54 protein-coding genes (2 of these 54 cut by a window edge) are annotated in these 56,239 nt (G+C 71.4%); 28 read left to right on the top strand and 26 right to left on the bottom strand.

Annotated elements, in window-relative coordinates; translation table 11 throughout:
- On the bottom strand, positions 1-958 hold the 5' portion of the coding sequence (locus ACTIFV_RS15625; RefSeq protein WP_439593721.1) for an ROK family transcriptional regulator. 197 nt of this gene lie to the left of the window's left edge; the window shows 958 of its 1,155 coding nt (coding positions 1-958); its start codon is at positions 956-958; its stop codon lies off the left edge, out of view.
- Positions 959-1,059: 101 nt separating this feature from the next.
- Between ACTIFV_RS15625 and xylA the strand changes: the two genes are divergently transcribed.
- The 9 genes from xylA to ACTIFV_RS15580 all read left to right on the top strand — a co-directional run bounded on the left by xylA (position 1,060) and on the right by ACTIFV_RS15580 (position 9,473).
- Positions 1,060-2,247 carry a xylose isomerase gene (gene xylA / locus ACTIFV_RS15620; protein WP_439593720.1) on the top strand — a complete coding sequence of 396 codons (1,188 nt, stop codon included), beginning with the start codon at positions 1,060-1,062 and terminating at the stop codon, positions 2,245-2,247.
- Between the two features lie 98 nt (positions 2,248-2,345).
- Complete coding sequence (gene xylB, locus ACTIFV_RS15615; RefSeq protein ID WP_439593719.1) at positions 2,346-3,650, top strand: xylulokinase; 1,305 nt, start codon at positions 2,346-2,348, stop codon at positions 3,648-3,650.
- Between the two features lie 166 nt (positions 3,651-3,816).
- Positions 3,817-4,662 carry a transposase gene (locus ACTIFV_RS15610; protein WP_439593718.1) on the top strand — a complete coding sequence of 282 codons (846 nt, stop codon included), beginning with the start codon at positions 3,817-3,819 and terminating at the stop codon, positions 4,660-4,662.
- A gap of 76 nt (positions 4,663-4,738) precedes the next feature.
- Positions 4,739-5,953: an alpha/beta fold hydrolase gene (locus ACTIFV_RS15605; protein WP_439593717.1), complete on the top strand. Its 1,215-nt coding sequence runs from the start codon at positions 4,739-4,741 to the stop codon at positions 5,951-5,953.
- A gap of 24 nt (positions 5,954-5,977) precedes the next feature.
- Positions 5,978-7,186, top strand: a complete 1,209-nt coding sequence (locus tag ACTIFV_RS15600; RefSeq protein ID WP_439593716.1) for a cation:proton antiporter — start codon at positions 5,978-5,980, stop codon at positions 7,184-7,186.
- The gene (locus ACTIFV_RS15595) at positions 7,183-7,668 is read left to right on the top strand and encodes a glutaminase (RefSeq protein ID WP_439593715.1); all 486 of its coding nucleotides are present in this window, start codon (positions 7,183-7,185) and stop codon (positions 7,666-7,668) included. The genes ACTIFV_RS15600 and ACTIFV_RS15595 overlap by 4 nt, the downstream gene beginning before the upstream one ends.
- Before the next feature lie 51 nt (positions 7,669-7,719).
- On the top strand, positions 7,720-8,526 hold the full coding sequence (locus tag ACTIFV_RS15590) for a tryptophan-rich sensory protein (RefSeq protein WP_439593714.1): 807 nt from the start codon (positions 7,720-7,722) through the stop codon (positions 8,524-8,526).
- A gap of 33 nt (positions 8,527-8,559) precedes the next feature.
- Positions 8,560-9,048, top strand: coding sequence for a MogA/MoaB family molybdenum cofactor biosynthesis protein (locus tag ACTIFV_RS15585; RefSeq protein WP_439593713.1), 489 nt, complete (start codon positions 8,560-8,562; stop codon positions 9,046-9,048).
- Positions 9,045-9,473, top strand: a complete 429-nt coding sequence (locus tag ACTIFV_RS15580; RefSeq protein ID WP_439593712.1) for a molybdenum cofactor biosynthesis protein MoaE — start codon at positions 9,045-9,047, stop codon at positions 9,471-9,473. Before ACTIFV_RS15585 ends, ACTIFV_RS15580 begins: the two co-directional genes overlap by 4 nt.
- Before the next feature lie 11 nt (positions 9,474-9,484).
- On the opposite strand, the gene ACTIFV_RS15575 is transcribed toward ACTIFV_RS15580, so the two are convergent.
- Genes ACTIFV_RS15575 through ACTIFV_RS15550 form a run of 6 tightly spaced genes read right to left on the bottom strand, consistent with a single transcriptional unit; the run spans position 9,485 to position 13,441 of the window.
- On the bottom strand, positions 9,485-9,718 hold the full coding sequence (locus tag ACTIFV_RS15575) for a MoaD/ThiS family protein (protein WP_439593711.1): 234 nt from the start codon (positions 9,716-9,718) through the stop codon (positions 9,485-9,487).
- Positions 9,718-9,981: a DUF6457 domain-containing protein gene (locus tag ACTIFV_RS15570; RefSeq protein WP_439593710.1), complete on the bottom strand. Its 264-nt coding sequence runs from the start codon at positions 9,979-9,981 to the stop codon at positions 9,718-9,720. Before ACTIFV_RS15570 ends, ACTIFV_RS15575 begins: the two co-directional genes overlap by 1 nt.
- Positions 9,978-10,586, bottom strand: coding sequence for a molybdenum cofactor guanylyltransferase (gene mobA, locus ACTIFV_RS15565; RefSeq protein WP_439593709.1), 609 nt, complete (start codon positions 10,584-10,586; stop codon positions 9,978-9,980). The genes ACTIFV_RS15570 and mobA overlap by 4 nt, the downstream gene beginning before the upstream one ends.
- 2 nt (positions 10,587-10,588) lie before the next feature.
- Positions 10,589-11,077, bottom strand: coding sequence for a cyclic pyranopterin monophosphate synthase MoaC (moaC, locus tag ACTIFV_RS15560; protein ID WP_439593708.1), 489 nt, complete (start codon positions 11,075-11,077; stop codon positions 10,589-10,591).
- Between the two features lie 4 nt (positions 11,078-11,081).
- Entirely contained in the window at positions 11,082-12,329 is a 1,248-nt protein-coding gene (locus ACTIFV_RS15555) for a molybdopterin molybdotransferase MoeA (RefSeq protein ID WP_439593707.1), read from the bottom strand.
- Positions 12,326-13,441: a ThiF family adenylyltransferase gene (locus ACTIFV_RS15550; RefSeq protein ID WP_439593706.1), complete on the bottom strand. Its 1,116-nt coding sequence runs from the start codon at positions 13,439-13,441 to the stop codon at positions 12,326-12,328. Before ACTIFV_RS15550 ends, ACTIFV_RS15555 begins: the two co-directional genes overlap by 4 nt.
- Before the next feature lie 111 nt (positions 13,442-13,552).
- Here ACTIFV_RS15550 and ACTIFV_RS15545 point away from each other — a divergent pair, with 111 nt between their 5' ends.
- From ACTIFV_RS15545 to ACTIFV_RS15530, 4 genes are read left to right on the top strand one after another with little or no spacing between them, the layout of a single operon-like run.
- Positions 13,553-13,939, top strand: a complete 387-nt coding sequence (locus ACTIFV_RS15545) for a TOBE domain-containing protein (protein ID WP_439593705.1) — start codon at positions 13,553-13,555, stop codon at positions 13,937-13,939.
- Between the two features lie 3 nt (positions 13,940-13,942).
- The gene (gene modA, locus ACTIFV_RS15540; RefSeq protein ID WP_439593704.1) at positions 13,943-14,740 is read left to right on the top strand and encodes a molybdate ABC transporter substrate-binding protein; all 798 of its coding nucleotides are present in this window, start codon (positions 13,943-13,945) and stop codon (positions 14,738-14,740) included.
- Between the two features lie 34 nt (positions 14,741-14,774).
- The gene (locus ACTIFV_RS15535) at positions 14,775-15,581 is read left to right on the top strand and encodes an ABC transporter permease (protein WP_439593703.1); all 807 of its coding nucleotides are present in this window, start codon (positions 14,775-14,777) and stop codon (positions 15,579-15,581) included.
- Positions 15,578-16,678 carry an ABC transporter ATP-binding protein gene (locus tag ACTIFV_RS15530; RefSeq protein WP_439593702.1) on the top strand — a complete coding sequence of 367 codons (1,101 nt, stop codon included), beginning with the start codon at positions 15,578-15,580 and terminating at the stop codon, positions 16,676-16,678. The genes ACTIFV_RS15535 and ACTIFV_RS15530 overlap by 4 nt, the downstream gene beginning before the upstream one ends.
- A gap of 27 nt (positions 16,679-16,705) precedes the next feature.
- On the opposite strand, the gene ACTIFV_RS15525 is transcribed toward ACTIFV_RS15530, so the two are convergent.
- The gene (locus ACTIFV_RS15525) at positions 16,706-17,452 is read right to left on the bottom strand and encodes a glutamine amidotransferase-related protein (RefSeq protein ID WP_439593701.1); all 747 of its coding nucleotides are present in this window, start codon (positions 17,450-17,452) and stop codon (positions 16,706-16,708) included.
- Between the two features lie 121 nt (positions 17,453-17,573).
- Between ACTIFV_RS15525 and ACTIFV_RS15520 the strand changes: the two genes are divergently transcribed.
- From ACTIFV_RS15520 to ACTIFV_RS15505, 4 genes are read left to right on the top strand one after another with little or no spacing between them, the layout of a single operon-like run.
- Positions 17,574-18,191 (top strand): RNA polymerase sigma factor, encoded by a 618-nt coding sequence (locus ACTIFV_RS15520; RefSeq protein ID WP_439593700.1) that lies wholly within the window; start codon positions 17,574-17,576, stop codon positions 18,189-18,191.
- Positions 18,181-18,648, top strand: coding sequence for a hypothetical protein (locus tag ACTIFV_RS15515; RefSeq protein WP_439593699.1), 468 nt, complete (start codon positions 18,181-18,183; stop codon positions 18,646-18,648). The genes ACTIFV_RS15520 and ACTIFV_RS15515 overlap by 11 nt, the downstream gene beginning before the upstream one ends.
- Positions 18,649-18,687: 39 nt before the next feature.
- Positions 18,688-20,181 (top strand): S8 family peptidase, encoded by a 1,494-nt coding sequence (locus tag ACTIFV_RS15510; protein WP_439593698.1) that lies wholly within the window; start codon positions 18,688-18,690, stop codon positions 20,179-20,181.
- Positions 20,182-20,202: 21 nt separating this feature from the next.
- Positions 20,203-22,665: a CHAT domain-containing protein gene (locus ACTIFV_RS15505; protein WP_439593697.1), complete on the top strand. Its 2,463-nt coding sequence runs from the start codon at positions 20,203-20,205 to the stop codon at positions 22,663-22,665.
- 200 nt (positions 22,666-22,865) lie between these two features.
- Here the strand turns inward: ACTIFV_RS15505 and ACTIFV_RS15500 are convergent, their stop codons facing one another.
- On the bottom strand, positions 22,866-23,573 hold the full coding sequence (locus tag ACTIFV_RS15500; RefSeq protein WP_439593696.1) for a LysR substrate-binding domain-containing protein: 708 nt from the start codon (positions 23,571-23,573) through the stop codon (positions 22,866-22,868).
- 37 nt (positions 23,574-23,610) lie between these two features.
- Between ACTIFV_RS15500 and ACTIFV_RS15495 the strand changes: the two genes are divergently transcribed.
- The 5 genes from ACTIFV_RS15495 to ACTIFV_RS15475 all read left to right on the top strand — a co-directional run bounded on the left by ACTIFV_RS15495 (position 23,611) and on the right by ACTIFV_RS15475 (position 28,497).
- Positions 23,611-24,006 carry a DUF1304 domain-containing protein gene (locus tag ACTIFV_RS15495; protein WP_439593824.1) on the top strand — a complete coding sequence of 132 codons (396 nt, stop codon included), beginning with the start codon at positions 23,611-23,613 and terminating at the stop codon, positions 24,004-24,006.
- 90 nt (positions 24,007-24,096) lie between these two features.
- Positions 24,097-24,573: a DUF2975 domain-containing protein gene (locus ACTIFV_RS15490; RefSeq protein WP_439593695.1), complete on the top strand. Its 477-nt coding sequence runs from the start codon at positions 24,097-24,099 to the stop codon at positions 24,571-24,573.
- Positions 24,573-24,830, top strand: coding sequence for a helix-turn-helix domain-containing protein (locus ACTIFV_RS15485; protein WP_439593694.1), 258 nt, complete (start codon positions 24,573-24,575; stop codon positions 24,828-24,830). Before ACTIFV_RS15490 ends, ACTIFV_RS15485 begins: the two co-directional genes overlap by 1 nt.
- The gene (locus ACTIFV_RS15480) at positions 24,827-27,916 is read left to right on the top strand and encodes a hypothetical protein (RefSeq protein ID WP_439593693.1); all 3,090 of its coding nucleotides are present in this window, start codon (positions 24,827-24,829) and stop codon (positions 27,914-27,916) included. The genes ACTIFV_RS15485 and ACTIFV_RS15480 overlap by 4 nt, the downstream gene beginning before the upstream one ends.
- Complete coding sequence (locus ACTIFV_RS15475; protein WP_439593823.1) at positions 27,874-28,497, top strand: SCO7613 C-terminal domain-containing membrane protein; 624 nt, start codon at positions 27,874-27,876, stop codon at positions 28,495-28,497. The genes ACTIFV_RS15480 and ACTIFV_RS15475 overlap by 43 nt, the downstream gene beginning before the upstream one ends.
- A 70-nt stretch (positions 28,498-28,567) precedes the next feature.
- Here the strand turns inward: ACTIFV_RS15475 and ACTIFV_RS15470 are convergent, their stop codons facing one another.
- Complete coding sequence (locus tag ACTIFV_RS15470) at positions 28,568-28,975, bottom strand: transferase (protein WP_439593692.1); 408 nt, start codon at positions 28,973-28,975, stop codon at positions 28,568-28,570.
- A gap of 261 nt (positions 28,976-29,236) precedes the next feature.
- Here ACTIFV_RS15470 and ACTIFV_RS15465 point away from each other — a divergent pair, with 261 nt between their 5' ends.
- The gene (locus ACTIFV_RS15465) at positions 29,237-30,856 is read left to right on the top strand and encodes a PucR family transcriptional regulator (protein ID WP_439593691.1); all 1,620 of its coding nucleotides are present in this window, start codon (positions 29,237-29,239) and stop codon (positions 30,854-30,856) included.
- A 6-nt stretch (positions 30,857-30,862) separates the two neighbouring features.
- On the opposite strand, the gene ACTIFV_RS15460 is transcribed toward ACTIFV_RS15465, so the two are convergent.
- From ACTIFV_RS15460 to ACTIFV_RS15415, 10 genes are all read right to left on the bottom strand, one after another.
- Positions 30,863-31,132, bottom strand: coding sequence for a helix-turn-helix domain-containing protein (locus ACTIFV_RS15460; RefSeq protein WP_439593690.1), 270 nt, complete (start codon positions 31,130-31,132; stop codon positions 30,863-30,865).
- An 80-nt stretch (positions 31,133-31,212) separates the two neighbouring features.
- Positions 31,213-31,563: a cupin domain-containing protein gene (locus ACTIFV_RS15455; protein ID WP_439593689.1), complete on the bottom strand. Its 351-nt coding sequence runs from the start codon at positions 31,561-31,563 to the stop codon at positions 31,213-31,215.
- Positions 31,560-32,996, bottom strand: a complete 1,437-nt coding sequence (locus ACTIFV_RS15450) for an NAD(P)/FAD-dependent oxidoreductase (RefSeq protein WP_439593688.1) — start codon at positions 32,994-32,996, stop codon at positions 31,560-31,562. The genes ACTIFV_RS15455 and ACTIFV_RS15450 overlap by 4 nt, the downstream gene beginning before the upstream one ends.
- 151 nt (positions 32,997-33,147) lie before the next feature.
- The gene (locus ACTIFV_RS15445) at positions 33,148-34,803 is read right to left on the bottom strand and encodes an amidohydrolase (RefSeq protein ID WP_439593687.1); all 1,656 of its coding nucleotides are present in this window, start codon (positions 34,801-34,803) and stop codon (positions 33,148-33,150) included.
- 91 nt (positions 34,804-34,894) lie between these two features.
- A complete protein-coding gene (locus tag ACTIFV_RS15440; RefSeq protein WP_439593686.1) occupies positions 34,895-35,761 on the bottom strand; it encodes an ABC transporter permease in 867 nt (288 codons plus the stop codon).
- Positions 35,758-36,687, bottom strand: coding sequence for an ABC transporter permease (locus ACTIFV_RS15435; protein WP_439593685.1), 930 nt, complete (start codon positions 36,685-36,687; stop codon positions 35,758-35,760). The genes ACTIFV_RS15440 and ACTIFV_RS15435 overlap by 4 nt, the downstream gene beginning before the upstream one ends.
- Positions 36,680-37,864 carry an ABC transporter substrate-binding protein gene (locus tag ACTIFV_RS15430; RefSeq protein ID WP_439593684.1) on the bottom strand — a complete coding sequence of 395 codons (1,185 nt, stop codon included), beginning with the start codon at positions 37,862-37,864 and terminating at the stop codon, positions 36,680-36,682. The genes ACTIFV_RS15435 and ACTIFV_RS15430 overlap by 8 nt, the downstream gene beginning before the upstream one ends.
- A 43-nt stretch (positions 37,865-37,907) precedes the next feature.
- Entirely contained in the window at positions 37,908-39,071 is a 1,164-nt protein-coding gene (locus ACTIFV_RS15425) for an ABC transporter ATP-binding protein (protein ID WP_439593683.1), read from the bottom strand.
- Between the two features lie 275 nt (positions 39,072-39,346).
- Entirely contained in the window at positions 39,347-40,120 is a 774-nt protein-coding gene (locus tag ACTIFV_RS15420) for a DNA-formamidopyrimidine glycosylase family protein (RefSeq protein WP_439593682.1), read from the bottom strand.
- Positions 40,121-40,233: 113 nt separating this feature from the next.
- Positions 40,234-44,925 (bottom strand): ATP-dependent helicase, encoded by a 4,692-nt coding sequence (locus ACTIFV_RS15415; RefSeq protein WP_439593681.1) that lies wholly within the window; start codon positions 44,923-44,925, stop codon positions 40,234-40,236.
- 204 nt (positions 44,926-45,129) lie between these two features.
- Here ACTIFV_RS15415 and ACTIFV_RS15410 point away from each other — a divergent pair, with 204 nt between their 5' ends.
- Positions 45,130-45,408 (top strand): hypothetical protein, encoded by a 279-nt coding sequence (locus tag ACTIFV_RS15410; RefSeq protein ID WP_439593680.1) that lies wholly within the window; start codon positions 45,130-45,132, stop codon positions 45,406-45,408.
- A gap of 36 nt (positions 45,409-45,444) precedes the next feature.
- Here ACTIFV_RS15410 and ACTIFV_RS15405 read toward each other — a convergent pair whose 3' ends face one another.
- From ACTIFV_RS15405 to ACTIFV_RS15395, 3 genes are all read right to left on the bottom strand, one after another.
- On the bottom strand, positions 45,445-45,627 hold the full coding sequence (locus ACTIFV_RS15405; RefSeq protein WP_439593679.1) for a PspC domain-containing protein: 183 nt from the start codon (positions 45,625-45,627) through the stop codon (positions 45,445-45,447).
- Between the two features lie 53 nt (positions 45,628-45,680).
- On the bottom strand, positions 45,681-47,291 hold the full coding sequence (locus ACTIFV_RS15400) for an ABC-F family ATP-binding cassette domain-containing protein (protein WP_439593678.1): 1,611 nt from the start codon (positions 47,289-47,291) through the stop codon (positions 45,681-45,683).
- A 257-nt stretch (positions 47,292-47,548) separates the two neighbouring features.
- Positions 47,549-48,202: an alpha/beta hydrolase gene (locus ACTIFV_RS15395; RefSeq protein ID WP_439593677.1), complete on the bottom strand. Its 654-nt coding sequence runs from the start codon at positions 48,200-48,202 to the stop codon at positions 47,549-47,551.
- A gap of 41 nt (positions 48,203-48,243) precedes the next feature.
- Here ACTIFV_RS15395 and ACTIFV_RS15390 point away from each other — a divergent pair, with 41 nt between their 5' ends.
- The 3 genes from ACTIFV_RS15390 (at position 48,244) to ACTIFV_RS15380 (ending at position 52,715) form a co-directional block, all read left to right on the top strand.
- Positions 48,244-48,831, top strand: coding sequence for an NUDIX hydrolase family protein (locus ACTIFV_RS15390; RefSeq protein ID WP_439593676.1), 588 nt, complete (start codon positions 48,244-48,246; stop codon positions 48,829-48,831).
- Between the two features lie 189 nt (positions 48,832-49,020).
- Positions 49,021-50,748, top strand: a complete 1,728-nt coding sequence (locus ACTIFV_RS15385; protein WP_439593675.1) for a hypothetical protein — start codon at positions 49,021-49,023, stop codon at positions 50,746-50,748.
- 56 nt (positions 50,749-50,804) lie between these two features.
- Positions 50,805-52,715: a M3 family metallopeptidase gene (locus tag ACTIFV_RS15380; protein ID WP_439593674.1), complete on the top strand. Its 1,911-nt coding sequence runs from the start codon at positions 50,805-50,807 to the stop codon at positions 52,713-52,715.
- A 7-nt stretch (positions 52,716-52,722) separates the two neighbouring features.
- Here ACTIFV_RS15380 and ACTIFV_RS15375 read toward each other — a convergent pair whose 3' ends face one another.
- The 3 genes from ACTIFV_RS15375 to ACTIFV_RS15365 form a co-directional block, all read right to left on the bottom strand.
- Positions 52,723-53,787 (bottom strand): threonine aldolase family protein, encoded by a 1,065-nt coding sequence (locus tag ACTIFV_RS15375; RefSeq protein ID WP_439593673.1) that lies wholly within the window; start codon positions 53,785-53,787, stop codon positions 52,723-52,725.
- 11 nt (positions 53,788-53,798) lie between these two features.
- On the bottom strand, positions 53,799-54,449 hold the full coding sequence (locus tag ACTIFV_RS15370; protein WP_439593672.1) for an SDR family NAD(P)-dependent oxidoreductase: 651 nt from the start codon (positions 54,447-54,449) through the stop codon (positions 53,799-53,801).
- An 87-nt stretch (positions 54,450-54,536) separates the two neighbouring features.
- Complete coding sequence (locus tag ACTIFV_RS15365; protein ID WP_439593671.1) at positions 54,537-55,958, bottom strand: DUF6421 family protein; 1,422 nt, start codon at positions 55,956-55,958, stop codon at positions 54,537-54,539.
- A 117-nt stretch (positions 55,959-56,075) separates the two neighbouring features.
- Between ACTIFV_RS15365 and ACTIFV_RS15360 the strand changes: the two genes are divergently transcribed.
- A protein-coding gene (locus ACTIFV_RS15360; RefSeq protein ID WP_439593670.1) for an Lrp/AsnC family transcriptional regulator crosses the window boundary here: on the top strand, positions 56,076-56,239 show its 5' portion. It continues 304 nt past the right edge of the window; the window shows 164 of its 468 coding nt (coding positions 1-164); its start codon is at positions 56,076-56,078; the stop codon falls past the right edge of the window.

Below are 56,239 nucleotides of genomic sequence, written 5' to 3'. Positions count from 1 at the left end.
CGACGGACGGATTCAGCACGTTCACGGCGTTGGCCAGAGCGGTGGAGAGGATCCGGCGCTGCCGTGCGACCTCGTCGGCCACCGCGGGATCGTGCGACGCGTCGAGCGCGGCCGCGAGCGTCGGCTCGTCGGCGTGCGTGAGGCCGACGGCATCCAGCAGCCGTGCGCGCGTCACTTCGTCCTCGAGGACCCCGGCGCCGGCGCGGCGGTCCTGGTCGGCGGCGATACCGGGGCGATTCTGTCCGAACTCTCCGGCATAGCCGCCCGCGCCGGCGACGGGGACGCCGCCGACGATGAGCCCGCCGCCGATGCCGCTCGCGCCGCCGTTGAGGTACACCACATCGTCGACGCCGCGCGCGGCCCCGAAGAGGTGTTCGGCCAGAGCGCCGAGGCTCGCGTCGTTGGCGACGGATGCCGGCAGCCCCGTCGCGCGCGCGATGAGGTCGCGCAGGGGCACGTCGGTCCAGCGGAGGTGCGGAGCGTTGCGCACGAGCCCGTCGGCGGCCCGCACGAGCCCGGGGACCGCGAGCCCGACGCCGACGATGCGCGCATCGGCGAGGTCGCCGTCGCGCCATCCCTGCACGCGCTCCGCGACGAGCGCCGCCGTCTCCTCCGGCGAGAGCAGATGATCGATCTCGATGCGCTCGCGCACGGGGACGAGGCGGTCGAGCCCGACGGCGGCGATCGTGAGGGCGTCCACTTCGGGGTTCACCGCGATCGCGACCACGCGGGGCGCGGCCGAGACGACCGGCGACGGGCGCCCCACGCGGCGGGACGGATCGGGGGCGCGCTCATCGACGAGCCGCTGATCGACGAGCTGACCGACCAGGTCGGCGATCGTCGAGCGGTTGAGCCCCGTCGTCTCGGTGAGGGCGGCGCGAGAGAGAGGGCCGTCGACGTGCACGAGTCGCAGGAGGCGCGCGAGATTCGCCTGTCTCACTCCGACCGCATCGCTCACCATCATCACTGTAGGGGTTGGCGAGGCATCCGTCATGCGATAGGTTGTCTCTCGCAACAATTAGTTCACCGTCGAACGACGACCCGGAAGCCAGGAGCACCATGCCCACCCCTACCCGTGACGACAAGTTCTCCTTCGGCCTCTGGACCGTCGGCTACAACGGCACCGACCCCTTCGGCGGCCCGACCCGCGCTCACCTGGACGTCGTGCACGCCGTCGAGAAGCTGGCCGAGCTCGGCGCGTACGGCCTCACGTTCCACGACGACGACCTCTTCGCCTTCGGGTCGACGGATGCCGAGCGCCAGACCCAGATCGACCGTCTCAAGGGCGCCCTCGCCGACACGGGGCTCATCGTGCCGATGGTCACGACCAACCTCTTCTCGGCCCCGGTGTTCAAAGACGGCGGCTTCACGGCCAATGACCGCGACGTGCGCCGCTTCGCCCTCCGCAAGGTCTTCCGTCAGCTCGACCTCGGCGCCGAGCTGGGCGCCAAGACCTTCGTCATGTGGGGCGGCCGCGAGGGCGCCGAGTACGACTCGGCCAAGGACATCCGACAGGCGCTCGAGCGCTACCGCGAGGCCGTCAACCTGCTCGGCGACTACGTGACCGACAAGGGCTACGACATCCGCTTCGCGATCGAGCCGAAGCCCAACGAGCCCCGCGGCGACATCCTGCTGCCGACGCTCGGTCACGCGATCGCGTTCATCGACTCCCTCGAGCGCCCCGAGCTCGTGGGCCTCAACCCCGAGGTCGGGCACGAGCAGATGGCGGGCCTGAACTTCGCCGCGGGCATCGCCCAGGCGCTCTACCACGGCAAGCTCTTCCACATCGACCTCAACGGCCAGCGCGGCATCAAGTACGACCAGGACCTCGTCTTCGGCCACGGCGATCTGCACAACGCCTTCGCGCTCGTGGATCTGCTCGAGAACGGCGGCCCCGGCGGCGTCCCGGCCTACGACGGACCCCGTCACTTCGACTACAAGCCCTCGCGCACCGAGGACGAGGTCGGGGTCTGGGACTCGGCTGCCGCGAACATGCGCACCTACCTTCTGCTCAAGGAGCGCGCGGCGGCCTTCCGCGCCGACCCCGAGGTGCGGGAGGCGCTCGCCGCGGCCAAGGTCGACGAGCTGGCCACCCCGACGCTCAACGAGGGCGAGTCGTACGACGACTTCCTCGCCGACCGCTCGGCGTACGAGGACTTCGATGCCGACGCGTACTTCAACGGCAAGGGCGGCGGTTTCGTGCGCCTGCAGCAGCTGGCGACCGAGCACCTGCTCGGCGCGCGCTGACCGCATCCCACCCCCGTTCGGTGTCCACGGACTGCGGTTTCGGCCGAGCCAAAGCCGCAGTCTGTGGACACTGAACCGGCTCGCAGAAGGAGAGAGCGATGACGCTCGTCATGGGAGTCGACTCGTCGACGCAGTCGTGCAAGGTCGTGATCTTCGACAGCGAGAGCGGCGAGGTCGTGCGCAAGGGCCGCGCATCCCACGCCGACGGCACGTCGGTGCACCCCGGCGTCTGGCTCGCGGCCCTGCGCACCGCGATCGCGTCGGCCGGGGGCATCGAGGACGTCTCCGCGTGGGCGATCGGCGGCCAGCAGCACGGCATGGTGGCGCTCGATGCGGACGGGCGGATCGTGCGCGACGCCCTGCTGTGGAACGACACCCGGTCGGCGGATGCCGCGCAGGACCTCATCGCCGAGTTCGGCGCGGAGGCGCTCGCACGGCGGACGGGTCTCGTGCCGGTCGCGTCGTTCACGATCACGAAGCTGCGATGGCTGCGCGACCACGAGCCCGAGAACGCGGCCCGCGTCGCGGCCGTTGCGCTGCCCCATGACTGGCTGACGTGGCGGATGCGCGGGTACGGCCCCGCGGACGAGTCGCCTCTCGGACCCGTGCTCGAGGAGCTCGTGACCGACAGATCGGATGCCTCGGGCACCGGGTACTGGGATCCCGAGACGGGGGCCTACGACCGCGAGCTGCTCGTCGCCGCGCTCGGCCACGACGCCGTTCTGCCGCGCGTGCTGGCGCCGGACGAGTTTGTCCTCGACGAGGCCGACCGCCGCGTCGGCGGGGGCGCGGGCGACAACGCCGGCGCCGCGCTCGGGCTCGGCGCCGGGCCGGGTGACGTCATCGTCTCGATCGGCACATCGGGCACGGTCTTCGCCGTCAGCGAGACGCGCACGATCGACCCGACGGGCACGGTCGCGGGCTTCGCCGACTGCACGGGGCGGTTCCTGCCGCTCGTCGCGACCATCAACGCAGCGCGCGTGCTGACGACCATCGCCGGCATCCTCGGCGTGGATCAGGACGAGCTGTCGCGTCTCGCACTGGCCGCTCCTCCGGGAGCGGGCGGGCTGACGCTCGTCCCGTACTTCCAGGGCGAGCGGACGCCGAATCTGCCCGACGCGACCGCGTCGCTCACCGGCATGACCCTCGCGTCGACCAAGCGGGAGAATCTCGCCCGCGCGGCCGTCGAGGGGATGCTGTCGGGCCTCGCTGCGGGGCTGGACGCCCTGCGCGAACTCGGTGTGCCTCTCGAGCGCGCCCTGCTGATCGGCGGCGGAGCGCAGTCGATCGCCGTGCGCGCGATCGCGCCGCTCGTGCTCGGCATCCCGGTCGTGGTGCCGGCGCCCGACGAGTACGTCGCACTGGGCGCGGCCCGTCAGGCCGCCGCCGTCGCTGCGGACTGACCTTCGGCGGCCGCGTCGCCGATCCGCTCCGCACGGCTGTGCGAGCAGAGCGTCGGGAAACCTGTACGACGCGCCGTCACTCAGGACGCCGCAGCGGCGTGTCGCCGGTGATCCCCGACCCCGTGCACGCGGTGCCGAGCGGGTCGCCACGAGTGCGCGCGGCCCGATGACGGACGACAATGGGGCGATGGATGCCGGTGACCTCGACGCCGTCGCCGGTGAGCTCTACGTGCTGCCACCGGCCGACTTCACGTCGGCACGCAATGCGAAGGCGACCGGACCGCACGCGGCCCAGATAAAGGCCTTCCGCAAGCCGGTCGTCGCCGCATGGGCGGTCAATCTGCTCGTCGCGGCGGGCGGGCTGTCCGAAGCGCTGGAGCTCGCCGCCGCCCTCCGAGAGGCGCAGGACGACCTCGACGCTCCGGAGCTCGCTCGGCTCGGTCGGCAGCGGCGCGCGCTCGTGAGCGCCCTCGCGACCCAGGCGGTCGCCGCCGCGCGGGGGCACGACGTCGCGGTGAGCGCGGCCGCGCGCGAGGACATCGAGAAGACCCTGAACGCCGCGATGATGGATGCCGCGGCCGCCGCCGCCGTCACGACGGGGCGACTCGTGCGCCCGCTCGTGGCGACCGGCCTCGACACGGTCGACCTCGCGGGCGCTGTCGCCGGGTCGACTCCCGACGGTCCCGTCGCGACGGCTCCGAGTCGCGACGATCTCGCCGAGCGGCGCGCACGCAAGGCCGCCGAGAAGGCGGCGCGCGAAGCGGATCGCGCCGCGAACGAAGCGGCACGCGAGCTCGCCCGCGTGGAGGCGAAGTGCGACAAGGCGCAGGAGCGGGTCGACCATCTGGCCGAGCGCGTCGACGACCTCGAGCGCGAGCTCGAGCGGATGCGTGCCGACGCGGCCACCGCGGCGAGCGATCTCGAGCGCTGGGAACACGAGCGGGAGGGCGCGGCATCCATCGTCCGTTCCGCCGAGAAGAAGGCGAAGGCCGCGCGCGACGCGATCGCGTGACGGCTCAGGCGGGGCGCACGGGACGGCGATCGAACCACCGGACGGCGCACGGGCTCCGACGCGATAGCCTCCGTCCATGGCGCGATCCTCTCGGCACTCCGTGCAACGCGACCACCACCGGGCCCACCGGCTCGTGGCGGGCTTCTTCGCCGCTGCGCTCGCCGTCATCGGCGGCATCGTAGCCGCCGAAGCCGTGCGCATCGGGGGTGACGCGCTCGAGCGTCCCGGGATCGATTCCTTCTACGAGTACGCCGCCGCCGATGTCGACGGCGACCCGGGCACGATCGTGAAGGCGGATCCGCTGCTGGGAGCGCCTTTCGCCGCGCGAGGGTGGCGCATCATGTACCGCTCGACCGATCTGAACGGCGATCCCGTCATCGCCACGGGGGTCGTCGTCGTGCCCGTCACGCCCGCGCCGCCGGGCGGTCGCACCATCCTCTCGTGGGCGCACCCGACCACGGGATCGGCGCGGGAGTGCGCGCCGTCGTACGGCTTCGACCCCTACACCGGCATCGAGGGGCTGAGGTCGCTGCTCGACCGCGGCTTCGCCGTCGTCGCGACCGACTACACGGGCATGGGCGCCGAGGGAGCCGACTCGTACCTCATCGGCACGACGGAGGGCAACAACGTGCTCGACGCCGCGCGCGCGGCGCAGCACGTCCTGGGAGACTCCGTGAGCGACCGGCTCGTGCTGTGGGGTCACTCGCAGGGCGGCCAGGCCGCGCTGTTCGCCGCCGAGCGCGCGCGGGACTACGCACCGGAGTTCGATCTCGAGGCCGTCGCGGTGGCTGCGCCGGCCGCCGACCTCACCGATCTCCTGGGCGCCCATCTCGACGACATCTCGGGCGTCACGATCGGCTCGTACGCGTTCTCGGCCTACTCCGAGATCTACGACGTGCCGATCTCCGACATCCTGACGCCCGCGGCGATCGCGATCCAGCCGCAGATGAACGAGCTGTGCCTGTTGTCTAACATCGCGGAGCTGCACCGCATCGGCGAGCCCGTCGTGGGGGACTTCACCACGAGCGACCCGACGACCACCGAGCCCTGGGCGACCTTCCTGAAGGACAACTCCGCGGGCTCCGTCGCCTTCGACGCGCCTCTGTTCATCGCGCAGGGGCTCGACGACGAACTCGTGATCCCCGAGGACACGAAGGACTTCGCCGAGCACGAGGCATCCCTCGGCATGCGCGTGACCTATCACGAGATCTCGTTCGCGACCCATGGAACGGTCGCCTACCTGGCCATTCCGGGCCTGCTGCACTGGCTCGACCGCGTCGGTGTGCGGTGATGCGGCGATCGCTACTCTGATCCCGTGGACGACCTCGAACCGACACTGCTGATCATCCCGATCCTCGCGGTGCTCGCACCGCTGCTCGCCCGCGCGATCGGACGCGTCGCGCGCGTGCCGATCGTCGTCTTCGAGCTGATCCTCGGCATCATCGTGGGCCCGAGTCTGCTCGGCTGGGCGCAGCCGTCCGATTTCGTCGACACCCTGTCCAACTTCGGACTGGCGATGCTCTTCTTCGTCGCCGGGTCCGAGATCGAGTTCATCGCCTTCCGCGGGCGCACGGGGCGCCGCGCGGCTCTCGGCTGGCTCCTCAGCATCGCGGGCGGCATCGCGCTCGGCTGGATCATCGCTCCCGGAGAGCCCGCCGTGATCATCGGCATCGCGCTCGCATCCACGGCGCTGGGCACCCTCCTGCCGATTCTGCGGGATGCCGGCGAGCTGCGCACACCGTTCGGCATGGCGATCGGCGCGATCGGCGCGGTCGGCGAGTTCGGCCCTCTCATCGCGATCTCGATCTTCCTCGGCGGGCGGGAGCCCGGCATCTCGACCATCGTCCTCGCGGCCTTCGGCGTCATCGCCGGGCTCGCCATCTGGTTCGCGTTCCGCGTGCCCCAGGGCGCGATGCACCGCTTCGTCAACGCGACGCTGCACACCTCCGGTCAGTTCGCGATCCGCCTCCTCTTCCTCATCCTCGGCGTCCTCGTCGCGATCAGCATCTTCTTCGACCTCGACATGCTCCTCGGTGCGTTCGCCGCCGGCGTCGTGTGGAAGCTCATGATGCGGGATGCCGCCCCCGCCGACCGCGCCGCCGTCGAGAGCAAGGTCGAGGCCGTCGCGTTCGGGTTCCTCGTGCCGGTCTTCTTCATCTACACGGGTGTCACGTTCGACCTCGCCTCGCTCCTCGCGCAGCCCGTGCTCTTCCTGCTCGTGCCGGTGGCTCTGCTCGCGCTCCTCATCGTGCGCGGCCTGCCCGCGATGCTGGCCGCGCCGCAGGGATCGTCCCGTCGAGATCGCATCGCGGTCGGCCTGATGGGGGCCACGGGACTCCCGATCATCGTGGCAGTGACCGCGATCGGGGTCGACGAAGACGTGCTCACGTCGGCATCCGCCTCCGTCCTCGTCGGCGCCGGAATGCTGTCGGTGCTGATACTGCCGCTCGTGGCGACCGCTCTCCGCGGCGAGCCGACCACTGTGCCGCCCGGCCGGCCTGCTCGCGAAGACGACCTCGCGTGAGTGCGCGAGAGCTGTTCGACGAGGCGCGGCGCATGCTCGCTGATGCGCCCCGCGAGGCGCTCGGCCGCGAGGTCGAACCGCGCCGCATCCTCGGGATCGGCCGTGGGTCGCGCATCACTCCGGTCGGCTCCGTGTGGCACCTGGGGGTTCTGCTGATCGGCGAGGACGACGTCTTCGCGACGGGCGACATCCTCCGCTCGCATCAGGAGGTGCGGCGCGGCTATCCGGCGGAGTCCCAGCGGCGCCGGGCGGAGCGCTCTGCCGCGGCCTTCCGGGGCGGATTCCCCGAGGGGGCGACGGTGCACGTCGGGTGGCGGATGCTGGACCTCGTCGCGCTCGAGAGGGGTGAGGCATCCCGTCCCCTCGCCATCGTCGACGGCGAACCGAGCGTGCACTGGAGCGCCTCGGGAGGGTACATGCCGCTGGGGCGATATCTCGACGAGCGTGTCGCGCTGCTGACGGATCCTCCGCACGGCGCGTGACCGGGTTGTCAAGGCCCTGACCTCGGGACCGGCGACACGTACCGTCGGAGGATGGACACCTCCCGCAACGACATCGCGCGGCAGATCGCCGTCATCTCGTCGACCGTCTTCATGATCATCGCCGCTGTGGTCGGCGCCGGGGTGCTCGGGGGCACGCCGGTGCAGGACCTCCAGGACGGCGCTCTCGCCGCCGACGCGACGCTCCTCGCGCCGGCGAGTCCGGCGTTCTCGATCTGGTCCGCGATCTACGCGCTCATGATCGCGTACACCGTGTGGCAGGCGCTCCCGTCCCAGCGGTCGCGCGAGCGTCAGCGTTCGCTGGGCTGGTGGATCGCGCTGACCGCCGTCCTCAACGGGATCTGGCTGCTCCTCGCGCAGTATGCGACGCTGCCCCTCACGGTCGTCGGAATCGTCGCTCTGCTCATCGCGCTGGGCATCACCTTCCAGCGGACGGTCGCCTTCGAATCCGAGGGGCTCCTCGACACGCTGTTCGCGGACGCGAGCGTCGGCCTCCACCTCGGATGGGTGTCGCTCGCCACCGTCGCGAACATCACCGCGTGGCTGACGGCGGACGGACCGCGCGAATGGGAGTCCGCCGGGACGACCCTGGGCGTCCTGGTGCTGATCGTCGTCGGGATCATCGGGCTCGCGATCGCCTGGTTCAGCCGCTGGCGGGTTGCGCCGGGGCTGGCGCTGGCGTGGGGGCTCAGCTGGCTGGCGTACAACCGTCTCGAGCTCTCGCCGCAGGACACCGCGATCGGTGTCACCGCCGCGATCGTCGCCCTGGTGGTCTCGATCGTCCCCATCGCGGGCTCGATCGTGCGCCACGCCACCGCTCTGCGCAACGCGGAGGCGTGAGGGGGCGGAACGTCCCGACACTAGGCTGGCGACGTGGACGCTGAAGGCATCTCCGCCGTCGTGGTGACGGTCTCCGACCGCTCGGCGGCGGGTGCGCGCGAGGACGCGTCAGGTCCGGTGGCCGTCGCGGCATTGCGCGACGCCGGTTTCGCCTGCGACGCGGCCGTCGTCGTCCCCGACGGCGCGGCCAGCGTCGAGAGCGCACTGCGCGCCGCGCTCGACTCCGGTGCCCGGCTCATCGTGACGACCGGCGGCACGGGGCTCGCTCCGCGCGACGAGACACCCGAGGGCACGGCGCGGGTGCTCGAACGCGAGATCCCCGGACTCGCGGAGGAGCTCCGACGCCGCAGCGCGGCGGAGAAGCCGGCGGGGATGCTCTCGCGGGGGCTCGCCGGCACGTCACGTCGGGCACTGATCGTGAACCTCCCGGGATCCCCGGCCGCCGTGGCATCCGGCATCCCCGTCATCCTGTCCGTCGCTCGGCACGTCCTCGATCAGCTCACCGGCGGAGACCACGGATGACCGGCGTCCGCCTCGCACGCCTCAGCGACGAGCCGCTCGACGTCGCGGCGCACCTCGCCGCCGTCGACGATCCGACGGCGGGCGCCGTGACGACGTTCATCGGCCGCGTGCGCGATCACGATCCCGACGCCGCGACCGCCGTCGTCGCGCTGGAGTACTCGTCGCATCCCGACGCCGAATCCGTGCTGCGCGGCATCGCCGCGACCGCGATCGGCGACGGCGGCGCGATCGTCGCGGTGTCGCACCGCACGGGTCGACTCGACGTCGGAGACATCGCCGTCGTGATCGCCGTCGCATCGCCGCACCGCGCCGAGGCGTTCGCGGTCTGCCGCGACGTGATCGAGACGATCAAGCGGGAGCTGCCTGTCTGGAAGCGTCAGGTCGAGGCCGACGGCACGACCGCGTGGAAGGGCATCGGGGGCTGATCCCGTGCCGGTCAGCCGCCCGCGAACGGCGGCAGCACATCGACGAGTGTGTCCGATGAGAGCGACGCATCGTCGTCGACGCGTGCGCCGTCCACCAGCACGGCGCAGCGCGGCAGCAGGTCCGCGAGTGCGGGATGCTCGGTGACGAGGGCCGCGCGCAGCTCGGCGAGCGTCGCGGCATCCCGCATCTCCTCCGAGCGACCCGCCATCTCCTCAGCGGCGGCGAAGAACCGTACGCGAGCCATCAGGACTCCCAGCCCTTCGCGAGTGCCGTGACGGCCGCCACGGCCGCACGCGTGTCTTCGGGCGAGCCTCCCGCGCGGCCGGCGACGAGACCCGCCGCGAAGGCGCTGAACGGCGCGGCGGGTCGCGCGACGCCCGTCGCCACATCGCGCGCGAGGTCCAGGATCAGCGCGATCGGCAGGTCCTCCTGCGCGAGGTCGAAGCGCTCGCGCAGCGCGTCCGCCCACGCGTCCAGGGCTTCGGGGGGCAGGGTGCGGTGGCTCATGGCTTCTCCTCGGCAGCGGCCCGTGCGCGGGCCCGCGTGAGATCCTCCCACGTGTCGATGTCGGTCGCGACGCCGGGCTCGGCGCGCACCACGCCGATCTGCAGATCGTGCAGGAGCGCGCGGGCGGGTGCGTCCCTGCCGGCGTCGGGAAGAGCGGATGCCACCGCCCGCACCGCCGCCGTGCGGTACAGCCCGCTCAGCCATTGGGGTCGCCCGGACTCGTCTGCCAGGCACAGTCCGTCCGTGTCGGACGGGAGGAGCGGACGGTCGGCGAGGAGTCGCGCGACGACGTCGTCGACGCGAGGCAGATCGCAGGCGAGCAGGAACATCCATTCGGGGTCGCTGCCGCGGGCTGCCCACCGGGCGAGACCCGCGATCGTCGCCGCCGCCGGACCGCCGAAGGGCGGCTCCTCGCGTGCCCAGTCAACCTGGCGCGAGGTCGGCTGCGCGTCGCCGACGACGGTGACGGGCGATGCGCCCGCGCCGGCGACCGCTTCGACGGCGCGGTCGAGGAGGGTCATGCCCCCGACCTCGAAGAGCGGCTTGGCGGCGCCGCCCACGCGCACGGCGCGCCCTCCCGCGAGCAGGATGGCACCGACGTCCACGATCACGCCTCTTCGGCGCGCGCCCAGTCGCCGCTCTTGCCGCCCGTCTTCTCGATCAGACGGATGCTCTCGATCGAGGTCGCCTTGTCGAGACCCTTCACCATGTCCACGACCGCGAGTGCGGCGACCGAGACGGCGGTGAGCGCTTCCATCTCGACGCCGGTGCGATCGGCGGTGCGCACGGTGGCCTCGATCGCGACGCCGTCATCGCGCACGTCGAGGTCGACGACCGCGCCGTGCACGCCGATGACGTGCGCGAGCGGGAGGAGGTCGGGCGTCCGCTTGGCAGCCTGGATGCCGGCGATCCGCGCGACGGCGAGGACGTCGCCCTTGGGCGCGGCGCCGTCTCGGAGGGCGGTGACGACCGTGGCGGTGCAGCGCACGAATCCGCGCGCCGTCGCCGACCGGACCGTCGGCTGCTTGAGGGTCACGTCGACCATGTGCGCGTTCCCGGCGTCGTCCAGGTGGGTGAACGGATGCGGCGTGCTCATGGGATCAGCCTTCCATCGTGATGAGCAGGACGTCGACGAGGTCACCCGGGGCGACGGCATCCACGTCCGCGGGGACGACGGCGTAGGCGTCGGCGCGCGCGAGGGAGCCGGGCAGGTGCGACCCCGAGCCGCCGCTCGTGGCGGGCGCGACGGTCCACCCGGCGGGGTCGGAGCGGTCGATCGCGGCGGGAAGGTACTGGCGCCGGTGCGGGGGTGTGCGCCATGCGGTCGAGGCCGGCAGTCGGAGGGTCGGACGATCGAGCGTCGAGCGCCCCTGGAGCGCGAGCAGGGCGGGGCGCACGAAAACCTCGAACGAGACGGCGGCGCTCACGGGGTTGCCCGGAAGTCCGAACAGCAGCACGCCCTCGGGGGTCGTTCCGAAGCCCTGCGGCTTGCCGGGCTGCATGGCGACGCTCCGGAAGCCCATGAGTCCGCCCAGCGTGCTCTTCACGACTTCGTACGCCCCCGCGCTCACGCCGCCCGAGTACACGACGGCATGCGCACCGAGCGCGATGGCGTCGGCGATCGCGCGCAGCGGACCGTCGCCGTCGTCGGGCACGGTCCGGCGCAGGACGACCTCGCCGCCGGCCTCGACCACGAGGCCCGCGAGCAGCTCGCTGTTGGACTCGGGGATCTGCCCGTGCGCCAAGGGCTCCCCGGGCCGGACGAGCTCCGACCCCGTCGAGACCACGGCGACGCGTGGGCGCTCGGCCACGACGACGGCCGCGATGCCGGCGGCGGCCGCGGCGGCGAGCTGACGCGCGCGCAGCACGTGCCCGGCGGACAGCAGGACGTCGCCCACCACGGCGTCGACGCCGCGGAGGCGCACATGCGTGCCGGCGGCGCGGGGCGCGCGCAGCACGACGATCTCGCCCAGCGAGTCCTCGAGACCCCCGGCGGTGTCTTCGAAGGGCACGATGACATCGGTCGCGCTCGGCACGGGCGAGCCGGTCATGATGCGCGCCGCTTCGCCCGCGCCGATCGCGGGATCGGCCGAGGTCCCCGCGGGCAGGTCCGCGACGACGCGCAGGCGCACAGGAGCTTCGGGGCTCGCCGAGCGCACGTCCGCGAAGTGAACGGCGAAGCCGTCCATCGCGGAGTTGTCGAACACCGGGATGTCGACGCGCGCACGCAGCGGCTCGGCGAGCGTGCGACCGTGCGCGCGCTCGACGTCGAGCGTCTCGGACGGCAGCGCGCGGACGTGGCCGAGGATGTGCGCCAGGTGCTCCTCGACACCGACGAGGGCGGTCATGCGTCGCCCGCCATGACGGGAGCGGGGACGACGAGCGGCGCGCCGGCCGTCATCCATTCCTGCATCCCGCCGGCGAGGACCGCCGCCTCGACGCCGACCGAGCGGAGCGCCTCGGCAGCGCGTCGGGATCGCACGGAGGTGCGGCAGACCACGACGACCGGCCCCCGGACGGCGGCGGGGTCTGCGAGAAGCTGAGCGAGGGGGAGGTGACGGGCGCCGGGGATCATGCCGTCGGCGACCTCGTCGGCCTCCCGCACATCGATGACGGCGCGATCGGCGATCTCGTCTCGGCCGATGACGGCGATCGGGGGCTCCGCCGACGCGACCGAGACGGTGTCGTGCGTCGTCCGGGCCGCACGCAGCGGGACCTCGTGCTGTCGTGCACGCAGCGCGTCGATGACCAGGACGCGGCCGAGGAGCGGCTCGCCGACGCCCGTGACGAGCTTGATCGCCTCGAGCGCGAGGATCGATCCGATCTGCAGGCAGAGGGCGCCGAGCACTCCGACGTCCGCGCAGCTCGGCACGACGCCGACGCTGTCGGCGGGGTAGAGGTCGGCGAGCACGACCGGGGCGTGCCCGGGCGGCGGTGCGTTCCAGAACGTGGTGACCTGCGCGTCGAACTCCTGCACGGTTCCCCACACCAGGGGGATGCCGAGGCTCTCCGCTCCGGCGGCGACGGCGACGCGCGTCTCGAACAGATCCGAGCCGTCGATCACGAGGTGCGCTCCGCGCAGGAGCGTCGTCGCCGTCGCGGTCGTGAGACGCTCGGCGACGGGGACGACCCCCGTGTCCGACAGTGCGGCTGCGGCGCGCGCGGCACTGTGGACTTTGAGGATGCCGGCATCCTCCCGCCGATGCATCACCTGCCGCTGCAGATTCGAGAGCTCGACGACGTCGTCGTCGATGATCGTGATCGTGCCCACCCCGGCCGCCGCGAGGGCGAGGACGACGGGGGAGCCGAGACCGCCCGCGCCGACGACGGCGATGTGGGCTGCGGCGATCCGTCGCTGGCCGAGCTCGCCCAGGCCGGCGAGAACGAGATGGCGTGCCGTGCGGGCGCGCTCGGCGTCGGAGAGCGAGGAGACCGGCTCCACGAGCGGGGGCAGAGGCATCCACCCAGGCTACGCGCGCCCGGTCACGTGGAGACGGTCTGCTCCCCGGGAGGAGCAGATGCGGAGGTATTCGTTGAAAAGACCCGCATCTGCGGTGGTAGCTTGGGCAACGTGCCCACGTACCGCATCTCCGAAGCCGCGCGACTGCTCGGTGTGAGCGACGACACCGTACGTCGCTGGATCGACCAGGGCCTGCTGCCCGCCGAGGGGAGCCCCGCCGCGATCCCCGGACCCGCGCTCGCGGACCGCGCAATCGCGCTTGCCGCCGCGCACCGCGAACCCGATGTGCTCACCAGCGCCCGCAACCAGTTCACGGGTCTCGTCACCCGCGTGCAGATCGACGGGGTCATGGCGCAGGTCGACATCCAGGCCGGGCCGCACCGCGTCGTCTCGCTCATGTCGGCCGAAGCCGCCCGCGAACTCGGGCTCGAACCCGGATCGCTCGCCACCGCCGTCGTGAAGGCGACCTCCGTCATCGTCGAAACCCCGAAGGGCTGACCCGTGCGCACCTCACGTGCACTGCTCGCGGCCGTCGCGGCATCCATCCTCATCCTCACGGGATGCGCGAGCGGCGACCGGGCCCCCGGCGCCGCCACCGAACCCGCGGCGTCCGTCGGACCCGAGCCGACCGGTGAGCTCACGGTCTTCGCCGCCGCGTCGCTCGGCGCGGCCTTCGACGACATCGCCGCCGCGTTCGAGACGGCGCACCCGTCGCTCACGGTCGTGCCCATCCGCTACGACGGCTCGAGCACGCTCGCGACGCAGATCATCGAGGGTGCGCCCGTGGACGTCTTCGCCTCGGCCGACGAGAAGAACATGGCCAAGGTCACCGACGAGGGCCTCGCCGCGGATCCCGCCCGGTTCGCGAGCAACACGCTCGTCGTCGCGACACCGGCGGGCAACCCGGCCGGCATCACGACGCTGGCGGATCTCGCCGATCCCGGAGCGACGGTGGTCCTGTGCGCCGTCGAGGTTCCTTGTGGTGCCGCGGCGGCGACGCTCCTCGAGCAGCAGGGTGTCATCGTCTCGCCCGCGAGCCTCGAGCAGAACGTGACGGCGGTGCTGACGAAGGTCGCGAACGACGAAGCGGATGCCGGACTCGTCTACGCGACGGACGTCGAAGGCGCCGCCGATGTCGAGAGCTTCGTGCCCGAGGGGGCCGACGAGGTCGTCAACCACTACCCGGTCGTCGCCCTCACCGGCGCGGCGAACCCCGAGGCCGCCGCCGCATTCGTCGCGTTCGTGCTCAGCGACGAGGGCCAGAGCATTCTCGCCGAGTACGGCTTCGGCGCGCCGTGACCGGTGTCGTGCCGAGGAACACCGAGGGGTGGCGATGAGCCGACGCACGCGCGGATTCGTTCCCCCCGTGGTCGCCGTGCCGGCGCTCCTCGGTCTCGCGCTGCTCGTGCTGCCGCTCGCGGCCCTCATCGCCCGGGTGCAGTGGGACACGCTGTGGCAGGACATCACCGCGCCCGCGTCCCTCGACGCCCTCGGTCTCTCGCTCGCCACGGGCCTCGCGGCCACGGCGGTGTGTCTCGTGCTGGGCGTGCCGCTGGCGCTGTTCATCGCCCGAGCGGGCCCGCGCTGGTCCGGCGTGCTGCGCGCCGTCGTGACGGTGCCCCTCGTGCTCCCGCCGATGGTCGGCGGCGTCGCGCTGCTGTTCCTGCTCGGACGCAGCGGACCGGTCGGGCGGTTCCTGGACGACACGTGGGGGGTCACGATCCCGTTCACGACGACCGCCGTCGTCATCGCGCAGGTGTTCGTCGCCCTGCCCTTCCTCGTGCTCACGGTCGAGGGGTCGCTGCGCTCGGTCGGGGTCGACTACGAACGGGCCGCGGCCTCGCTCGGGGCAGGGCGCTGGCGCATCCTCCTGCGCGTCACGCTTCCCCTCGTCCGGCCCGGTCTGGTGGCGGGCGTCGTGCTGTGCTTCGCGCGCGCGATCGGCGAGTTCGGTGCCACGGCGCTCTTCGCCGGCAATGCGCCCGGTGTCACCCAGACGATGCCGCTCGCGATCTACACCGCCTTCAACGGGTCGGGTGTGGGGCAGGGTACCGCCGTCGCGCTGTCGCTCCTGCTCCTCGTGACGGCGATCTCGGTGCTGCTCCTCGTGCGAGGCTGGCGTCCGGGAGCCCCGCGATGAGCCGCGGAGCGCTCGACGCGCACGTCGTGGTCGAGCGGCCGGACGGGTTCCGGCTCGACGCGGTGCTGACTGCGGAGCCCGGCGAGACGATCGCCCTCGTGGGCCCGAGCGGTGCCGGCAAGTCGACGCTGCTCGCGGCGATCGCCGGGCTCGAGCTGAGCGGGGCCGGTCACGTGCGCATCGACGGCGTCGAGCTGTCGGGTCGACGTCCCGTCCCCGCTGAGAAGCGCGGGGTCGTGCTCCTGGGTCAGGATCCGCACCTGTTCCCTCACCTGTCGGCCCGCGACAACGTCGCCTTCGGTCTCCGCGCGCGCGGTGCCGATCGTCTGCACGCACGACGTGAGGCCGACGAGTGGCTCGCGCGCGTCGGACTCGACGGTCTCGGCGGCAGGTCGCCGAGAGAGCTCTCGGGCGGTCAGCAGCAGCGGGCTGCCCTGGCGCGCGCCCTCGCCACTTCGCCGCGGGTGCTGCTCCTCGATGAACCTCTGACGGCTCTCGATCCCGAGACGGCCGGCGACATGCGCGCCGTGCTGCATGCGCAGCTCTCCCAGAGCAGGACCACGGCCGTGGTCGTGACGCACGACGCCGTGGACGCGGCATCCCTCGCCCGACGCATGCTCGTGCTCGAAGGCGGACGCATCACGCAGGAGGGCCTCGTGCGCGACGTGCTCTCGGCGCCGGCCACGCGCTTCGCGGCTGCGCTCGTGGGCGTCAATCGCGTCGTCGGTCGGGCCCGGGACGGACGGTGGCGTGCCGCCGGCGGCGCGCCGATGGAGCTGAGGACGATGGATGCCGGAGACGTTCCGCTCGCGGCGCTCTTCCGCCCTGCCGACGTCGTCGTGGAGCCTCTGCATGACGCCGTGACGACGACGCATCCCGTCGGTCCGGGGCAGTGGGCGTCCCGCGTCGTGCGGTGGGAGCAGACGCCGTCGGGAGTCCGCGTGCATACGGCGGCGCCCGCCGTGGCCGTCGACCTCGCGACCGATGCCGTCGCCGACCAGCGGCTCGCGCCGGGGATGCCCGTGCGGCTCGGCATCGACGCCGCGGCCGTGCGATTCGTGCCGTGCGCCGCGAGCGAGGCACCGCGCGAGCCGTGACCCGCGTGCGCGAGCGGGCGCGCGCCGTCAGAGCGGCGCCGGACCGAACGCCTTCGCGAACGCGCGCAGCAGCCGCGCGGGTTCGGTGATGGATGCCGCGAGCACGCGTCCCGCGATGGCGTCGTAGTCGCTCGCGGCGAAGTACCCGTCGTCGCGGTACACGGCCATGCGCTCCGTGAAGGCCGCGCCGGTCGGCTCGGGGTGGAACTGCGTCGCGTAGAGGCGCTCGCCGACGCGGTAGGCCTGCACGGGGCATCCCGCATTCGTCGCCAGCAGCACGCCGCCGGGCGGCACCGACCCCGCGCCCTCCTTGTGCGCCGTGAGGGCGGTGAAGCGGTCGGCGAGACCGCCGAACAGCGGGTCGCCTCGGCCCTCGGCGGTCAGCTCCACTGTCACGGGTCCCGTGTCCTCGGGATGTGCGCGGCTCACCTCGCCGCCGAGCATCCGCGTCACGACACCGATCCCGTAGCAGGTGAACATCGCCGTCGTGCGCTGGTCGGCGGCGGCGCGGGCGATCCGCTCGAGGTCGGCCTCGAGGCGGCGCTGCACGTCCGTCTTGGAGGATTCGGGATCGGTGACGTTGAAGGGGCTGCCGCCGACGACGAATCCGCTGTAGCGGTCGAACACGTCGTCGGGCAGCGGGGAGTGCACCAGATCGAGCTGTGCGATCCCCGCAGCGTCCAGATGCGTCGCGGCGCGGAAGGACTCGTACTCGGCGGCGGCGGCGCCCTGCTGAGGCCTGACGCACACGTACAGGAGCGGTGCGGACGACATGGCGCGAGTCTAAGTCGACACTGCGCGGGGTGCGAGTCCATGACGTCCGGTATCGATGTCGGCACTCGTGTATCACGCAGGTCCTTCCCTGCTCTGGCAAGGTGTGGACACAATGGGCGCTATGGCGCACGCGGACCCGGCCGCTCCCGTCGACTCGACCGAGCCGACGCGGTGGGAGCGCGCCGCGGACCTCTTCCTGCGCTGGCGCGACGGGGACACCCGTGCGATGGACGACCTCGTCCGTCTCATGACCCCCGTGCTGTGGCACGTCGTGCGCGCGTACGGCCTGGATCGCGCTCTCGCCGAGGACGTCGTGCAGACGACGTGGCTGACTCTCGTGCGCAGGCACGAGTCGATCCTCGAGCCGCGCGCCGTGTCGGGCTGGCTCACGATGTGCGCGCGCCGCGAGGCGTGGCGCGTGGGCAAGAACCACCGCCGCGCGGATGCGACCGAGGTCGAGAGCCTCGAGCCCCATCTTCCCGTCCACGAATCCGCCGAGCAGACGGCCGCCACGGATGACGAGTCACGTCGTCTCTGGGGGGCCGTCGGCCGGCTCGACGACCGATGCCAGAGGCTGCTGCGCGTCGTCGCGTTCGATGAACGACCCGACTACGCGCGCATCGCGAAGGATCTCGCGATGCCGATCGGGTCGATCGGACCGACGCGTCAGCGCTGCCTCGGCAAGCTCCGGACCCTCATCGAGGGTGCCGGATGGGGAGGAGACCACCATGAGCACTGAGGACTTCGCCGCCGACGCGGCGCTCTTCGCGCGACTCCGCGGCGTGTGGCAGGAGGTCGATCCCGTGCCCGCCGGACTCGTCGACCGCATGGTCGCCGCCGTCGCCGTCGAGGATCTCTCGCGGGAGTACGCCCTGCTGACGCTGGTCGAGGCATCCGACCTCGCCGCCGTCCGCAGCGCGCACGACACCGCGACGCTGCAGTTCAGCGACGGGACGACGACCGTCCTGCTGCACGTGAGCGAGGACGAGGACGGAGGCCACCGGGTCGACGGATGGGTGGATGCCGCGGCCCTCGCGATCCGCTTGGAGCACAAGGGCGCGGAGCTGTCGGCCGACGCCGACAACGGCCGCTTCGCCTTCGAAGGCGTCGCCGCCGGCGTCGTGCGCCTGCGGATCGTCGTGCAGGGCGACGACGGCGACCTGCACGAATTCCGGACACCGCAGTTCGAGATCTGATCAGGCGCCGCGAGGCGCCGGAGAGCGAGAGAGAGACCGATGGTCGACGACGCGAATCAGGATGCCGCCCGAACGGGGTCATGGAAGGACGATCGCCTTCGGTGGAGCATCCTGAATCCCGCCGGTGAGAAGCGCGGCAGCGTCTTCTCGACGGTCTACGTGTCGGACGAGCTCCTCGTCGATCCCACTGCGACCGGCGACGGCGAGGACCCGTTCGGCACGCTCGAGGCGCTCGCGGCCCGTGCGGGATGGACCCTCGAGCAGCGCCCGCTCGAAGAAGGTCGCGACGGCGAGGCACGGTTCGCCGGCGCGAGCAGCACGTATCGAGTCCGGCTCGGGGTCGCCCCGTCGACCGGACGTGAGGCGGCGGTCGCCGAGACGCCCGACGCCTGGCAGCTCCTGCGACAGGCGCGTGCGAACGGCACGAGTGCGGGCGTGAGCCTCAACCACGTCATCACGACGGATTCCTTCGAGTCGAATCCGTTCAAGATGAACCCCTTCAAGATGAATCCCTTCAAGATGAACCCGTTCAAGATGAACGGCACGACGGTCGGGATGGACACCTACGCCTCCCCGGGCTTCGGAGGTCGGCAGCCGGTCGCCTACCTCGGCGAGGCTCCGGCGCGCGCCGACGTCAAGCGCCGTCCGGTCGTCGCGATCTTCGACACCGGCTGCGGCCGACACCCGTGGTTCACGCCGGACGTGATGATCGATCCCGTCCTCGGGGACGGCGAGCCGATCGGTCTCGCGAATCCCTGGACAGACCCCGAGCAGTATCCCTCGCTCGGTCGCCCGCTCGAGGGCTGGCTCGACGATGCCGCGGGGCATGGCACGTTCATCGCGGGCATCGTGCGCCAGCAGAGTCCGGATGCCTGGATCCTTCCGGTGCGGATCGCGGACGGCGAGGGGGTCATCCTCGAGCACGAGCTCATCGGCGCCCTGGGGCGCCTTCTCACGCTCATGGAGACATCCGAGGCGGAGGGCGGCCGCCGGGTCGACGTGCTCAACCTCTCGTTCAGCTTCTTCTCCGAGACGCCGGACGACCCGTCGACGGTCTCCGAGCTGTCCTCGCTGCTCGCGAAGATCCGCGGCCATGGCTGCGTCGTGGTGTGCTCGGCCGGCAACGACGCGACCGATCGTCCCGTGTCGCCGGCGACCCTCGGCGCCGGCGATCCTCTGCACATCGTGGTCGGCGCGCTCAATCCGTCACGGCGATCGGTCGCCCTGTTCTCGAACATCGGCCCCTGGGTGACGACGTGGGCGCCGGGTGTCAGCATCGTCTCGACGCAGCCGACGGACTTCGACGGGAGCATCCAGGCGGGCACGCGCGACGACCTGTACGGTCGGCGTCGCGAGACCCTCGACGTCGACGAGTTCCGCGGAGGGTTCGCCGTCTGGAGCGGAACCTCGTTCGCCGCTCCGGTCGTCGCCGGAAGGATCGCCGCCCACCTCGCCGCGGGGCTCGATCCGGCGAGCGCCGTCACGAAGGTGCTCGAGCGCGGCGAGAGCGAGGACGTCTCGCGCGACACGTGATCGAGCCGCCATAGTGAGGGTGTGACCCTTTCGGCGGCGGAGCTCTACCGGCGTGGCCGCGCGCACCTGAACGCGGGCCGCGCCGTGGCCGCACGCGGCTCGCTCCTGCGGGCGAAGGAACGCACCGAGGATCCCGATCTGCTCGCCCGGATCGACGGCGCGCTCGCCGCGCTCATCATCCGGCAGGGCGACTCGGAGCTCGCGGAGCGGCTCTGTCGCGAGGCGCTCGCCCGACCGGGCGTCTCGAGCCACACCACCGCGGTGCTCTACGGGCAGCTCGGTCTGCTCGCTCTGGAGCGCGGCGACCTCGACGAGTCGATCGCCCTGCTCACGCAGGGCATCGACGGGGTGGGCGATGACCGCGACTATCGCCCGATGATGCTCTTCAACCGGAGCGTCGCGCACATGCAGCGTGGCGATCTCGCCGCCGCGGGAGCGGATCTCGAAGCATCCGCGGCCGACTACGCGATCATGGGCGACGACGTCCAGCGCGCGATGGCAGAGAACAACAGCGGCTACGTCGCTCTGCTGGGGGGCGACCTCATCTCGGCGCTCGCGTCGATCGGTCGGGCGCGAGCCGTGATGGAGAAGACCTCCGCGGTCAACACCGCCATCTGCGAGCTGGACCGCGCCGAGGTGCTGCGGGAAGCGGGGATGTCGACGGATGCCGAGCGCAGCCTCGAACGTGTGGCGAGGGTCTTCGCGGCCCATCGGATGCGGCAGGCGCGCGGCGAAGCGGAGTACCACCGTGCGCGCACGCTCCTGACCCTCGCACCGCATCGAGCCGTCGCGGTGGCCGCCCAGGCGCGGCGCACCTTCACCCGCGCGGGCAGCGCGTGGTGGGCGCTCCGCGCCGATGCCGTCCGGCTCCGAGCGCTGCTCGCCGCCGATCTCCACGGCGGACCCGTGCGGGTGCGTCCGCCGGCCGCCGCGGAGGTCGCAGCCCTCGTCCGCGAGCTCGAGGACCGAAGACTGCGGGCGGATGCGGCATCCCTCCGTCTCTCATGGGAGCTGTGGCGCGCCGCGCGGGAGCCCGCGACGGCCGTCGCGCCCGTGCGCACTCCGCGCGACGCCCCCATCCAGGTGCGCCTCCTCGCGCACGAGGTGCGCACAGCCCGCTCGACCGCGCGCGGTGATCATCGTTCGGCGCGGCGCCATGCCGCTGCGGGGCTCGACGAGCTCGCCGATTGGCAGAGCGCTTTCGGGAGCCTCGATCTCGCGACGTCGCTCACCCTCCACGGCTCCGGCCTCATCTTCGCGGGCCTGCGCGCGGCGGTGCGGTCGTCGAAGCCGGATGTCGTCTTCGACTGGTCGGAGCGTGCGCGGCATCTCGCGCAGCAGAGCGTGCCCCTGCGTCCGCCACCGGACCCGGAGATGGCGGCCGAACTCGCCGAACTGCGCACGATCCGCGCCGAGGCGGGGTCCGAGGACTGGCTCGCCGATCCTCGCGCCGGCGACCTGAGTGAACGCGTACGAGAGCGGCAGTGGGCGGGGACTGCGGCCGTCGGCGCCGTGCCGCGGCTCTCGCTCGGCGAGGTGCAGGATGCGCTCGACGGCGACACGGCGGTCGTCACGTACGTGTTCGACGGCACCGCGCTCGTCGCGCTCGCGGTCACGGCTGGGTCTGCGCGGCTGTTCCGGCTCGGCGCCTGGCAGCCGATCGCGTCGTCGCTCGCGGGGCTGCGCGCCGATCTCGACATGTCGGCGCTCGTCCGCTCGGGGCCGCTCGCGGGAGCGGTGTCGGCCGGACTCGCGGCACGCCTCGAGGCGCTGTCGCGCATTCTCGTCGAGCCGCTCGAGGCATTCGTCGGCGGGCGTCGGCTCGTCGTGACGATTCCCGGTGTGCTCGGCGGACTCCCTTGGAGCATGCTTCCAGCGATGCGCACCCGTGTGTTCACCCTCGCCACGTCGGCATCGCAGTGGGCTGATCGGCCGCGGCCCCGTGCGCGGAGCGCCGTCGGACTCGTCGCCGGGCCGCGCGTCGCCCGCGCCGAGGAGGAGGTCGCGGGCGCTCGGGCGGCGTGGAGCGTCGCCGAGTCGCTGGCGGGAGAGCAGGCGACGGTCGACGCCGTGACGGCGCTGGCCGCGCGCGTCGATCTGCTGCACGTCGCCGCGCACGGGCGGCATTCTCCGGAGCATCCCCTCTTCTCCGGTCTCGAGCTCGCCGACGGTGCTCTCTTCGGCTACGACATCGACCTCATCGCCGACGTCCCCGACCTCGTGGTGATGTCGTCGTGCGAAGTGGGCCGCTCCGCGTCGCGCGGCGGCGAGGAGGCGATCGGGATGACGAGGATCTGGCTGCACGCGGGCACCTCGTGCGTCGTCGCCGCCCCCGTGGTCGTCGCCGACGACGTCGCCTGTGAGCTCCTCGGCGCGATGCACGTCGATCTCGCCGCCGGCGCGACACCGTCGGACGCACTCGCCGCGGCGTCCTCGCGCACCGGTCTCGTCGCGCCGTTCATGGCGCACGGCGCGGGGTTCTGAACTTTTCCCGTCGCGCGTGTATCAGTTCCCTGCGCGGGTTCTCCTTCATGTCGGAAGGGCGCTGCGTGAGGTCTGAGCCGGGGGGTCCGGACCGACTGGGGGCGTCGAGGTCGTGCTGGGGAGCGCACCGGGAGAGGATCCCTTCCACCACGGGGGATGTCGCGGAGACCAGGGTTCACGACATCCCCCGTCCTTCGTCGTCAGCCGCGGGAGGAGTTGGCGGTGCGCCCGCGGACGATGCCGATGAATGCTTCGACGGCGGGAGTCGTGGATGCCGTGGGCCACGCGACCCCGACGCTCGACGATCGCGCATCGCGCAGGATCCGGAACTCGACGTCCTTGCGGTGATGAGCCCGTGCGAGCGACATCGGCACGATCACGATGCCCACGCCGGTCGCCACCGTCTCTATCGCGTCGCCCGTCGTCGCCGGAGCGGCGAAGCGCGGGACGAGGGACCCCGGCACCTCGACGCCGAGCGCGTCGTCCTCCGCCGTGATGAGCACTTCGCCCGCGAGGTCCTCCAGCCCGAGGTCGTCCGCGGCGGTGAGGTGGGAGTCGGTCGACATCACCACGACCGGAAGCTCGTCGTAGAGCGGGATGACGCTCAGCCCCTCGGTCTCGATCGGGAGGCGCACGATCGCCGCATCGACCTCCCGCTCGACGAGCGCGCGCCGCTGATCGGCGACGGCGATCGGCACGAGCTCGAGCGGGGAGTCGTGGCGCTCCTGCCAGGTGTCGATCCATCTGCCGGGCGTCGCGCCGGGCACCGCGCCCAGGCGCAGCGCTCCCACCGGCGGGGGCGGGGGAGCGCTCGGCGGGGGCGGTGTCGCTCGCGCGCGCGCCGGGCGCTTCTGCGGCGGGCGCGCGGACGGGCGCTTGCCTCCGCGCGGCGCGCTGCCCTTGACCATGCGTCCCAGGCTAGCGGCGCGCTATCGTTCGCTCATGATCGCCATCGTCGCCACCGTGTTCGGCTCGCTCGCCGCGCTCCTCCACGTCTACATCTTCATCATGGAGAGCGTGCAGTGGACGCAGCCCCGGGTCTGGAGGCGGTTCGGCGTGACAGACCAGGCGGCCGCCGACACGACGAAGCCCATGGCGTACAACCAGGGTTTCTACAACCTCTTCCTCGCGGTCGGCGCCGTCCTCGGAATGGTGCTCTTCTGGGCGGGCGACAACGGCGCCGCCGCCGACATCGCGGGGCGCGCTCTCGTGCTGTTCAGCCTCGGCTCGATGCTCGCGGCATCCCTCGTCCTCGTGACGTCGGGGCGCAGGTATCTGCGTCCCGCGCTCGTGCAGGGCACCCTCCCGCTCATCGGGTTCGTGATGTTCTTCTTCGCCTGACGCGGCTGTCGACGCACGCAGGTTGCGTCGAAAGTCGATCGATGTATATCGTTTGTCGATAGATCAATCTCGTTTATCGATAGGTGACTCATGCATCGCTCCACGATCGCCGTTCTCAAGGTCATCATCGCGGCGCTTCTCCTGCTGCTGGTGTGCTGCCAGGTCTTCATCGTTCCCGCCGTCGCGGCGCAATCGGCGTGGCGGTATCACGAGATCGCGTACCTTCAGATCCCCGGCATCGTCGTCGGCATCCTCTTCCTCCTGTGCGTCCAGATCGTGCTGGTGTGCGTCTGGCGCCTCCTCTCGCTCGTGCGCGAGGACAGCATCTTCAGCGAGTCGGCCTTCCCCGACGTCGACGTGAGCCTCGGCGCCGTGGTCGGAGCGACGGTCCTGGTCGTCGTGACGCTCGTGACACTCATCGCCACCGGCGTCATGACGCCCTCCATCGCGCTCCTGTGCGTGCTCGGAGTCGTGGTCGGGGCGGGGCTCTCGCTGCTGGTCGTCGTCCTGCGGGGGCTTCTGCGCAAAGCATCCCGACTCGAGCACGACCTCTCGGAGGTCGTGTGATGCCCATCGTCATCAACCTCGACGTCGAACTGGCGAAGAAGAAGATGTCGGTCGCCGAGTTCGCCGCGGCCATCGACATCACCCCTGCGAACGTCGCCGTGCTCAAGAACGGCCGCGCCAAGGCCGTGCGCTTCACGACGCTCGACGCGATCTGTCGCGTTCTCGAGTGCCAGCCCGGCGACATCCTCGTGTACGTCGAAGACGACGGCACCGCCGGCGACGTCGACGCGGCGATGGATGCCGGAGCCGACGCATGAGCGGCGTCACGGTCCGTCGCTCCCGTTGGAGCGACGCCGCCATCGCGCGGCTCAACGACCGCCTGCACTGTCCCTGGTGCGAGCAGACCCTCGCCGGTCCGCGCTGCACGCGCTGCGGCGCCGACTACTCGATCGACGGCATCGGCGCCCAGCTGTGGGACGCGTCGCAGGCCGCCGTCGCCGCGCTCGAAGCGCGCCAGGCGGTGCTCGACAGGGTCTCCATCGGCCCCGCGTCGGTGCCCGCTCCGGCGCCTTCGCCGGCTGTTCCGCCCGCCAAGATCGTGTCGGCACCGCCGCGCTCGAGCGCGACGGTGCAGTCCGTGCTCGCCGTCGCGGGAGCCGGACTCGTGGCCGTCGCGGCGATCGTCTTCACGTTCTTCAACCCCGACCTGACCGACGCGCTCGTGCGCGGGCTGCTCGTCGGAGGCGTCACCCTCGTGTTCCTCGTGGGCGCTCGCGTGCTCGTGCGGCGCGGTCTGCAGTTCTCTGCCGAGGCGGTCGGCGCTCTGGGCCTGGTCTTCCTCGGGCTCGACATCCAGGCCCTCACGGCGATCGCGCCCGATCACCCGTGGACGGTCGCCGCACTGTCGACCCTCGCCGTGGGTGCGGCGATGGTGTGGGTCGCGCAGCGGCTGCGGATCCGCGTCTGGCTGTGGGGATCGCTCGTCGGACTCGCGTTCGTGCCTGCGATGGCGGGCTTCGCCGTGGACAGCCGCGTACTTGGCTTCGCGGGCACGGCGGCCGCTTCCTTCGCGCTGCTCGCCGCGACGCCCGCGCTCGCGCGGCGCTTCGGTGCGGCGTTGCGCGCGGAGCGCGGGACGCTCACGGCGATCCAGCTGATCGCGGTCTTCGCCTCGCTCGCCGCCGGAACGCTCTTCGGGGAGCTGCCGGTGAGCGCCGTGACGGCGTCGCTGTCCGCGCTTCTGGCGGCGTTCTCGGGGCTCGCCTTCTTCTCGACGCGCCATCCTCTGCCTCGGCTGTGGAGCTTCCTGGCGGGATGCCTCGGCACAGCCGCCGCCGTCGCTCTGCCCTTCGCGCTGTGGCCGGGCATCGACGGCGGCTGGTGGATCGCCGTCATCGCAGCGGCCGCCGTCGTCGGCGCGAACGTCGTCGCGGTCGCGTCGCCTGTGCCCCGCACGACCGCTCGGGTGTTCGTGTCGGCGGGTGCGCTCACCGTCGTGGCCGTGACCGCTCTGGCCCCCGTCGTGACCGCGCTGCTGTCGGGGCTGATGACCGTGACCCGTGGTGACGAGCTCTCCGAGTGGTCGAGCGGCGTCTCCGGTCAGGTCGTGACCACCGTCGCCCTTGCGGTCCTGGCCGTGGGTCTGCTCGCCTTCGCGCGTCTGGACGCGCGCCTGCATCCCCCCGCCGCGCAGATCGTTCCGGATCGGACGGATACCTCGATTCCGGCGCCGCCCGCGCCGATCGGCACGCGCTGGGTCGGCGATCTCGCACTCTGGTTCGCGGGACTCGCCGCGCTGACGGTGCTCAGCATCCCCAGCATCACTCTTCCGGGTCGGGTCGCGATCGGACTCGGATTCGCCGCGGCTGCGGCCGGCGGCCTCGCCCTGGTCGCGTCGCGTCGCCCTGTGCGTCCGGCCGTCCGCGTGCCCATCGTGGCCGGCGCCCATCTCCTGGTGCTGCTCGCCATCGTGCTGTCGTGGCGCGAGACCGGTCTCGCCGTCGTCGTGGGCGCGGTCGTCGTCGTGGTGATCGCCGTCGTGGCGGCGGCGATGCCGGCATCCATCCGCTTCCTGCACGTGGGTGTCGGCTATGCATACGCGCTGTTCGTCTTCGCCACGGCCCTCTCGCTGCAGGGCGTCGGCGATATCGCCGCACTGTGCCTCACGACGTGCGCGGGCGCCGTCACGGCGATCGTCGCGACCTACCTGCCGTTCGTCCGCCGCCGCGCGTGGTACGCCGTGCTCGCCGTCACGGCGGTGCCGTTCCTGCTCGGTGTCGCGCAGGTGCTCGTCGAGCGCAGCGGCTGGACCGCCCTGTCGACGAGCCTCATCTTCGGCCTCGCGCTGACTCTCGTCGTCGCGCGGCGACCGGGCCTGGGCACTCCGCTGAGAGTCATGTCCGCGGCCCTGCTCGTGCCTTCGCTCGCGGTCGTCGTCGTGTGCCTGGGCGCCCAGCTGCTCGCGGGCAGCGGCTCTCCCGTCGTCCTGCCGATCATCGCGCTCATCGTCGCGCTCGTGCTGCCCGTGACCGGCGTCGTGCAGGCGGGGCTGTCGCGGCGGATCGGAGCGCGGGATGCAGCGCTCGCGCGCATCGCGATCGAAGGGTCGACGCTGCTCACCGCTGTCATCGCCGTCGCACTCGCGCTCCTGCGAGAGGCCGCGGGACTCACGACGACGCTCGTCGTGCTCCTCGTCCTCGGCGCGGGCGGAATCGCGACCGCGTGGTGGGCGGGTCGGCGCTACGGCTGGGCGATCGCGGGAGCCTCGTTCACCGGAGCGCTGTGGTGCGTCTGGGGGCTCACCGGTGTCGCCACGGTCGAGCCGTACCTCCTTCCGCCGGCACTCGGCGTCGCGGTCGTCGGCGCGATCCTCACGGCCCGCGGCGTCCGCTCGCTGCCGCTGTACGCCGCCGGCCTGTCGATCGCGGTGATCCCCCTCGTGGTGCTGACCGCCGTCACGGGTCCGCCGCTGCGCGGCTACGCGCTCGTCGCGGCGGCGTGGGCGCTCGTGGCGCTCGCAGCGCTCTTCGGCGGACCGTCCCGACTCGCCCGGCGGATGCGCGTCCTGCGACCGGCGACCCTGGCCGTGGCCGTCGTCGCCGCCGCCGCGGGAGCCGTGCTCGGCGTGCGGTTCGGACTCGGACTCGCGCCGGTGCCCGAGGGCGTGCCGACGATCGTGGCCGCGCTCGGGATCGCCGCGATCGGCGCCATGGCCGCGGCGATCGCCGGGGGATGCTGCGTCGGTCGGCAGCCGAGGGATCCCGGCTCGCGACGACACGCTGGGTGCTCGCGCCGGCGCTCGTCTACGTCGTCGTCGCGGCGTGGCCGTCCATCGAGCGCGACTGGTTCACGATCTGGACGATGTGGACGCTCATGCTGCTGCTCCTGGTCGCCGTCGTGCTGATCGCGCGGGCGGGGGTGCGAGGTGCGACGACCTCGCCGCCCGTCTGGTTCGTCTACGGGCTCGCCTTCGCGACCGCCATCGTGGCCTGGAGCCCGCGCGATCTGCGCGTCGAGTTGTTCTCGCTCCCGCTCGGGCTCGCTCTGCTCGTGGCGGGATCGCTCGCGATGCCCGCGGCATCCACCCGCCCCGACCGGCGCACGCTCGCGAGCTGGCCCGCAGGCTTCACCGGCTCGTGGCCGCTCCTGGCTCCTGGGATTCTCGTGATGCTCTCCGCATCCGTCGCCGCGACCTTCACCGACCCGCTCACCTGGCGCGCGATCCTCGTGATCGTGCTCGCGCTCGTCGCGATCCTCGTGGGCGCGAGTCGGCGTCTGGCGGCCCCGTTCCTCATCGGCATCGTCGTGCTGCCGGTCGAGAACGCGATCGCGTTCCTGGTTCAGATCGGCCGCGGGATCGAGTCGATGCCGTGGTGGATCACGCTCGCGGTCGTGGGCGCCGTGCTGCTCATCATCGCCGTGACGTACGAGCGCCGCGCCGGAGAGGAAGCGGGCATCGCGGCACGGCTGCGCGACCTCGCCTGATCACGTTCGGGCCGTGCCCGTGCGTGGGCGTCGCGTGTGAGACTTCCGGCGCGGCGAGCCGCGCGCCCGGTCAGGCGGCCAGGTGGAGTCCGCGCTTGTCGGTGGCGATGCTGTCGCCGTCGGCGATCGTGATGTCGTCGCCGATGAGCGAGCCGACCGCGACGCGCGCGCCGCTGCCGACGTGCGTGCGCACGCCGATCTTCGATCCGGCGCCGATGGCGGCACCCGAGCCCACGTAGGCGTGCGGTGCGATGTCGACGTTGGGCCCGATGACGGCATCCGCTTCGACCCAGACGCCCCGGCCCACATGCGCACCGGCGGCGATCTGAGCCCCCGGCTCGACGTAGGCTCCCAGTTCGACGACGGCGGTCGGATGCACCTTCGCGCCGTGCGCGATCAAACCACGGCCGTTGACGTGCTTGCGATAGCGCAGCGTCTCGCCACGGTCGTTCTCGATGTCGACGTAGTTCTTACCCACGGTCCCCTCCTACGGCCCTGAAATTGAGCCGAGTACAGGAATAACTCCGACGGTGCCGGATTCATTCCCACGTATGCAGCACATTCGCTACTGAGTACTTCTCCGGATTGGGAGCCTTTCGATGCAGCGCGGGTATCAAGAGTGAGGGGGAGTCGCGTCCGGACAGATCGTCTAGGCTGGCGGGACCGGTGCCCTCAACCAGGAATAGACGCGATGGTTCCCGAACATCGACAAGAGCGAAGCATCCATACGGATCGTCCGGTGAGCAGAGCCGCTCACGAGATCCTGCCTACGGTGCGCGAAGTTCTCGCGCTGGATGCCGTCGCCCAGGGCGTGCCCGAAGTGCTCGTCGGCGACGACGCGCTCGACGCGCCCGTGCGCTGGCTGCACGTCTCCGACAGCGCGGGTGTCGCGCGGCTGCTGGACGGGGGCGAGCTGCTGCTGTCGACCGGGTCCGCGTGGCCGACGGAGGACGCCGCGCTGCGCGACTTCGTGGGCGGGCTCGCCGATGCCGGCCTCTCGGGAGTGATCCTCGAACTCGGCACCCGGTTCGAGAACGCACCGGCCGTGCTCGTGGAGGAGGCGCGCGCTCGCGGGCTCGCGCTGGTCGTGCTTCATCGTGAGCTCAAGTTCGTCAGTGTCACCGAGGCCGTCCACGAGCGGATCATCTCGGGTCAGACCGAGGCCCTGCGCGCGCGCGACGAGGTGCGCGAGCGGTTCACGATGCTCGCGCTGCGCGGCTCGCCGGCCGACTTCATCGTGCAGCAGCTCGCTCAGACCCTCGGCGCGCCGGTCGTGCTCGAGAACCGCGCGCACGAAGTGATCTCGGCCGAGGTGCCGCTCGCGCTGCAGGAGGAGCTCTTCACGGAGTGGGAGCTGCGCTCGCGCTCGGCGCATCGACGCGTCGACCAGCGGCGCGAGCGCGGCGGCGTCCCGACGCCTGACGAATGGCTCGTCGTCCCGGTCGAGGCCCGTGGCATCCGGTGGGGACACCTCGTGCTGCTGCCCGGCCCCGCGCATGCGGCAGGGCGGTCCGCGGTGCTCGAGCAGGCGGCGATCGCGCTCGCCGTGGGTCGACTCGCCGACGGCGAGAACGACGAGTGGGGCCGCATCAGCCGCCGGCGGCTCGTCGACGGTCTGCTCGCCGGGCGCTTCGCGGGTGCGGGTGGGGCCGCGGCGCGTCTCGAGGCCGCGGGACTGCCGCTGCGAGGCGCGCAGCTCTACGGCATCGTCGCACTGGGCGCGACGGTGACGGCCGAGACGGTGGATGCCGCGGCCCGCTCGCTGCGCGGCCGGGCCATCGTCGGCTCGCCGCCCGAAGGCTTCGGAGCAGCGGCCGCGACCGTGCTGCTCTCGCTCCCGCGCGACGCGCACTTCGACGATGCCGCGGCGCTGCGGTTCGGCCGGGCGATCGTCGAATCCGGACCGGACGCCGATCGTCTCGTGCTCGCGGTCGGGCAGGAGGCGGACGGCGTCGAGGCGGCGATCGTCTCGCTGCACGAGGCCGTAGATCTCGCGCGGGGGAGGCGACGGCGCACCGGCGCGGGTCCCCACCTCCGCCGCGCCGAGGATCGTCCCCTCGTGCAGCTCATGACGGCGCTGCGTGGGGATCACCGGGTGATCGAGCACGGCGAGCGGATGCTGGCGCCGCTGATCGAGCACGATCTGGCACGCGGCGGAGACCTGCTCGACGTGCTCGAGGCGATGCTCGCGCATCCGGGCAACCGGACGGCCGCGGCATCCGCCTCCCACCTCTCGCGCTCGGTCTTCTACCAGCGACTCGCGCTCATCGAAGAGCTCCTCGCGGTCGATCTCGACGACGGCGAGACCCAGACGGCGCTGCACATCGCACTGCTCGTGCGGCGCTCCGCAGGCCGCTGAGCCGGCTCAGCCGGCCTTCTGCGTGCCGGCGCGGGGTTCGAAGAGGTCGAGGGTCAGACCCTCGAGGAGCCGGCCGGGGTCGGTGTCGAGCGCGATCGCGATGCGCATGAGGTTGTGGACGTTGGGCAGCGACCGTCCGCTCTCATAGCTGCGGATGTTCGACGAGTCGATGCCGGTCTTCGCGGCCAGCTGGTCGTGCGTCATGGTGTACCGGCGGCGGGTCTCGGCGATGCGCGCGCCGACATGGGCGGCGGCAGCGGACGCGACTCGAGCCATCCATCAAGCGTCCTGATTCGAGGTTGGTCGTGCCAGGGTGAAAGTAGCCGGGTACTAGTGCCGATGAACCATCTCGGGTGCTACGGGGCGATGTAGACCTTGCGCAGTGTCGTGCGCACCGTCCAGACCGTCTTCATGCCCTCTTCGAGCCGGACGATCGATCCCGGGCGCAGCTCGATCGGCGGCAATGCCGGCTCTTCGAACTCGATACGACCATCGCCGGCGAGGACGACGAAGACCTCGTCCGACTCGACGTCGCGCGAGACGCCCGGCGTGTGCTCCCACACTCCGACGGTGCGGCCGGATGACTCGTCGAGATCCAGGTAGCGCGTGAGCGGTGCACCCGACACGGCCTTGTCGAGTTCGACGGGCTCGTACGGCACGGGGAGGTGCGCGGCATCCATCGCCACGCCCGACGTCAGACGCGTCACGAGTCGAACCCCAGCCCGAGGGCGTCGAGCGTCTTGAGCAGCACATTGCGCCGGCCCTGGTTGTGATCCGCGCGATCGAGCGACCATCGGGTCGCGTTGATCCCGATCGCCGCCGCGGGCTCGGGCGGGAAGGGGAGCGGACGCTTGCGCACCATCTCGAGCTCGGTGCGCTCGGTCTTCTCGCCGGCGAGAAGGTCGAGCATGACCTCGCCCGCGAACCGCGTCGCGGCGACGCCGAGGCCCGTGAAACCCGCCGTATAGGCGACGCGCCCGCGCCGGGCCGTGCCGAAGAACGCGCAGAACTGCGTCGACGTGTCGATCGCTCCGGCCCACCGATGCGTGAACCGCAGACCCTCAAGCTGCGGGAAGGTTGTGAAGAAGTGGCTCGCGAGCTTCTGCCACGACTCGGGGCGGTTCTCGTAGGCCGACCGCACGCGCCGCCCGTAGTGGTAGACCGCGTCGTAGCCGCCGAAGAGGATCCGGTTGTCACGGCTCAGCCGGAAGTAGTGGAACTGGTTCGCGAGATCGCTGATGCCCTGGCGGTCCCCCCAGCCGATCTCGTCGAGCTGGTCGTCCGACAGCGGCTCGGTCATGAGCACGTAGTCGTAGACCGGCACCGTCATGAGTCGATTGCGCGCGAGGAGCGACGGGAAGACGTTCGTCGCGAGTGCGACGTGCGATGCCGTCACACGGCCCTCGGCGGTCACCACCTCGACACCCGAGGGGGTGTCTTCGAGCGAGCGCACCGGCGAGCCCTCGAAGATCGTGACGCCGGCCTCCTCGGCGGCGCGCGCGAGCCCCGCCGCGAGCTTGCCCGGATGCACGAGCGCGTTCGAGTGCTGCTCGAAGACGGCTCCGAGGAACGTCGGTGAAGCGACCGAGGCGCGGACCTCTTCGCCGCTCATGCGCACGACGCCGTCCTCGCCGCGGACCGCGGCATCCGTCGCCCACTCGTCGAGCCATTCGAGCTGATGCGGCTCGGTCGCGACGGCCAACGCGCCCACGCGCTCCCAGTCCGCGTCGATGCCGTAGGCGGCGATGTCATCGCCCATCGCGTCGAGGTTCGCGAGTCCGAGTCGATCCAGTTCGTCGATCTCGTCGGGCCAGCGCGTCAGGCCGTTGTCGCGACCGTGGGTCAGGCTCGCCTCGCAGAAGCCGCCGTTGCGACCCGACGCCGCCCAGCCCACCGACCTGGCCTCGACGACGACGACCCGCAGACCCGGATCACGCCGCTTCGCGTGCAGCGCCGTCCACAGCCCGGTGTAGCCCGCACCGACGATGACGAGGTCCGCGTGCACGGTTCCCGTCAGGGCCGGTCGGCGGGGTGAAGCCGGCAGATCGTCGAGCCAGAAGACGCTGCGGGTGCTGCCGGCGAGGCTCTGGGCGACGATGGATGCCGCGGGTCGCTGCCGCTCGTAGACCGTGGTTCCCACGGGTATCACTCCTTGTGCGATGGATGCTGGCTCGATCGTCGCCCCAACGGCGGGACGAGACCAGGGAATGCGCCGAGAACCGGACGATTCGACCGGATCCGTTCCGGTTCTGAGCACATCTCCTGCTGTCGTGACGGTGACGCGGCGCGGCTCACGCGTCCGTCGCCGCGTACACGCGCTCGCCCTCGACGAACGTCTGCAGCACGCGCGTCGCACCGATCTCATCGGCAGGACCCGCGAACGGATCACGGTCGAGCACCGCGAGATCGGCGAACTTGCCGACCTCGATCGTGCCGGTCGTCTCGTCGAGATGATTCACCCACGCCGATCCTGCGGTGTAGGCGGTGAGCGAGGTCGCGAGGTCGATCGCCTGCTCGGGGAGGAACGCGTCGTACTCGCCCTCCTCGTAGCCCGGTGCGGCCGTGCGGTTGACGGCGGTGTGGATCGCCGCCATCGGGTTCGGCGTCGACACCGACCAGTCCGAGCCGGCGGCCAGCACGGCCCCCGAACGCAGGAGATCGCCGAAGGGGTACTGCCAGGCATCCCGGGGTGCACCGAGGAACGGCAGCGTGAGCTCGATCATCTGCGGCTCGAGCGTCGCCCACAGAGACTGCATGTTGGCGGCGACGTCGAGTTCGCGGAAGCGGGGGATGTCCTCGGGATGCACGACCTGGATGTGCGCGATGTGATGGCGATGATCGCTGCGGCCGTTGCGACGGATCGCGTGCTCGACGGCATCCAGGCATTCCCGCACGGCGCGATCGCCGATCGCGTGGAAGTGCACCTGGAAACCCTCGGCATCCAGCAGCGGCACCGCCTCGTTCAGGATCGCGGGATCGACGAACGAGATGCCCGAGTTGTCGGTGAAGTGCCCGTGCCCGTCGCAGTACGGCTCGAGCATCGCGGCAGTGAAGTTCTCGGCGACGCCGTCCTGCATGATCTTGATGCTGGTCGCGGCGAAGCGCCCGCCGCGGTACTTCTCGCGCCGCTCGATCAGCGACGGGATCTGCTCGAGACCCTTCGAGCGGTCCCACCAGATCGCGCCCACCACGCGGGCGGTCAGGGTGCCCTGGTCGGCGGCCCGGAGGTAGGCGGGACCGGGGTCGCCCGCGTCGCCGTACGAGCCGACGATCGCGTCCTGCCATGCCGTGATGCCGTAGGAGTGCAGATAGCGCTGGCCGACCAGCAGGGCCTCGGTCAGTCGCTCGAGAGGCTCCTCGGGCAGCAGTCGGTTCACCAGTCCCATCGCCCCCTCGTGCAGGGTGCCCGAGGGATCGCCCGCGGCATCCCGCTCGATGCGTCCGTCCGCGGGATCCGGTGTGTCGCGGTCGATGCCCGCGAGCCGCAGCGCCGCGGAGTTCACCCACGCGCCGTGGCCGTCGCGATTGGGGAAGAACGCCGGGCGGTCGGGTACGACGGCGTCCAGCGCCTCGGCCGTCGGCGTGCCGCCGGGGAACGCGGACATCTGCCAGCCGCCGCCGAGGATCCACTCGTCGGAGGGATGGGATGCCGCGAACCGTCCGATCGCGTCGAGGTACTCGCTCGCCGTGCCGAGGTCGGCGAGGTCGCAGCGCAGCATGTCGAGGCCGCCCCACACGGGATGCACGTGCGCATCCTGGAACCCGGGTACGAGCAGCCGGCCGGCGAGATCGACGACCTCGGTCGCGGGGCCCGTGAGCGCGGCGATGTCGCGGTCGTCGGTCGAGATGATCCGGCCGTCGCGCACGGCGACGGCCGACGCGCGCGAGCGCACGGTGTTCGCCGTGAAGACGGGGCCACCCGTGAAGACGAGGTCGGCGTAGGACATTGCGGGATCCTCCCAGTGGTTGAGCGAGCCGAAGGCGGAACGACGCGTCGCGCCGCGCCCTCGCTCTGCGAACGGAGCCGAGCGACCTCGCTCAGCCGCCCGTCATGGTCCGCGCGATCTGCGTCGCGGAGTCGCCGGCGCGCTTGAGCACGAGGGCGACGAGAGCGAGCGCGACGAGCGTCAGCAGCAGCATGATCGTCGACACCGCCGCGATCTCGGGTCGGAGGCCCGATCGCACGGCGCTCAGCACGTAGACCGGCCACGGCGTGGACCCCGACACCTGCACGAACGCGGCGACGATCGTGTTGTCGAGGCTCAGCGTGAAAGCCAGGAGGAATCCCGCGAGCACGGCGGGCATCGCGAGCGCGAGCGTCACGCGCCGGAAGGTCGTGATGGGCTTCGCATACAGGTCGCCCGACGCCTCCTCGAGATTCGCGTCCATGCCGACGAGTCGTGCTCGAACGATGTACGACACGACCGCGGTCGCGAACAGCGAGCTGCCGATCGACAGACGCACGAGGCCGTCGTTGAACATCCCGATGCCCATGTCCTGCCCGAGCCAGACGAAGAACGGCAGGAGCGCGACGGCGTCGACGATCTCGGGCGTCACCGAGACGAGGAGCAGCAGCCCCAGGAACCACCACACCCACTTGCCGGGATGCCGTGCCATCGCGATGCCCGCGAGCGTGCCGAGCGCCGTCGCGATGATCGCCGCGAAGAGGGCGGTGATGAGCGAGACGCGCACGGCGTTCTGGATCGCGGGCTTCTCGAGGATCGTGAGGAAGGCGTCGAATCCGAAGCCGTCCCACGAGACCAGCAGGCGACCGGTGTTGAACGAGTAGATGACGATGACGATGATCGGCGCGAAGAGGAAGAGCATGACCAGCACGCCCCAGACGTTGAGCAGGGTGTCCGACCACGAGCGCCGTGTGCGGTTCACGGGTGCTTCGACGGTCATGCCGCGACCTCCACTCGTTCTTTCGCCGTGGCAGCGGGTGCGGGATCGAGCTCGAGCCGGTTCGCCATGCGGAACGGCAGCGACACGAGCCACACGATGACCGCCGCGACGGCGATCGTGAGAGTGATGACGAGCATCAGCAGCACGGCCATCGCAGAGCCCAGTGCCCAGTTCTGCGCGGTCTGGAACTGGCTCGCGACCAGCTGCCCGACCATGTTGCCCTTCGCGCCGCCGAGCACGGTGGCGGTGATGTAGTCGCCCATGAGCGGGATGAAGACCAGCAGCACGCCCGCCACGACACCCGGCTGCGAGAGAGGCAGCGTCACGCGGAAGAACGTCGACACGCGTCCCGCGCCGAGGTCCTTGGACGCCTCGCGCAGTGCCGGGCCGACGCGGTCGAACGCGACGAACAGAGGCAGGACCATGAGCGGCAGGTAGTTGTACACCACGCCGATCACGACGGCCGTCCGGGTGTAGAGCAGCTCGAGCGGACCGTCGATGATGCCGACCGACTGCAGGAGTCCCGACATCCATCCCTCCGGCGACAGGATCACCTGCCAGCCGATCGTCCGCACGAGGAAGTTCGTCCAGAACGGCACGAGGACGAGGGCGATGAGGATGCCGCGGCGTTCGGGCTTGACCTTGAAGGCCATCCAGTACGCGACCGGAGCCCCGATCAGGAAGCACAGCACGGTGCCGATGATCCCGACCCAGAGCGTGTTGGTGAACGTCGCGAAGAACGTCGGCGACATCGCCTCGAAGTAGCGGTCGAGCGACAGGATGTCGTTCGCGTGCGTTCCGAAGATCCCGGGCTTGTAGCCGAACGAGAACCAGACGACCATCGCGACCGGCGCGACGAAGAAGACCGCCAGCCACGCCCACGCCGGAACGGCGAGGTACGCGCCGGCGGACTTCGACCTAGGCACCCGCAGCGGCCTTCATCTCGTTCCAGATCGCGACGCGGGTGGTCTGCGAGTCGTTGAGCTCCTGCTCGTGCATCGTCTCGAGCTGCTCCGGCGAGAAGAAGATCATGTCCGTGAGCTCGAGCCCGGACTCCTCCGCGCCCGCCTCCATGTCCTTGCCGCCGACGTTGTAGCCGATGTAGTCGAGGTTCAGGGCGAGGCTCTCGGGCGAGAGCGAGAAGTTGATGAAGGCGTGGGCGGCCTCGGGGTTGGGTGCGCCGGCGGCGATCGCCCAGTTGTCCATCCACAGTTCGGTCACGGGCCCGGGCAGCACCCACTGCCAGCGCTCGGGTTCGCTCGACTCGAGCAGGCCGAGTCGCGCATCGCCGTTCCAGGCCTGCATGAGCGCCTGCGTGCCCTGCGGGATCGCGTTCGTGCCGGGATACGAGTCGAACGCCGACACGTGCGGCGCGATCTGCTCGACGAGGAACGCGCGGCAGTCCTCGAGCTGCGCTTCGTCCTCGGTGTTCCAGTCCAGGTCGTTCGCCCAGAAGTAGGCGCCGATGATTCCCGCCGGGTCGTCGGACATCGACGTCTTGCCGCTCGCCTCGTTCTGGGCGGCGTCGAAGAAGTCGGCCCACGTCGTGAGCTCGCGCGTGATGACGTTCTTGTCGTAGACGAAACCGGTCGTGCCCCACGCCTTGCAGACGGAGTAGTCGTTCGTCGGGTCCCATGCGCGGCCGAGGTAGGCCGGGTCCATGTTCGCGAGGTTCGGGAGGAGGTCCTTGTTGAACTTCGTCAGCAGCCCGTTCTCGATCATCTGCGGGATGAAGACCCCGGTCGGCACGACGATGTCGTAGCCGGAGGTGCCCTTGGCGGCGATGAGCTTCGCGATGAGCTCCTCGTTCGACGAGTACGAGTCGAGGGTGACATCCGGGCCGAGCTCGGACGTGAAGGCCGCGACGACGTCGGGCGAGTCGTAGTCGCCCCACGTGTAGACCGAGACGCTGTCCTCGAGGTCGCCTCCCGTCGCCTGCGGCGCGGGGGAGCCGCCACCGCTCGGCGTGCACGCGGCGAGGAACGCGGCGCCGCCGGCGATCGCCGCGACGCTCAGGAACCGTCGGCGCGACAGCTCGTTGACGATGCGCGGCACCGCCTCTTCCGGTGCGAGGATGCGGAGCGGGGTGCGGGAATCGGGCATCGGGTTCTCCAGGGATCGGGTGAGGGACTCGGTGTCGGGACGGCTACGCCGTGGGCGGGGCCACGTAGCCGCCTTCCTCCGCGGCGGCGTCGCGGGGGAACAGGAGCACGTGCTCGGGCGACCAGGTGCACGTGACGGCGTCGCCGACGCGCAGGGACGGGGCATCCGGAGTCGGACGCCGCACGATGAGCGACTGGTCCGCGCCGAGGCGCACGAGGTACTGCATGGTGTCGCCCAGGTGCGAGACGCCGATGAGCTCGCCGCCGACGGAATTCGGCTCCGCCGCGGCATCCGTCCCCGCGGCGATCCGGATGTTCTCGGGACGCACGGCGGCCTCACCCTGAGCGACGCCCGTGAGGGGGGAATGGATGCTGCGCACGAGCGCGTGCGTCGCGTTCACTGCGGCGCCCTGCTCGACGACGTCCCCGACGAAGAAGTTCTGCTGACCGACGAAGGCCGCGACGTACGCGGACGCGGGGCGCGCGTAGACGGTGTCGGCGTCGGCGAGCTGCTCGATGCGGCCCGCCCGCATGATCGCGATGCGGTCGCTCATGGAGAGAGCCTCGCCCTGGTCGTGCGTCACGAAGACGAACGTGATGCCCAGGCGCGACTGCAGGAGCTTGAGCTCGAGCTGCATCTCCTCGCGCAGCTGCCGGTCGAGCGCGCCCAGGGGCTCGTCGAGCAGCAGCACGGCGGGGCGATTGACGAGGGCGCGGGCGAGCGCGATGCGCTGCTGCTGACCGCCCGAGAGCTGGGTGGGCTTGCGATCCGAGAACCGGCGCATCTGCACCATGTCGAGTGCGGCCGAGACCTTCTCGCGCACCTCCGCCTTCGGGGTCCGACGCTGCTGCAGCCCGTAGGCGACGTTCTCGGCGACCGACAGGTGCGGGAACAGCGCGTAGGCCTGGAAGACGGTGTTGACGTCGCGGCGATACGGCGGAGCGGAGAGGACCGAGGTCCCCGAGATGCGGATGTCACCCGCATCCGGATGCTCGAAGCCCGCGATCATCCGCAGCGTCGTCGTCTTGCCGCACCCCGACGGGCCCAGCAGCGAGATGAACTCGCCCGGCTCGATCGTGAGCGAGAGGTCGTCGACGGCGACCTGATCGCCGTACCGCTTGGTCACCCTGTCGATGACGACGCTGCCGCGTGCGGGCGCTCCGTCCACGGGTCGCGGGGTCGCCTGCGCATCGGTCGCCGTGCTCACCTGGGAAGGCCTCCTGGTGTCGGGTCCGCGCGCCGGTGCGCGGTCGGGTCGGGTGTGCGGGTATTCCAATACATCCGCATGCACCGCACAATGCCGTTTCGAACGATCCGGACGATTCGCGGCGGCAGTCGCCGCGGGCGGGACAGATCGTCCGGCCGAGCGTTACATGCGGGTTTCGGGCGGGTGTTCCCGATGCGCGGGGCCGGGTCGCGCGAGCCCGGTCGCGCGCGCGGAGTCGGCCGTGGTTTCGACGCTGCGGGTGGTGGATGCCGGGGTCAGGTCTGGCAGGTCGGGCACCAGAACACGTTGCGCTCGCGCGTGGGGTCCGCGCCGAGCGTCGTGGCACGGATCTGCGTGCCGCACCGGCGGCACGGTGCGCCCTCGCGGCCGTACACCCAGAAGCGCCTTCCCGGCTTGTTCTCGCCGGTGAACGTCCGGTTCGACCGATCGCGATTCGCCCGGATCATGCGGGTGCCGAGATCCACCACCGCGCGTGCGTCGATGTCGGTGCCCGGTGTGTGCGGGTCGATGCCCCGGACGAACAGGATCTCGTTGGCGTACACGTTGCCGAAACCCGCGACACTGCGCTGATCGAGAATCGCGACGTGCGCCGCACGGGGGTCGGCCTGCACGCGCCGAGCCGCCTCCTCGGCATCCCAGTCCGGCCCCAGCGGGTCGGGGCCGAGGTAGCCGACGAGCGTATCCTCCTCTGCCCGGGGCACGAGGTCGATGTCGGCGATCTCGAAGCCGACGGCCTGCCACTCGCGCGTTCCGACGATCGCACGGGCCTTGAAAGCGGGCTTGCGCCACCTCTCACCCCGACGGTAGACGTGCCACTCGCCCTCCATCTTGAGGTGGGAGTGCAGCGTCCAGTCGCCGATGCGATGCAGCAGGTGCTTGCCGCGCGGCACGACGTGCTCGACGACGAGTCCGGTCAGATCGGCGGTCGCGAAGCGCGGCACACGCAGGTCGAACTCGGTCACCTCCGCGCCCGCGAGCACGTCGTCCATGCGATGGGCGGAGCGGTAGACGGTGTCGCCCTCAGGCACGAGCGCTCCCTCGAGTGCGCCACACTCCGGCGAGCGCGCCGGGTCGAACGTGGCGCGCGAGACTGAAAGTGGCGCGGTCGCGTGAGAGCAGCGCCGGCCGCACGGCCACAGCGTCACGCACGGGATGCCTCGCGCAGCGCGTCGCCGGCCGTCAGTCGCCGCAGCGTGAAGCCGCGCGGGGACTCGACGAACCCGGCATCCCGCAGCTTCTGGCCGATGCCCGTGCCGAACACGATCGCGCCGTTGACCTGCTCGATCGTGAGCGTGTCGAGCTTGCGGGCGCGTGCCGTCGTGACGAGGTCGCGCGCCGCGGCGGCGAGCGCATTCTCGTCGCCGGTGAAGGCGAGTGCGGACTTGCCCCCGCGCTCGAGGTAGAGCGTCAGCACGCCGTCGACGAGCACCACGAGGGCGCCGGCCTTGCGGCCCGGCCGGTGCGAGACACCCTCGAGCGCGGGCCACGCGAGCGCCGCGCCGTACGGATTGGCGGGATCCGTCGCTGCGAGCGTCACCGCACGGTGCGGCGGCGGATCGGGAAGCCCCGCGAACTCGCGAAGACGATCGACGGTGTTCGAGGCCGCGAACTGCGCCGCGCCGAGCTTCTCGATGACGTAGCCGCGTCGACAGTGACCGGCCTCTTCGAACCCCGCGAGGATGCGATAGACCTGCGCGAAGCCGCCGGGTACGCCCTCGGACTGCACCGAGCCGCGCGTCACCACGCCGTAGCGATCGAGCAGCAGGCTCGCGGCCGCCGTTGCGCGCAGCGCGGCATCCGTCGACGCCTCGGGCAGGAGCGACCAGCGCCCCCCGATCGCGGGCGGTCGAGGCGGAACGGATGCCGCGACCGTGCGCACCGCCGCCCCGCGATACAGCCGTGCGCGCGGGGCCTTGCGCGCGACGCGATGCGCCGTCTTGCCGCCGCCGACGAGGGTGCGCACCGGCGCGAAGGTGTCGTTGGTCACGCGGCCCGACCACGTGAGCGCCCAGAGCGCATCGATGACCGACTGCTCGTTCTCGGCGCCGCTGAGCTGCTTCAGCTGCGCTGCGAAGTAGGCGCCTCCCGCGGCCAGGGCATGCAGCAGCTGATCTTCGAGCGAGCCGGGCGTGATCTCGTCATCGGGGGGCGCGAGGGTGAGGGGAGCGGCGTCGGCCGGATGCAGGGCGATCCACCCGTCGCGTCCGGGCAGCGTGCCGTGACCCGACCAGATGACCTCGCCCGTCGCCGTGAGCTCGTCGAGCATCGCGGGCGTGTAGTCCGAGACCCGGGCGGGGAGGATGAGCGACTCCCACGCGCTCGCCGGGATCGGCACCCCCGCGAGCTGTTCGATGACCGCGGCGACGCCGTCGATGCCCTCGAGCGGGCGGGCGATGTGCTGCCAGGTGGGCAGGAAGCGCGCGTACGCCTCGGGGGCGACGGGCTCGACACTGCCGCGGATCGCCGCGAGCGACCGCAGTCGCAGCCGCCGCAGCACCTCGGAATCGCTCCACTCGGTCTCGCCGTCGCCTCCCGGCGCGGCTTCGGGCAGGAAGAATCCGCTCGCGATGCGCCCCTGCGACTCGAGTCGCTGGAGCGTGTGGCGCGCGACCGCGATGCCGATGCCGAGGCGCGCGGCCGCGGCATCCGCCGTGAACGGACCGTGCGTGCGCGCGTACCGCGCCACGAGGTCGCCGAGCGGGTCGGCGACGGGCTCGACGAACGCGATCGGTATGCCGACGGGCAGCGCCACCCCCAGCGCGTCCCGCAGGCGGCCGGCGTCCTCGATCGCGGCGAACCGCGGCGCGCCGGCGATCGAGACCGGGATCACGCGACGCGCGGTGACGAGCTCTTCGAGGAGGGCGGATGCCTCGACCTCGGTGGCATCGCCGGACTCGGTCCGCTCGAGTCGGGCGGCGACCTCGGTGGCGTCGAGGGGACCCAGCATCCGCAGAAGATCCGCGACGCCCTCGACTCCGCGCGCTCGACGCTCGGGGTCGAGCCGCTGCAGCTCGCGTTCGTACTGCGCGATGATCGCCGGGTCGAGGAGCTCGCGCAGCTCGACCTTGCCGAGCAGCTCCGACAGCAGCGACGGGTCGACCGACAGGGCGGCGGCCCGGCGCTCCGCGAGCGGCGAGTCGCCCTCGTACATGAACGCGCCGACGTAGCCGAAGAGCAGGTCGCGTGCGAACGGAGACGGCTGTGCCGGCTCGGTCTCGATGAGACGGATGCGGCGGTCGCCGATCCCGCGGACGATGCGCAGCAGCGCGGGCACGTCGTAGACGTCCTGGAGGACCTCGCGCAGCGTCTCGAGGATGATCGGGAACGTCGGGTAGCGCCGTGCGACCTCGAGCAGCTGCGCCGAGCGCTGACGCTGCTGCCACAGCGGACTGCGACGGCCCGGGTTGCGGCGGGGCATGAGGAGCGCGCGCGCCGCGCACTCGCGGAAGCGCGACGCGAACAGCGCCGAACCGCCGACCTCTTCGGTCACGATCTGCTCGAGTTCGTCGGGCTCGAAGACGAAGAGCTCGGCGCCCGGGGGTTCGACCGTGGCATCCGGAACCCTCGCGATGATGCCGTCGTCGCTCGCGACCGCCGACCCCTCGACGCCGAGGCGCTCGCGGATGCGCGCGTTGACGGCGAGAGCCCAGGGCGCGTGCACCTTCATGCCGTACGGGGAATGCAGGATGACGCGCCAGTCGCCGACCTCATCGCGACCGCGCTCGACGGTCAGGTTCTTGTCGGTCGGAAGGGTTCCAGTCGCCTCGCGCTGCTCGGCGAGGTAGGACATGAGGTTGCCCTGTGCGAGGGTGTCGAGCCCGGCGTCCTGCAGGCGCGCGTGCGCGGCATCCGGCTTCGCGCCCGAGAGCTCTCGCGAGAACCTGCCGAGCGCCTCACCGAGCTCGGCAGGACGCCCGATGCCGTCGCCGTGCCAGAACGGCACCTTGCCGGGCTGCCCGAACGCCGGCAGCACGTTGACGCGGTCGTGGGTGATCTCGACGATGCGCCAGCTCGTCGTGCCGAGCGTGAACACGTCGTTGACGCGCGACTCGTACACCATCTCTTCGTCGAGCTCGCCGACGCGCGCGTTCTGGCTCTGCCCGGCGATGAACACGCCGAAGAGGCCGCGGTCGGGAATCGTCCCGCCGCTCGTGACGGCGATGCGCTGCGAACCGGGGCGCCCTGTGAGCGTGCCGTGGTCGCGGTCCCAGACGAGACGAGGGCGGAGCTCGGCGAACTCGTCGGACGGGAAGCGCCCGGCGAGCAGATCGAGCGTCGCCTCGTACGCCGAGCGGGGGAGCGAGCGGAAGGGCGCCGAGCGCTTGAGCGCCTCGTACCAGCCCTCGACGTCGAGCGGCTCGAGCGCGCACGCCGCGACGGTCTGCTGCGCGAGGATGTCGAGCGGATTCTGCGGCACGGAGATCGACTCGATCTGACCCGCGAGCATGCGCTCGGTGACGATGGCGGTGTGCAGCACGTCGGCGCGGTGCTTGGGGAAGAGCGCCGCCCGGCTGACCTCGCCGACCTGGTGGCCGGCGCGGCCGATGCGCTGGAGCCCCGATGCCGCGCTCGGGGGCGCCTCGACCTGGATGACGAGGTCGACGGCGCCCATGTCGATGCCGAGCTCGAGGCTCGACGTCGCGACGACGCACCGGAGGACGCCGGTCTTCAGCTCCTCTTCGACCTGCGCGCGCTGCTCCTTCGAGACCGAGCCGTGATGCGCTTTCGCGAGCACGGCCTCGGCGCCGGCCGTCGCTCCTGCTTGGGCCATGGTCGCTGCGGGTATGGCCTTCTCGGGCAGGTCGAGCCCCAGCCGCTCCGCGTAGATCTCGTTGAGTCGCCCGGTCAGACGCTCGCCCAGGCGCCGCGAGTTCACGAAGACGATCGTCGAGCGGTGCTGCAGGATGCGGTCGACGATCGCCTCCTCGACGTGGGGCCAGACGCTGCCGGTCACCTCCGACGGCTGCGGCACACGAGCATCGCCGAACCAGTTCTCGTCCTCGGCGTCGTCTGCAGCGGGCTCCGCCTCTTCGGCGCCGGGAGCGGGCGGCGGATTCAGCATGTCTTCCACGGGCACGACGACCGTGAGGTCGAAGGCCTTCGTCGCCCGTGGCGCGACGATCTCGACCGGGGCTGCTCCGCCCAGGAACCGCGCCACCTCGTCGATCGGCCGGACGGTCGCCGAGAGTCCGATGCGCTGCGCCGCCGCGGCATCCGGATCCCGCTCGCGACGCAGGTCGTCGAGCCGCTCGAGACTGACCGCCAGGTGCGCGCCGCGCTTGGTCGCCGCGACCGCGTGCACCTCGTCGACGATGACGGTGTGCACGTCGCGCAGCGTCTCGCGCGCCTGGCTCGTGAGCATGAGGTAGAGCGACTCGGGCGTCGTGATGAGGATGTCGGGCGGGTCGCTCACGAGCTTGCGCCGATCGGCCGACGTCGTGTCGCCCGATCGCACTCCGACGGTGACGTCGGGGAGCTGGATGCCCAGCCGCCGAGCGGACTGGCCGATGCCGACGAGCGGCGAGCGGAGGTTGCGTTCGACGTCGACGCCGAGGGCCTTGAGCGGCGAGATGTACAGGATGCCCGTGCCGGGCTTCGGCGCACCCCGTGTGACCTTCGAGGCGGGAGCGTCCTGCTTCGTGTGGAAGACGCGGTCGATGGCCCAGAGGAAGGCCGACAGCGTCTTGCCGGACCCGGTCGGGGCGACGACGAGCGCGTGCTTGCCGTCGGAGATCGCCTGCCATGCGCCCGTCTGGGCCGTCGTCGGCTCGGCGAACGCAGAGCGGAACCAGTCCTGCGTCGCAGGACCGAATCGCTCGAGCACATCGGCCATCCCTCCATCTTCGTCGGGATCGCCGACATCCGGGCGGGTGATCGCTCTGGGCGTGCACAGCGTCGGGGGATCCGGCGACACGCCGTTGCGGGATGCCGCGGCCCGGCGCGCCCTCGAGATTCCCCGACGCTCTGCACGGAGGCGGGCGAGAAGATCCGTCGACAGGCGGAGGCGTCCATCGTCGTGACGACCTAGCGTCGTGACATGGACGAGACGCAGAAGAGAGCCGTCGCGTGGGGTTCCGGCATCGCGATCGGAATGGGAATGGGCGTCGCGATCGGCGTCGCGATGGGCAATATCGGTGCGGGGATCGCGATCGGCATGGGAGTCGGCGTCGCCTTCGCAGTCGCGTTCGGTGCGATTCCTGCGAAGAAGGAGGGTCGCGACGACGCCTCGGGGGGAGCGATCGCTCCGGAGCGCGGCACGAAAGGCGACGACGCCGGCTCCGATGCCGACGGCGGCAGCGGTGGCGACGGCGGCTGAGGAGCGGTCGGGTGACCGCCCCTCCGCCGCGATGCCTCAGTCCCGTGCCGGGATGATCAGCCAGAGAAGCAGGTAGATCCACAGCGACAGGCCGGCGAAGACCACGGCGAGCACCGTGAGCACGCGGACCAGCGTGACGTTCCATCCGAACCTGTTCGCGATCGCGGCGCAGACGCCCGCGAGGACGCGGCCCTGTCGGGGCCTGACGAGTGTGCTCATGAGACCATCGTCGCCTCTGCCGTCGCCGAGAGCACGGGGGAGAGCCCCCGAAGTCACCCTTCGGTCAGCCTCCCCTCGCGGTCGAGCTCGAGGACGCGGTCGACGCCGACGCGCTCGAGGAATGCGTCGTCGTGGCTCACGATGAGCACGGCGCCCCGGTACGCCGAAAGGGCGTCGACGAGCTGGCCGACGGTGTCGAGGTCGAGGTTGTTCGTCGGCTCGTCGAGCACGAGCAGCTGCGGCGGCGGATCGGTCAGCAGCAGCCGCGCGAGCGCGACCCGGAACCTCTCGCCCCCAGAGAGCGACGACACGGGCCGTTCGACGGCGGCTCCTCGGATGAGGAAGCGTGCGAGCCTATTGCGCAGGTCTACCGTCGTGACCCCGGGCGCGGCTGCGCTGACGTTCTCGAGCACAGAGGCGTCGTCGTCGAGTCCGTCGACCCGCTGAGGCAGATAGCCGATCCGGTCCGTGTGCGCCGTCGCGCGTGCGAGGCCGGTCAGCACCCCTTCCGGAGAGGAGTCGTGCACGAGCCGCTCCAGCAGCGTCGTCTTGCCGACCCCGTTCGGTCCGACGAGGGCGACGCGCTCGGGTCCCTGGACGACCCACGCGTGCGCGCCGTCATCGATGGTCGCGATGCGCCGACCGGCGGGGACACCCGGATCCGGCAGGTCGATCCGCACGGTGTCGTCGTCGCGCACGCGGCGCTCCGCGGCATCCAGCGCCTCGCGCGCGGCTGCTTCGCGATCGGCCTTCTCGCCGCGGAGCTTGCCCGCCGACACCTGGGCGGCCATCTTGCGACCGCCCGCGATGATCTTGGGCACCCGCTTCTCGAGCTGCGCCTTGCGACCCATCGCCTGGCGGTGCGAGATCGTCACCTCGGCCTGGATGCGGTCGCGCTTCTCGCGCTTGACGACCTGCGCAGCTGCGCGCTCGGCCTGCCGTGCGGCACCCTGTTCGGCATCCAGCCACGCCCGCCACTCCGAGTACGGGCCGCCGAACACCGACAGCTCGTTCGCGTAGAGCTCGGCGGTGTCGTCCATGAGGTCGAGCAGCGCGGTGTCGTGGCTCACCACGACGAGCGCGCCCCGCCAGGTGCGCACCATGTCGTACAGGCGCGCGCGTGCGTCTCGGTCGAGGTTGTTGGTCGGCTCGTCGAGCAGCGTGATGGCGGGACGCCGCACGCGGATGCCGGCGATCGCCGTGAGCACGGCCTCGCCGCCCGACAGCTCGCCGACGCGGCGGTCGAGCATGTCGGGAGAGAGCCCCGCTTCGGCGAGCGCCTCGTGCGCGCGCGCTTCCACGTCCCAGTCGTCGCCGACGGTGTCGAAGTGCGCGGGATCGACGTCTCCCGACTCGATGGCGCGCAGCGCGCGCAGCGAGGATCCGACGCCGAGCAGGTCGGCCACCGGCCGGTCGATGGCGAGCGTCAGGTGCTGGGGCAGGTGCGCGGCATCCTCCGACCGCACGAGCTGGCCCGCGTCGGGCGGGAGCTCGCCGGCGATGAGGCGAAGCAGCGTCGACTTGCCCGAGCCGTTGCGCCCGACGAGGCCCGTGCGTCCGGTGCCGAAGGCGCCGGTGACATCGGTGAGAGCGATGGAGCCGTCCGGCCACGAGAACGAGACGCGGTCGAGGACGATGGATGGTGTGAGGGTGTGAGCAGGCATGAGACCTCCGTGAGTCGCGGATGCGCTGACACGAAAGCCGGGGGCGCCGGAGAGGCGCCGGAGGAGGCGGAGTCGACGGTCAGCGCGGAACGGATGCGCTGAAGCGTCGAGAGTGCGGCCCTGGGGCTGAAGGTCGACGGAACAGCGCTGTTACAGCGCGGTGGCGTCGATCATCTTCAACGGATCATCCTCACGGAGGGGACAGGAACTTCCGCCACGATACCGGATGCCGCTTCCGCCGTGGCTGGGAATCCCGTCTACAGCGCCTCGAGCTGCTTGTCGAGGAACGTACGCACGTCTGAGAGCTCCTGCTCCGAGACGCTGTGGGTCAGACCCTCGTACACGCGACCGCTCAGATCGGCGTGCTCCGGGAGCCACTCCGTGGTGTGGGCGACGAGGAACGAGGGGATGACGTCGTCCCGGGTCCCGCGCCCCCAGAACACGGGCGGCCGGAGCTCCGCGAGCTCCTCGTCGCGCGGCAGGTCGCCCGGCGTGACGTAGCCGCTGAGGTTGATCGCGAACGCGAACCGCTGCGGCTGGAGCCGGACAGCCTGCAGCGCGACGGCGGCGCCCTGCGAGAACCCGAGCAGTCCGACGGTGTCGGCGTCGGTGGCGGCATCCACCCATTCGATGAAACGGGATGCCGACTCCGTGACGTGCCGGGGGTCGCGTCCGTCGAGACCCTCGATCGGGTACCACGAGAAGCCCGGCGCGGGGAAGGGCGGCGTGAGAGGCGCGCGGACGGATGCCACGACCAGCGACTCCGGCAGGTAGGGCGCCAGCGCGAACAGATCGTGTTCGTCGGCGCCGTATCCGTGCAGCAGCACGAGGAGAGGTCGGCCCGCACGGTCGTCCGCGCGGACGGACCACTGCACGACGGTGGGATCCAGGGGCGGGATGTCGTCCGGCATCCCCCCATCATGGCAAGAGGCGTCTGAGGTATACAGGAGACATGTCCGTGCGCACTCCCGATCCCGAGCCCGCCGGCGACGAGCCCTACGGTCCGCCGTCCGGCAACGCGTCCAACCCCGCCTGGCTGAGCGAGATCGAGCTGGCCGAGGCGCGGCGCAGGATCCCCATGCTCTACGTCGAGGGCGTTCCCGTGCGCGTCGACGGCATGGGCCAGGTCATTCAGGTCGGGATCCTGCTGCGGGCGTCGCCGGTCGGCGAGATGTCGCGGACGATCGTGTCGGGCCGTGTCCGCTACGGCGAGACCGTGCGCGATGCCCTGTTCCGCCACCTCGAGAACGACCTCGGGCCCATGGCGTTCCCCCTGCTTCCGGCGCAGCCGACGCCGTTCACGGTGGCCGAGTACTTCCCCCTGCCGGGGGTCAGCGCGTTCCACGACGATCGCCAGCACGCCGTGTCGCTCGCCTTCGTCGTCCCCGTCACCGGCACCTGCCAGCCGCGTCAGGACGCGCTCGAAGTGACGTGGCTGACGCCCGAGGAGGCGTCCTCCGACGCCCTCGCCGCCGAGATGGAGGGCGGACGCGGGACGCTCATCCGACTGGCCCTCGCAAGCGTCGGCGCGCTCCGCTGACATCGGTCTTCAGCATCCAGCTGGGACGGGTATTCTTCTCCTGCCACGCGTCCAGCTCTCTGCGTGATATATACCCCCCTCTGTCGTGGAGGGCGGCGCGAATCGTGTCGCCCGAGCCGGCCGTCCGAAGCGCACTCCGACCCGAACATCGCCGAGGACACCACGAACCCCGAGAAGCAGGTAGACCCGATGTCCGATTCCGTGCCCGCCCGTCGCGACAACGCGCAGGACTCCACCCCCTTCGACGAGCTCTTCGCGACCGTGTCGTCGTCGGCGCCGACACCGTCGTCGGCGCCGCGCGCCGACGCCTCGTTCACGACGGTGTTCCGCGGATACGACAAGGACGAGGTCGACGCCACGCTCGCGACCATGAACTCGCGCCTGCGCGCGAGCGCTGACCAGGTCGCGCAGCTGCGCGATCGCGAGTGGCGAGCCGGCACCGAGACGCAGGCGGCCGTCGAGCGTCTCGAGCTCGAGCTCGCCGCCGCGAAGGAGCGCGAGGCCGATGCCCTCGAGCGCGCCGCGGCCGCGGCCGACGCCGCGACGGCCGACGTGCAGGAGCGCATCGCCCGCCTCGAGGCGGAGCTCGCCACCGCGAACGCGCGCGCGACCGCAGCCGATCAGCGTGCCGAAGCGCTCACCGAAGAGCTCACCGGCAGTGCTGCCGAGACCCCCAACCGCCACCAGTTCGAGGAGGTGCTGCGGGTCGCCGAGGAGCAGGCGGGACAGCTCCTGCGCAACGCCTCGGTGCAGGGCGAGCGTCTGCTCGAGTCGGCGCGGACCGAGATCGAGAACCGCAGGAAGGATGCCGCGGCCGAGGCCGCCGCGATCGTCGCACAGGCGGAGAGCGAGGCGCAGCAGCTCCGCCTGCGCATCGACACCGAGCGCACGGCGCACGAGTCGGGGATCGAGCGCGAAGCCGCGCACGCCGCCGAGAAGGTGGCGCAGGCCGCGCAGGAGGCCGCCGCGATCCGCTCCGAGGCCGAGAAGGGTGCCGCCGCGCTCCGCTCGCTCGTCGCGCGTGAGACGACGACCGCGCGCTCCGAGGCCGAAGAGGCCGTCCGCGAGCTCCGCGTGCGAGCACTCGAGTTCGAAGAGTCCCTCACGCGCCGCCAGGATGACGCCCAGCAGGAGTTCCTCGTCCTGCACAACCAGGCCGTCTCGCACGCCGAGCGCATCACGCAGGACGCCAACAACCAGGTCGCCGCCTCGCTCGAGCACGCGCAGCGCGTCGCATCCAAGGCCGACGACTTCGAGCGGCTCATGCGGGCCCAGGCGCAGCAGATCGAGGCGGATGCCCACGTGCGCGCCAATGCGCACCTCGAGCAGGCTCGCGCGAAGGCGCAGAAGATCATCGAGACCGTGACCGGCCACGCCCAGGCGGCGCTGCGCGACGCCGAGGACCGCACGCGGCAGCTGCGCTGGCAGGATCACCAGCTGACGAGCTTCATGGCGGAGGTCAAGGAGCTCATCCGCCCCGAGGGCTCGATCGACGTGTCCTCGCCCGTGGCTGCCGCGAGCGCGACGATGGATGCCGCAGCCCCCGAGGCAGTCGAAGAGACGGATGCCGACGAGCTCGCCTTCCGGGAGCCCGCCTTCGAGGAGCCGGCCACGCAGGAGGCGGACGTCGAGGAAGCGGACGTCGAGGAGCCGGTCGCCGAGGAAGCGGACGTCGAGGACGAGGCGGACGTCGAGGAGTCGACCGAGGCCGACGCCCAGGGCGCGGACGACGACGCGGACGTCGACGAGACCGTCGATGCCGTCATCGAGGGCGAGGACGACTTCGAGGACGACGACGACTCCGGCATCGTGCCGGTGACCGTCGTCGACGCGGTCCCCGGACTCGTCGGCTCTGTCGAGACGGAAGACGAAGCGGCCCCCGACGAGGTGGAGGAGTTCGAGCGCGCCGACGCGTAATCCGCAGATCCCCCTCACGGCTCCGCGCCCGGAACGGACGTTCTAGGCTCGGAGCCGTGACTCCTGCTCCCCTCGACCTCCCGACCGACCTCGACGGCTGGACGACGTTCGCCACCGAACGGCCCGCCGAGCGGATCGCGACCGTCCGCGCGATCGATGAGCGGCTCCGCTCCGAAGACCTCGGCACGGCCGAGCGCCTCGAGCTCTGGAACGATGCCGAGATCGCCCTCAGCGAGGCGGTGAGCGAAGCGTATGTCCTCAGCGAGGCGCACCCCGAGGCATCCGTCCGCGAAGCCGCCGAGGCGCAGGTCCAGGCCGTCGAATCGCTCGCCGCGTCGCGCCTGCTCGACCGCGAGCTGTGGCGGGTCTTCGCCGACGCCGACGCCGAGGGACTCGACGAGGGCGCGGCGCGACTGCTCACCCGCCTGCTGCGCGACTTCCGTCGCGGAGGGGTCGAGCTGGATGACGCGGGCCGCGCGCGCGTCGCGGAGCTCACCGATCGCGACACCGAGCTGTCGCTCACGTTCTCGCGGAACATCCGAGAGGGCCGGCAGCAGATCACGGTGCCGGCGTCGGGCCTCGCGGGGCTTCCGCAGGACTTCATCGACGCGCATCCCGCCGACGCCGACGGCACCGTGACCCTCACGACCGAGTACACGGATGTGGGGCCGGTCATGGAGTACGCGACCGACCGCGACACGCGGATCGCGCTCACACGGGTCTTCCGCAACCTCGGGTGGCCCGTGAACGACGAGGTCCTGGCCGAGCTGCTCGCGGTGCGTGCCGAGCGCGCGAGCCTGCTCGGGTTCTCGGACTGGGCGGACTACGAGACCGAGACGCGCATGATCGGGGCGGGCGCCGAGATCCCGACGTTCCTCGCCAAGCTCGACGCGGCGTCGCTGGATGCCGCGACGGCCGAGTACGACGTGCTGCTCGAGCGCCTGCGGCAGGACGACCCCGATGCCGAGGCGGTGACCAACGCCGACTCGCTCTACCTGCAGAGCGTCATCAAGAACGAGCAGTACGACGTCGATGCGCAGGTCGTCCGCTCGTACTTCCCGTTCGACCGCGTGCTGCCGGGCGTCCTCGACGTCACGGGCCGCCTCCTCGACATCCAGTTCGTGCCGCTCGACGTGCCGACCTGGCACGAGGACGTGCGCTCATACGACGTGTTCCGGGGCGACGACCGGCTCGGTCGCATCCACCTCGACCTGCACCCGCGCGATGGCAAGTACAACCATGCGGCCTGCTTCGAGCTCGCGCGCGGCATCGAAGGGCGGGTGCTGCCCGAGGGCGTGCTGCTGTGCAACTTCTCACGCGGACTGCTCGAGCACGACGAGGTCGTGACGTTCTTCCACGAGTTCGGGCATCTCGTGCACTTCATCCTCGGGGGACGTCAGCGCTGGGCGCGCTTCAGCGGCTTCGAGACCGAGTGGGACTTCGTCGAGGCCCCCAGCCAGCTGCTCGAGGAGTGGGCGTGGGATGCCGGGGTCCTGGCATCCTTCACCGCGAATGCCGACGGCGAGCCGATCCCCGCCGACCTCGTCGCCAGGATGCGGACGGCCGATGCCTTCGGTCGTGCGATCGGCGTACGCCAGCAGCTCGCCTACGCACGCGTGTCGTATCACCTGCACGTCGATCGACCGGCCGACCTGCACGGGGCCACCGTCGCGCTGCAGGAGCGGTCCACTCCCGTGAAGCAGCTCGACGGCCAGCACATGTACGCGGGCTTCGGTCATCTGACCGGCTACGGCGCGTGCTACTACACCTACCAGTGGAGTCTCGTCATCGCGCGTGACCTGCTGACGGGCTTCGGTGACGATCTGATGGATGCCGAGGCCGCCCGCCGCTACCGCGAGCTCGTCCTCGAACCGGGCGGGTCGAGAGACGCCCGCGACCTCGTCGAGTCGTTCCTCGGTCGTCCGTTCGCCTTCGACGCCTACGCGGACTGGCTGGCCGGGCGCTGACCTGCCGTCAGCTCGTCAGGCGCGAGAGCTCCGCGACGAACGCGTCGACGTCGGCCTCGGCCGTGTCGAACGAGCACATCCAGCGCACCTCGTTGCGCGCGGCGTCCCAGTCGTAGAAGCGGAACGACTCGCGCAGGCGATCGGCGACACCGTCGGGCAGCGTCGCGAAGACGCCGTTCGCCTGCGTGGGATGCGTGAACGCGACGCCCGAGATCGAGCCGTCGGCGATCCCGGCCTCGACCCCGGCGCGCAGGCGCTGGGCCATCGCGTTGGAGTGCGAGGCGTTGCGCAGCCACAGGTCGCCCTCGAGCAGCGCGACGAGCTGCGCCGAGACGAAGCGCATCTTCGACGACAGCTGCATGTTGAGCTTGCGCAGGAACGTCAGGCCGGCCGAGGCATCCGGATCCAGCACGACGACGGCTTCGCCGAGCACCGCGCCGTTCTTGGTGCCTCCGAAGCTGAGGACGTCGACGCCCGCGTCGCGCGTGAAGGCGCGCAGCGGCACGCCGAGCGAGGCCGCGGCGTTCGAGATGCGCGCGCCGTCGAGGTGCAGACGCATGCCGAGCGGGTGGACGTGGTCGGCGATCGCGCGGATCTCATCGGGGGTGTACAGCGTGCCGAGCTCGGTCGACTGCGTGATCGACACGACGAGCGGCTGCGCACGGTGCTCGTCGCCCCAGCCCCATGCCTCGCGGTCGATGAGCTCGGGCGTGAGCTTGCCGTCGTCGGTCGGCACGTTCAGGATCTTGATGCCCGCGACGCGCTCGGGGGCGCCGCCCTCGTCGACGTTGATGTGGGCGGTGGATGCCGCGACCACGGCGCCCCAGCGGGGCAGCATCGACTGGAGCCCCACGACGTTCGCTCCGGTGCCGTTGAAGACGGGGAACGCCTCGACGCCCTCGCCGAAGTGGTGCGCCATGACCTCCTGCAGGCGCGCGGTGTAGACGTCTTCGCCGTACGCCACCTGGTGGCCGTCGTTCGCCGCGGCGATCGCCGCGAGCACTTCGGGGTGGACGCCCGAGTAGTTGTCGGAGGCGAAGCCGCGGACGTGGATGTCGTGGATCGTGGTCACGAGGGACAAGCCTACGAGAGCTCGACGACGGTGTCGTTGACGTCGGCGGCGGGCGCATCCCAGAGCTCCACGTATGCCCGTGCGAGCACGTCCTCGAGCCCGTCGAGAGCCTTGACCCGGAAGACGACGGATGCCGCAGCCAGCGGTTCATCGGCATCCCGAGCCGCCTTCGCGTAGCCCTGTGCGACGGCGCGCGCCCACGCTTCGCTCGCTGCCTTCACCGCGGCGTAGTTCGCGCCGCCCGCGAGGGGCCGCGCGACCGCGGTCGACGACACGATCGCGACCCGCGCCGACGGCGACGCGCGCAGACCCTCGTCGAACGCGCGAGTGACGTGCCGCAGAGCGGTGAGCGACTGCAGCAGGAAGCCGAAGTCGTCGTCGGACTGACCCGCGAGGCCCCCTCCGCCGCGCCATCCGCCCACGAGGTGCAGAATGCCGTCGACCGCCCCGACCTTCGCCGCGAGCGCGTCGACGGCCTTCTCGTCGGCGAGATCGCACACCTCGATCTCGGCCCCGGCCTCGGCGGCGTGGGCGAGCCGCCCGGCATTCCGCCCCACCGCGACGACGCGCGCGCCGGCCGCGACCAGGGCCCGCGCCGCCGCCGCTCCCGAGGCGCTACCCGCGCCGGCGACCATCACTGTGCGGCCACGGACGCCGCTCACCGAACCCACCTTCTTTTCGCGAACCCACCCGGATTCGTGAACAAGATCGAGTGGGTTCGCGGAAAGTGAGTGGGCTCGGGGGATGCCTCAGTCATCGTCGCCGCGGATCCCCACGGTGGACTCGATGACGGGGCGCATCTTCTTCTCGAGCGCCTCGAAGAACATCGAGAGCGGGAACTCGTCGTCCATCACCGCGTCGGTGTAGCCCTTCGGCGCGCCGGCGAGGATCTCGTCGGAAAGGCCGCGCGCCCACGCCGACGCGGGGTTCGGCGTCAGGGTCGAGCGGACGAGCTCGTACGCGGCGAGCCAGTGCGCCGTCTTCGGGCGGTCGATCGAGCGCCAGTAGAGCTCGTCGATCGCGTCGCCGAGCGCGACGACCGCCGCCGGGACCTCGTCCCAGTCGAAGGCGAGCGAGGTGTCGGTCCAGTGCAGCACGCCGCGCTGGTGCAGCCACGCGAACAGCAGTTGACCGCCGAGCCCGTCGTAGTTGCGCACGCGGGAGCCTGTGATCGCGAACCGGAAGATGCGGTCGAAGATCACCGCGTACTGCACGAGCACCGCGTGCTCGAGCATCTCGGCCTCTGCCGCGGTGAGCTCGTCCTGCGCGCGCAGGCGCGCCGTGATCGCGACGCACTCGCGGAACGCCGTGAGGTCGCAGCGGAGCTCCTCGAGCGAGTAGAGGAAGAACGGCATGCGCTGCTTGATCATGAAGGGATCGAACGGCAGGTCGCCGCGCATGTGCGTGCGGTCGTGGATGATGTCCCACATCACGAACGTCTTCTCGGTGAGCCGCTGGTCATCCAGCATGCGCGCCGCATCTGCGGGCAGGTCGAGCTTGGTGATCTCGGAGGCGGCACGCGTGACGCGACGGTAGCGAGCCGCTTCGCGGTCCTGGAAGATCGCGCCCCACGTGAAGGTCGGGATCTCGCGCATGGCGACCGTCTCGGGGAACAGGACGGCCGAGTTCGTGTCGTAGCCGGGCGTGAAGTCGACGAGGCGCAGCGAGACGAAGAGCTTGTTGCCGTAGTCGCCCGCCTCGAGCTGTGCGATGAACTCGGGCCAGATCGCCTGCACGATGAGCGCCTCGACGAAACGGTTCTGCGACCCGTTCTGCGTGTACATCGGGAACACGACGAGGTGACGGATGCCGTCGACGCGATGCTGCTGCGGCTGGAACGCGACCAGCGAGTCGTAGAAGTCCGGAACCCCGAAACCGCCGTCGGCCCAGCGCTCGAAGTCGTGAGCGTTCGCCGCGAGGTACTCGGCGTCATGCGGGAACCGGGGCGCGAGAGCGCGGATCGAGTCGATGATCGCCTCGACCGCGACGCGGGCGTCGGCGTGGTCGGATGCCTCGGGGATCGAGCCGTCCTTGATCTGGATGCCCTGCAGCAGGGTCGCGGCATCCTTCAGCCGCATCCATTCGGCGGTGTTCTCGACGCCGACGGCGCGGCCGTCCTCGACGACCTCGGGTTCGCCGACGATGACCTTGTCGTGCTGGGTCATGGACATGGGGGACCTCCGATCGCTCTCGTGGATGCGCATCATGCGCGGGTCCGATTCTAACGGAATCCCTACGGTGCATCCGTTGTGCACCGGAAAGTTTCCGGTATCCGCTACGATCAGCCCATGAACGACCGCGGAGCTCACATCGACGACGACATCGACGCCCGCATCGTGGCCGCGGTCTCGGCCGACGCGCGCGCGACGCTCGCCGACATCTCGCACGCGGTGGGGCTCGGCGTCTCGGCCACGCAGGCGCGGCTGCGCCGGCTCGAACAGCGCGCGGTCAT

It is taken from the genome of Microbacterium sp. (genome assembly GCF_051860965.1).
In the GTDB taxonomy this organism is placed as follows: Bacteria; Actinomycetota; Actinomycetes; order Actinomycetales; family Microbacteriaceae; genus Microbacterium.
This window is presented reverse-complemented; position numbering and strand designations above follow the sequence as displayed.

Coding starts and splice junctions, on each gene's coding strand:
- xylA (WP_439593720.1), top strand. CDS start 1,060: ATGCCCACCCCTACCCGTGACGACAAGTTCTCCTTCGGCCTCTGGACC.
- xylB (WP_439593719.1), top strand. CDS start 2,346: ATGACGCTCGTCATGGGAGTCGACTCGTCGACGCAGTCGTGCAAGGTC.
- ACTIFV_RS15610 (WP_439593718.1), top strand. CDS start 3,817: ATGACGGACGACAATGGGGCGATGGATGCCGGTGACCTCGACGCCGTC.
- ACTIFV_RS15605 (WP_439593717.1), top strand. CDS start 4,739: ATGGCGCGATCCTCTCGGCACTCCGTGCAACGCGACCACCACCGGGCC.
- ACTIFV_RS15590 (WP_439593714.1), top strand. CDS start 7,720: ATGGACACCTCCCGCAACGACATCGCGCGGCAGATCGCCGTCATCTCG.
- ACTIFV_RS15580 (WP_439593712.1), top strand. CDS start 9,045: ATGACCGGCGTCCGCCTCGCACGCCTCAGCGACGAGCCGCTCGACGTC.
- ACTIFV_RS15575 (WP_439593711.1), bottom strand. CDS start 9,718: ATGGCTCGCGTACGGTTCTTCGCCGCCGCTGAGGAGATGGCGGGTCGC.
- ACTIFV_RS15570 (WP_439593710.1), bottom strand. CDS start 9,981: ATGAGCCACCGCACCCTGCCCCCCGAAGCCCTGGACGCGTGGGCGGAC.
- moaC (WP_439593708.1), bottom strand. CDS start 11,077: ATGAGCACGCCGCATCCGTTCACCCACCTGGACGACGCCGGGAACGCG.
- ACTIFV_RS15555 (WP_439593707.1), bottom strand. CDS start 12,329: ATGACCGCCCTCGTCGGTGTCGAGGAGCACCTGGCGCACATCCTCGGC.
- ACTIFV_RS15550 (WP_439593706.1), bottom strand. CDS start 13,441: ATGCCTCTGCCCCCGCTCGTGGAGCCGGTCTCCTCGCTCTCCGACGCC.
- ACTIFV_RS15535 (WP_439593703.1), top strand. CDS start 14,775: ATGAGCCGACGCACGCGCGGATTCGTTCCCCCCGTGGTCGCCGTGCCG.
- ACTIFV_RS15530 (WP_439593702.1), top strand. CDS start 15,578: ATGAGCCGCGGAGCGCTCGACGCGCACGTCGTGGTCGAGCGGCCGGAC.
- ACTIFV_RS15525 (WP_439593701.1), bottom strand. CDS start 17,452: ATGTCGTCCGCACCGCTCCTGTACGTGTGCGTCAGGCCTCAGCAGGGC.
- ACTIFV_RS15520 (WP_439593700.1), top strand. CDS start 17,574: ATGGCGCACGCGGACCCGGCCGCTCCCGTCGACTCGACCGAGCCGACG.
- ACTIFV_RS15515 (WP_439593699.1), top strand. CDS start 18,181: ATGAGCACTGAGGACTTCGCCGCCGACGCGGCGCTCTTCGCGCGACTC.
- ACTIFV_RS15510 (WP_439593698.1), top strand. CDS start 18,688: ATGGTCGACGACGCGAATCAGGATGCCGCCCGAACGGGGTCATGGAAG.
- ACTIFV_RS15500 (WP_439593696.1), bottom strand. CDS start 23,573: ATGGTCAAGGGCAGCGCGCCGCGCGGAGGCAAGCGCCCGTCCGCGCGC.
- ACTIFV_RS15490 (WP_439593695.1), top strand. CDS start 24,097: ATGCATCGCTCCACGATCGCCGTTCTCAAGGTCATCATCGCGGCGCTT.
- ACTIFV_RS15485 (WP_439593694.1), top strand. CDS start 24,573: ATGCCCATCGTCATCAACCTCGACGTCGAACTGGCGAAGAAGAAGATG.
- ACTIFV_RS15480 (WP_439593693.1), top strand. CDS start 24,827: ATGAGCGGCGTCACGGTCCGTCGCTCCCGTTGGAGCGACGCCGCCATC.
- ACTIFV_RS15475 (WP_439593823.1), top strand. CDS start 27,874: ATGTGGACGCTCATGCTGCTGCTCCTGGTCGCCGTCGTGCTGATCGCG.
- ACTIFV_RS15460 (WP_439593690.1), bottom strand. CDS start 31,132: ATGGCTCGAGTCGCGTCCGCTGCCGCCGCCCATGTCGGCGCGCGCATC.
- ACTIFV_RS15445 (WP_439593687.1), bottom strand. CDS start 34,803: ATGTCCTACGCCGACCTCGTCTTCACGGGTGGCCCCGTCTTCACGGCG.
- ACTIFV_RS15440 (WP_439593686.1), bottom strand. CDS start 35,761: ATGACCGTCGAAGCACCCGTGAACCGCACACGGCGCTCGTGGTCGGAC.
- ACTIFV_RS15430 (WP_439593684.1), bottom strand. CDS start 37,864: ATGCCCGATTCCCGCACCCCGCTCCGCATCCTCGCACCGGAAGAGGCG.
- ACTIFV_RS15415 (WP_439593681.1), bottom strand. CDS start 44,925: ATGGCCGATGTGCTCGAGCGATTCGGTCCTGCGACGCAGGACTGGTTC.
- ACTIFV_RS15410 (WP_439593680.1), top strand. CDS start 45,130: ATGGACGAGACGCAGAAGAGAGCCGTCGCGTGGGGTTCCGGCATCGCG.
- ACTIFV_RS15405 (WP_439593679.1), bottom strand. CDS start 45,627: ATGAGCACACTCGTCAGGCCCCGACAGGGCCGCGTCCTCGCGGGCGTC.
- ACTIFV_RS15400 (WP_439593678.1), bottom strand. CDS start 47,291: ATGCCTGCTCACACCCTCACACCATCCATCGTCCTCGACCGCGTCTCG.
- ACTIFV_RS15395 (WP_439593677.1), bottom strand. CDS start 48,202: ATGCCGGACGACATCCCGCCCCTGGATCCCACCGTCGTGCAGTGGTCC.
- ACTIFV_RS15390 (WP_439593676.1), top strand. CDS start 48,244: ATGTCCGTGCGCACTCCCGATCCCGAGCCCGCCGGCGACGAGCCCTAC.
- ACTIFV_RS15385 (WP_439593675.1), top strand. CDS start 49,021: ATGTCCGATTCCGTGCCCGCCCGTCGCGACAACGCGCAGGACTCCACC.
- ACTIFV_RS15365 (WP_439593671.1), bottom strand. CDS start 55,958: ATGTCCATGACCCAGCACGACAAGGTCATCGTCGGCGAACCCGAGGTC.